Source organism: Streptomyces nodosus (assembly GCF_008704995.1).
Taxonomy (GTDB): domain Bacteria; phylum Actinomycetota; class Actinomycetes; order Streptomycetales; family Streptomycetaceae; genus Streptomyces; species Streptomyces nodosus.
The window spans coordinates 57,672-114,798 of sequence record NZ_CP023747.1 but is presented as its reverse complement, the minus strand read 5'-3'; the positions used below and the strand labels follow the sequence as shown (position 1 = coordinate 114,798).

54 protein-coding genes and 6 pseudogenes (2 of these 60 only partly in view) are annotated in these 57,127 nt (G+C 67.0%); 36 read left to right on the top strand and 24 right to left on the bottom strand.

Going from position 1 to position 57,127, the window contains the following annotated elements:
• Positions 1-621, bottom strand: a protein-coding gene (locus CP978_RS00555; RefSeq protein ID WP_227745596.1) for an IS5 family transposase whose coding sequence is annotated in 2 segments (ribosomal slippage) — positions 1-286 and positions 289-621 — 792 coding nt in all; it reaches 173 nt to the left of the window's first position. Because the reading frame shifts where the segments join, the coding sequence is not laid out codon by codon here.
• A 656-nt stretch (positions 622-1,277) separates the two neighbouring features.
• On the opposite strand from CP978_RS00555, the gene CP978_RS00550 reads away from it, so the two are divergent.
• From CP978_RS00550 to CP978_RS00540, 3 genes are read left to right on the top strand one after another with little or no spacing between them, the layout of a single operon-like run.
• Complete coding sequence (locus CP978_RS00550) at positions 1,278-1,559, top strand: hypothetical protein (RefSeq protein WP_043447789.1); 282 nt, start codon at positions 1,278-1,280, stop codon at positions 1,557-1,559.
• Entirely contained in the window at positions 1,556-2,083 is a 528-nt protein-coding gene (locus tag CP978_RS00545) for an RNA polymerase sigma factor (protein WP_043436657.1), read from the top strand. The genes CP978_RS00550 and CP978_RS00545 overlap by 4 nt, the downstream gene beginning before the upstream one ends.
• Positions 2,080-2,703 carry a hypothetical protein gene (locus CP978_RS00540; RefSeq protein WP_144401400.1) on the top strand — a complete coding sequence of 208 codons (624 nt, stop codon included), beginning with the start codon at positions 2,080-2,082 and terminating at the stop codon, positions 2,701-2,703. Before CP978_RS00545 ends, CP978_RS00540 begins: the two co-directional genes overlap by 4 nt.
• 430 nt (positions 2,704-3,133) lie before the next feature.
• Here the strand turns inward: CP978_RS00540 and CP978_RS00535 are convergent, their stop codons facing one another.
• Positions 3,134-3,649: a putative phosphothreonine lyase domain-containing protein gene (locus tag CP978_RS00535; protein WP_079161934.1), complete on the bottom strand. Its 516-nt coding sequence runs from the start codon at positions 3,647-3,649 to the stop codon at positions 3,134-3,136.
• A gap of 23 nt (positions 3,650-3,672) precedes the next feature.
• On the opposite strand from CP978_RS00535, the gene CP978_RS00530 reads away from it, so the two are divergent.
• The 6 genes from CP978_RS00530 (at position 3,673) to CP978_RS00500 (ending at position 15,764) form a co-directional block, all read left to right on the top strand.
• Positions 3,673-4,848 carry a restriction endonuclease-related protein gene (locus CP978_RS00530; protein WP_144401399.1) on the top strand — a complete coding sequence of 392 codons (1,176 nt, stop codon included), beginning with the start codon at positions 3,673-3,675 and terminating at the stop codon, positions 4,846-4,848.
• The gene (locus tag CP978_RS00525) at positions 4,845-8,105 is read left to right on the top strand and encodes an ATP-dependent DNA helicase (RefSeq protein WP_144401398.1); all 3,261 of its coding nucleotides are present in this window, start codon (positions 4,845-4,847) and stop codon (positions 8,103-8,105) included. Before CP978_RS00530 ends, CP978_RS00525 begins: the two co-directional genes overlap by 4 nt.
• A complete protein-coding gene (locus CP978_RS00520; RefSeq protein WP_052453884.1) occupies positions 8,105-10,891 on the top strand; it encodes an RNaseH domain-containing protein in 2,787 nt (928 codons plus the stop codon). Before CP978_RS00525 ends, CP978_RS00520 begins: the two co-directional genes overlap by 1 nt.
• A gap of 1,225 nt (positions 10,892-12,116) precedes the next feature.
• The gene (locus CP978_RS00510) at positions 12,117-13,292 is read left to right on the top strand and encodes a dsDNA nuclease domain-containing protein (protein WP_043436655.1); all 1,176 of its coding nucleotides are present in this window, start codon (positions 12,117-12,119) and stop codon (positions 13,290-13,292) included.
• Positions 13,293-13,314: 22 nt separating this feature from the next.
• Complete coding sequence (locus CP978_RS00505) at positions 13,315-13,836, top strand: hypothetical protein (protein WP_043436653.1); 522 nt, start codon at positions 13,315-13,317, stop codon at positions 13,834-13,836.
• On the top strand, positions 13,833-15,764 hold the full coding sequence (locus CP978_RS00500) for a hypothetical protein (protein WP_043436650.1): 1,932 nt from the start codon (positions 13,833-13,835) through the stop codon (positions 15,762-15,764). Before CP978_RS00505 ends, CP978_RS00500 begins: the two co-directional genes overlap by 4 nt.
• 63 nt (positions 15,765-15,827) lie before the next feature.
• On the opposite strand, the gene CP978_RS00495 is transcribed toward CP978_RS00500, so the two are convergent.
• Positions 15,828-16,280: a helicase associated domain-containing protein gene (locus CP978_RS00495; protein ID WP_376697900.1), complete on the bottom strand. Its 453-nt coding sequence runs from the start codon at positions 16,278-16,280 to the stop codon at positions 15,828-15,830.
• A 137-nt stretch (positions 16,281-16,417) separates the two neighbouring features.
• On the opposite strand from CP978_RS00495, the gene CP978_RS00490 reads away from it, so the two are divergent.
• Entirely contained in the window at positions 16,418-16,720 is a 303-nt protein-coding gene (locus CP978_RS00490; RefSeq protein WP_043436648.1) for a hypothetical protein, read from the top strand.
• A gap of 334 nt (positions 16,721-17,054) precedes the next feature.
• On the opposite strand, the gene CP978_RS00485 is transcribed toward CP978_RS00490, so the two are convergent.
• Both CP978_RS00485 and CP978_RS00480 read right to left on the bottom strand, forming a co-directional pair.
• Positions 17,055-17,309, bottom strand: a complete 255-nt coding sequence (locus CP978_RS00485; protein WP_311774998.1) for a DUF6207 family protein — start codon at positions 17,307-17,309, stop codon at positions 17,055-17,057.
• 78 nt (positions 17,310-17,387) lie between these two features.
• Positions 17,388-18,089 carry a hypothetical protein gene (locus CP978_RS00480; RefSeq protein ID WP_043436645.1) on the bottom strand — a complete coding sequence of 234 codons (702 nt, stop codon included), beginning with the start codon at positions 18,087-18,089 and terminating at the stop codon, positions 17,388-17,390.
• A 189-nt stretch (positions 18,090-18,278) separates the two neighbouring features.
• Here CP978_RS00480 and CP978_RS00475 point away from each other — a divergent pair, with 189 nt between their 5' ends.
• The 3 genes from CP978_RS00475 to CP978_RS00460 all read left to right on the top strand — a co-directional run bounded on the left by CP978_RS00475 (position 18,279) and on the right by CP978_RS00460 (position 21,458).
• Positions 18,279-19,538, top strand: a complete 1,260-nt coding sequence (locus CP978_RS00475) for an AlbA family DNA-binding domain-containing protein (RefSeq protein WP_043436643.1) — start codon at positions 18,279-18,281, stop codon at positions 19,536-19,538.
• A 437-nt stretch (positions 19,539-19,975) separates the two neighbouring features.
• A complete protein-coding gene (locus CP978_RS00465) occupies positions 19,976-20,578 on the top strand; it encodes a helix-turn-helix domain containing protein (protein ID WP_184750504.1) in 603 nt (200 codons plus the stop codon).
• Between the two features lie 109 nt (positions 20,579-20,687).
• Positions 20,688-21,458: a transposase family protein gene (locus CP978_RS00460; protein WP_150478115.1), complete on the top strand. Its 771-nt coding sequence runs from the start codon at positions 20,688-20,690 to the stop codon at positions 21,456-21,458.
• A 51-nt stretch (positions 21,459-21,509) separates the two neighbouring features.
• On the opposite strand, the gene CP978_RS00455 is transcribed toward CP978_RS00460, so the two are convergent.
• Positions 21,510-22,205, bottom strand: a complete 696-nt coding sequence (locus CP978_RS00455; protein ID WP_043447749.1) for an SDR family NAD(P)-dependent oxidoreductase — start codon at positions 22,203-22,205, stop codon at positions 21,510-21,512.
• 104 nt (positions 22,206-22,309) lie between these two features.
• Between CP978_RS00455 and CP978_RS00450 the strand changes: the two genes are divergently transcribed.
• Positions 22,310-22,696, top strand: a complete 387-nt coding sequence (locus CP978_RS00450) for a winged helix-turn-helix transcriptional regulator (protein ID WP_052453881.1) — start codon at positions 22,310-22,312, stop codon at positions 22,694-22,696.
• Between the two features lie 706 nt (positions 22,697-23,402).
• On the opposite strand, the gene CP978_RS00445 is transcribed toward CP978_RS00450, so the two are convergent.
• From CP978_RS00445 to CP978_RS36295, 3 genes and pseudogenes are all read right to left on the bottom strand, one after another.
• Positions 23,403-23,738: a hypothetical protein gene (locus CP978_RS00445; RefSeq protein WP_079161931.1), complete on the bottom strand. Its 336-nt coding sequence runs from the start codon at positions 23,736-23,738 to the stop codon at positions 23,403-23,405.
• 34 nt (positions 23,739-23,772) lie between these two features.
• Positions 23,773-24,448, bottom strand: a pseudogene (locus CP978_RS00440) (transposase family protein); the annotation flags it as partial.
• 1,101 nt (positions 24,449-25,549) lie between these two features.
• Positions 25,550-25,873, bottom strand: a pseudogene (locus CP978_RS36295) (hypothetical protein); the annotation flags it as partial.
• A 118-nt stretch (positions 25,874-25,991) separates the two neighbouring features.
• Here CP978_RS36295 and CP978_RS00425 point away from each other — a divergent pair.
• On the top strand, positions 25,992-26,228 hold the full coding sequence (locus CP978_RS00425) for a DUF397 domain-containing protein (RefSeq protein ID WP_043436635.1): 237 nt from the start codon (positions 25,992-25,994) through the stop codon (positions 26,226-26,228).
• An 84-nt stretch (positions 26,229-26,312) separates the two neighbouring features.
• On the top strand, positions 26,313-27,248 hold the full coding sequence (locus tag CP978_RS00420) for a helix-turn-helix domain-containing protein (protein WP_043447757.1): 936 nt from the start codon (positions 26,313-26,315) through the stop codon (positions 27,246-27,248).
• A gap of 111 nt (positions 27,249-27,359) precedes the next feature.
• On the opposite strand, the gene CP978_RS00415 is transcribed toward CP978_RS00420, so the two are convergent.
• The 3 genes from CP978_RS00415 to CP978_RS34700 all read right to left on the bottom strand — a co-directional run bounded on the left by CP978_RS00415 (position 27,360) and on the right by CP978_RS34700 (position 29,688).
• Positions 27,360-28,163, bottom strand: a complete 804-nt coding sequence (locus CP978_RS00415; protein WP_043436632.1) for an SAM-dependent methyltransferase — start codon at positions 28,161-28,163, stop codon at positions 27,360-27,362.
• Positions 28,164-28,407: 244 nt separating this feature from the next.
• A complete protein-coding gene (locus CP978_RS00410; RefSeq protein WP_043436630.1) occupies positions 28,408-29,256 on the bottom strand; it encodes a hypothetical protein in 849 nt (282 codons plus the stop codon).
• A 270-nt stretch (positions 29,257-29,526) separates the two neighbouring features.
• Positions 29,527-29,688, bottom strand: coding sequence for a hypothetical protein (locus tag CP978_RS34700; RefSeq protein ID WP_158508298.1), 162 nt, complete (start codon positions 29,686-29,688; stop codon positions 29,527-29,529).
• 1,241 nt (positions 29,689-30,929) lie between these two features.
• On the opposite strand from CP978_RS34700, the gene CP978_RS00400 reads away from it, so the two are divergent.
• The gene (locus CP978_RS00400; protein ID WP_161240369.1) at positions 30,930-31,616 is read left to right on the top strand and encodes a hypothetical protein; all 687 of its coding nucleotides are present in this window, start codon (positions 30,930-30,932) and stop codon (positions 31,614-31,616) included.
• Positions 31,617-32,610: 994 nt separating this feature from the next.
• On the opposite strand, the gene CP978_RS00395 is transcribed toward CP978_RS00400, so the two are convergent.
• Both CP978_RS00395 and CP978_RS35360 read right to left on the bottom strand, forming a co-directional pair.
• Positions 32,611-33,264: a hypothetical protein gene (locus CP978_RS00395; RefSeq protein ID WP_150478113.1), complete on the bottom strand. Its 654-nt coding sequence runs from the start codon at positions 33,262-33,264 to the stop codon at positions 32,611-32,613.
• A gap of 170 nt (positions 33,265-33,434) precedes the next feature.
• Entirely contained in the window at positions 33,435-34,034 is a 600-nt protein-coding gene (locus tag CP978_RS35360) for a hypothetical protein (protein ID WP_227745259.1), read from the bottom strand.
• 638 nt (positions 34,035-34,672) lie between these two features.
• Here CP978_RS35360 and CP978_RS00385 point away from each other — a divergent pair.
• The 5 genes from CP978_RS00385 to CP978_RS00365 all read left to right on the top strand — a co-directional run bounded on the left by CP978_RS00385 (position 34,673) and on the right by CP978_RS00365 (position 38,548).
• Positions 34,673-34,936, top strand: coding sequence for a helix-turn-helix transcriptional regulator (locus CP978_RS00385; protein WP_043436626.1), 264 nt, complete (start codon positions 34,673-34,675; stop codon positions 34,934-34,936).
• Between the two features lie 169 nt (positions 34,937-35,105).
• On the top strand, positions 35,106-35,966 hold the full coding sequence (locus CP978_RS00380) for a DUF6083 domain-containing protein (RefSeq protein WP_043436624.1): 861 nt from the start codon (positions 35,106-35,108) through the stop codon (positions 35,964-35,966).
• 2 nt (positions 35,967-35,968) lie between these two features.
• Complete coding sequence (locus tag CP978_RS00375; RefSeq protein WP_174498710.1) at positions 35,969-36,445, top strand: hypothetical protein; 477 nt, start codon at positions 35,969-35,971, stop codon at positions 36,443-36,445.
• On the top strand, positions 36,442-37,929 hold the full coding sequence (locus CP978_RS00370; RefSeq protein ID WP_043436622.1) for a UvrD-helicase domain-containing protein: 1,488 nt from the start codon (positions 36,442-36,444) through the stop codon (positions 37,927-37,929). The genes CP978_RS00375 and CP978_RS00370 overlap by 4 nt, the downstream gene beginning before the upstream one ends.
• A gap of 127 nt (positions 37,930-38,056) precedes the next feature.
• Positions 38,057-38,548, top strand: a complete 492-nt coding sequence (locus CP978_RS00365; protein ID WP_052453878.1) for an SUKH-3 domain-containing protein — start codon at positions 38,057-38,059, stop codon at positions 38,546-38,548.
• 22 nt (positions 38,549-38,570) lie between these two features.
• On the opposite strand, the gene CP978_RS00360 is transcribed toward CP978_RS00365, so the two are convergent.
• A complete protein-coding gene (locus tag CP978_RS00360; protein ID WP_043436619.1) occupies positions 38,571-40,166 on the bottom strand; it encodes an ISL3 family transposase in 1,596 nt (531 codons plus the stop codon).
• Between the two features lie 225 nt (positions 40,167-40,391).
• Here CP978_RS00360 and CP978_RS00355 point away from each other — a divergent pair, with 225 nt between their 5' ends.
• A complete protein-coding gene (locus CP978_RS00355) occupies positions 40,392-40,667 on the top strand; it encodes a hypothetical protein (RefSeq protein ID WP_079162465.1) in 276 nt (91 codons plus the stop codon).
• An 8-nt stretch (positions 40,668-40,675) separates the two neighbouring features.
• On the opposite strand, the gene CP978_RS00350 is transcribed toward CP978_RS00355, so the two are convergent.
• The 6 genes and pseudogenes from CP978_RS00350 to CP978_RS00325 all read right to left on the bottom strand — a co-directional run bounded on the left by CP978_RS00350 (position 40,676) and on the right by CP978_RS00325 (position 45,140).
• The gene (locus tag CP978_RS00350; protein WP_043436616.1) at positions 40,676-40,927 is read right to left on the bottom strand and encodes an ISL3 family transposase; all 252 of its coding nucleotides are present in this window, start codon (positions 40,925-40,927) and stop codon (positions 40,676-40,678) included.
• A gap of 579 nt (positions 40,928-41,506) precedes the next feature.
• Positions 41,507-42,489, bottom strand: a pseudogene (locus CP978_RS00345) (IS481 family transposase); the annotation flags it as partial.
• Positions 42,490-42,584: 95 nt separating this feature from the next.
• Complete coding sequence (locus CP978_RS00340) at positions 42,585-43,496, bottom strand: SDR family NAD(P)-dependent oxidoreductase (RefSeq protein WP_150478112.1); 912 nt, start codon at positions 43,494-43,496, stop codon at positions 42,585-42,587.
• 40 nt (positions 43,497-43,536) lie between these two features.
• On the bottom strand, positions 43,537-44,130 hold the full coding sequence (locus tag CP978_RS00335; protein ID WP_150478111.1) for a TetR/AcrR family transcriptional regulator: 594 nt from the start codon (positions 44,128-44,130) through the stop codon (positions 43,537-43,539).
• 127 nt (positions 44,131-44,257) lie between these two features.
• The gene (locus CP978_RS00330; RefSeq protein WP_150478110.1) at positions 44,258-44,404 is read right to left on the bottom strand and encodes a hypothetical protein; all 147 of its coding nucleotides are present in this window, start codon (positions 44,402-44,404) and stop codon (positions 44,258-44,260) included.
• A 163-nt stretch (positions 44,405-44,567) separates the two neighbouring features.
• On the bottom strand, positions 44,568-45,140 hold the full coding sequence (locus tag CP978_RS00325; protein ID WP_150478109.1) for a TetR/AcrR family transcriptional regulator: 573 nt from the start codon (positions 45,138-45,140) through the stop codon (positions 44,568-44,570).
• Between the two features lie 108 nt (positions 45,141-45,248).
• Here CP978_RS00325 and CP978_RS00320 point away from each other — a divergent pair, with 108 nt between their 5' ends.
• Both CP978_RS00320 and CP978_RS34695 read left to right on the top strand, forming a co-directional pair.
• The gene (locus CP978_RS00320) at positions 45,249-46,256 is read left to right on the top strand and encodes an NAD-dependent epimerase/dehydratase family protein (protein ID WP_150478108.1); all 1,008 of its coding nucleotides are present in this window, start codon (positions 45,249-45,251) and stop codon (positions 46,254-46,256) included.
• A 479-nt stretch (positions 46,257-46,735) separates the two neighbouring features.
• Positions 46,736-46,876: a hypothetical protein gene (locus tag CP978_RS34695; RefSeq protein ID WP_170307415.1), complete on the top strand. Its 141-nt coding sequence runs from the start codon at positions 46,736-46,738 to the stop codon at positions 46,874-46,876.
• A gap of 53 nt (positions 46,877-46,929) precedes the next feature.
• On the opposite strand, the gene CP978_RS00315 is transcribed toward CP978_RS34695, so the two are convergent.
• Positions 46,930-47,322 carry an MFS transporter gene (locus CP978_RS00315; RefSeq protein WP_170307420.1) on the bottom strand — a complete coding sequence of 131 codons (393 nt, stop codon included), beginning with the start codon at positions 47,320-47,322 and terminating at the stop codon, positions 46,930-46,932.
• A gap of 284 nt (positions 47,323-47,606) precedes the next feature.
• Positions 47,607-48,947 (bottom strand): PP2C family protein-serine/threonine phosphatase, encoded by a 1,341-nt coding sequence (locus tag CP978_RS00310; protein ID WP_170307419.1) that lies wholly within the window; start codon positions 48,945-48,947, stop codon positions 47,607-47,609.
• Here CP978_RS00310 and CP978_RS00305 point away from each other — a divergent pair.
• The 3 genes and pseudogenes from CP978_RS00305 to CP978_RS00295 all read left to right on the top strand — a co-directional run.
• Positions 48,946-49,182, top strand: coding sequence for a transposase (locus CP978_RS00305; RefSeq protein WP_150478105.1), 237 nt, complete (start codon positions 48,946-48,948; stop codon positions 49,180-49,182). The genes CP978_RS00310 and CP978_RS00305 overlap by 2 nt on opposite strands.
• A 31-nt stretch (positions 49,183-49,213) precedes the next feature.
• A protein-coding gene (locus tag CP978_RS00300; protein WP_150478104.1) for an IS3 family transposase occupies positions 49,214-50,457 on the top strand; the annotation gives its coding sequence in 2 pieces (ribosomal slippage) (positions 49,214-49,496 and positions 49,496-50,457; 1,245 coding nt in all).
• A 24-nt stretch (positions 50,458-50,481) separates the two neighbouring features.
• Positions 50,482-50,853 (top strand): annotated as a pseudogene (locus tag CP978_RS00295) (transposase); the annotation flags it as partial.
• Positions 50,854-50,889: 36 nt separating this feature from the next.
• Here CP978_RS00295 and CP978_RS00290 read toward each other — a convergent pair.
• Positions 50,890-51,159 (bottom strand): annotated as a pseudogene (locus CP978_RS00290) (DUF6233 domain-containing protein); the annotation flags it as partial.
• A gap of 164 nt (positions 51,160-51,323) precedes the next feature.
• On the opposite strand from CP978_RS00290, the gene CP978_RS00285 reads away from it, so the two are divergent.
• From CP978_RS00285 to CP978_RS00255, 8 genes and pseudogenes are all read left to right on the top strand, one after another.
• Complete coding sequence (locus CP978_RS00285) at positions 51,324-51,737, top strand: MerR family transcriptional regulator (protein WP_150478103.1); 414 nt, start codon at positions 51,324-51,326, stop codon at positions 51,735-51,737.
• Positions 51,738-51,970: 233 nt separating this feature from the next.
• Entirely contained in the window at positions 51,971-52,846 is an 876-nt protein-coding gene (locus CP978_RS00280) for an alpha/beta fold hydrolase (RefSeq protein WP_150478102.1), read from the top strand.
• A gap of 79 nt (positions 52,847-52,925) precedes the next feature.
• Positions 52,926-53,675, top strand: coding sequence for an SDR family oxidoreductase (locus CP978_RS00275; protein ID WP_150478101.1), 750 nt, complete (start codon positions 52,926-52,928; stop codon positions 53,673-53,675).
• Positions 53,676-54,155: 480 nt separating this feature from the next.
• A complete protein-coding gene (locus CP978_RS00270) occupies positions 54,156-54,629 on the top strand; it encodes a VOC family protein (RefSeq protein WP_150478100.1) in 474 nt (157 codons plus the stop codon).
• Positions 54,630-54,731: 102 nt separating this feature from the next.
• Complete coding sequence (locus CP978_RS00265; RefSeq protein WP_150478099.1) at positions 54,732-55,043, top strand: hotdog family protein; 312 nt, start codon at positions 54,732-54,734, stop codon at positions 55,041-55,043.
• A gap of 17 nt (positions 55,044-55,060) precedes the next feature.
• A pseudogene (locus tag CP978_RS36180) lies at positions 55,061-55,327 on the top strand (transposase family protein); the annotation flags it as partial.
• A gap of 224 nt (positions 55,328-55,551) precedes the next feature.
• Positions 55,552-55,983, top strand: a complete 432-nt coding sequence (locus CP978_RS35150) for a transposase family protein (protein WP_242647084.1) — start codon at positions 55,552-55,554, stop codon at positions 55,981-55,983.
• 181 nt (positions 55,984-56,164) lie between these two features.
• Positions 56,165-57,127 carry the 5' portion of an IS1380 family transposase gene (locus CP978_RS00255; protein WP_150478098.1) on the top strand. The gene runs 414 nt beyond the window's last position, so only the first 963 of its 1,377 coding nucleotides appear in the window; its start codon is at positions 56,165-56,167; its stop codon lies off the right edge, out of view.

Here is a 57,127-nt window from a genome sequence, read left to right as displayed (position 1 = left end):
CTCTGCGGGCGATGCGGTGTCGGATACCGTGCATGCGGAGCCATCGGCGCAGGTGGTCGTAGTCGTACCCCTTGTCCGCGTGGAGCTTGGCGGGCCGTCGCCTGCGCGGGCCGCGGCGGGAGCGGATCGGCGGGATCCCGCGTACGAGTGGCTCGAGCGCCTGGCTGTCGTGGAGGTTCGCACCGGAGATGCCGATGGACAGGGGCAATCCGGTCCGCTCGGCGTTCAAGTGGATCTTCGAGCCCTTCTTGCCTCGGTCTACAGGATTCGGACCTGTCAGCTCCCCCCTTTCAGGGCCCGCATGTTCACCGAGTCGATCGCGCAACGGGACCAGTCCAAGTCGCCGCGTGAGCCCAACTCGTCGAGGACCAGCCGGTGCAGCCTGGCCCACACCCGAGCTGCGGACCACTCGGTGAAACGCCGGTGCGCGGTCGGTCCCGACGGGCCGAAGACCGGCGGCAACTGCCGCCAGGTGCAACCCGTCGTGGCGACGAAGATGATCGCCGCGAGGACCTCACGGTCACCGTGCCGTCGCCGACCCCCGCCCTGTGGGCGTGTGGGGGCGGGAGGCACCACACGCTGGAAGAGGTCGTACAACTCGTCCGGCACCAAGCGTTCCACGATCAGCACAAGCCCAGACTACCGATCACCCCAAATGAGACGACGTCTTATGCCGTGCCCGGCCCGGAGCACCGCCGACGACGTGGGCCAGGTACCGCAGACCCCCTCCATCGCCCCTCCACGGCCACTTCGCTCACCGGGCGCGTCAATGCAGGTCAGACTCGGAAGTCAAGGTCGCGTTCGACAACCCTCCTGGTCCACCGGCTGGCCCTCGCCGGTGCCCGGAGAAACCACTGCCACCGGCAGCCGGCCTTGGGCTTCAGCCGGGTGCAGCCCCGGCCCAGACCTTTGTTGGGAGCAGGACGATCAGGGCGGGCTCGGCCGGACATTGTTGGTTGCATCACGTGGTGATGCAACAACGCCCGGGCGGCCGCCCGCAGCAGTGTCTGTCCGCCCCCTCCGGCCTTCGGATGCGTACGGCCCGCAGGCCGGTGTCGCCGAGAACGGGCCGCACGCCTGCCGGCACCGTCCCGGACAGGCCTGCTGTTCCTACCGGAGTTCCTGGTGTTTTGCCTGTTCAGTGAGTTCTACAGGCGCCAACGGGGGCGCGTGGGAAAAAAGTTGGCCGACGGCATCCGGATCTGACCCCCCTGGCGCGTGTAGGTAGTGAGGGTGCAAGCCCTCATTCAACGGTCGTGATGATGGGAGGCCGGTCTGTGACCTGGCTGGACTGGACGGGGGCGGGCGGGATTTTGATCCCGGTGCTGCTCCTGGCGTACTACGCGCTGCGCCGTACGAAGAGTGCCCTGGAGATGTGCCTGAAGGTATTTCTCCAGACCCGTACGGAGCGTGAGCAGCGCGCGACGATGATCGCGATGGCTGCGGCGATGCCGCAGGGCGGGGCGGCGGCCCGTTTCGAGGAAGGGCAGCCGGCCTGGCTGTTCTACAAGTCCTCGGAACCGGGCCACCGGGTGATCGCCTCGCGGGAGGCTGCGTGAGTGAGGCCGATCAGGGCACGGATTTCGAGGCGTTCGTCCTCGAGACCAGCGAGGCATTCTCCCGCGTAGCCCGGGCCGAAGCGCGAGGGGACCTGCACAGCGCCGAAGACGCTGTGCAGGTCGTCTACATGCGTATGTTCTCGTCGTGGGAAAAGATCGTAGCAGGTTCTGGTAACCGGGCCGCTTACGGCCGTACTGCGGTCAGGAACGCGGTCAAGGACCAATTCCGTCGCAGCCAGCGCACGATTTCTTTCCCGTTGCAGGAACTGCCCGACCAGGAATCTCAGACCGGCATCCCCGGTGCCGCCTACGAAGTCATTAAAGAGGGTATCGATGATCTAGTTTCCAAACTTCCCGACCGGCAGCGGCAGGTCATCACCCTCTGCGTTCTTCAGGAGATGAGTCCTGAGGAAGCAGGGAAGCGCCTGCGTCTTAAGGAGGAGTCGGTGAAGAGCTACATCCGCATGGCCATCAAGAATCTGAAGAAGTTCGTCAACGAGACCGGCGAGGAGGCAACCGCATGAGCGTCTACGAGGTAGACGAGAACGCCATCCGGCTCCTCGCCGGATGGGTCCTGCTTGTGCGCTCTGAACAGGCACTTTCGAAGGGTCCGCGGACGCCCGCAGACTCGGCACAGGCGGAGGGGGGCCAGCTTACCGGCTGGCCCCCGGCCCCCGCCCCCTCCCCGGATATCCGGGAGGAGTCCGCGGCAAGGTCTGAGCTGGTGCTCTTGCTGGCCCGCGAGTGCGCGCAGAAATCCACCGCACAGGAAACACGTCGGATCGCAGAACTCCTAGAATATCTGGACAGGTCAGAAGACGCCATTTTCTGGTGGCAGTGGGCTGCAGCAAGAGGCGATGAGGATGCACGGGATTATCTGGACATCCTTAATGCTGGCATGCAGGACCCGGGAAATGTTCCTGTTGGCTTTCAGGCATCTTCGCCGAATGACGGGGGAAGCGCGGCAATGCTTGTATGGAAAGCCGCTGGCGTGACTGCTGGGTCAGACACATTTGCGGCAGTGCAACTAGCTTTGAGCGCTGCAGCAAGTCCAGATGTAAGTGAAGAAGCAAAACGACTGGTGAAGGAAATCGAGGAGTATCTGCAGCATCCTGATCGCATGACAGACGGAAGGCGCCGCTGATGCGTAAAACACTTTCGTCATGTCTGCAGGCAGGAGACTTCCTATAGACGCACCCATCATGAGCGCCTCACACTGAGGCGCAACGACTCGTTGAGGCAGCGGCCGCCCGGAACATCCGGGCGGCCGCTGCTGCATGCCCAGGTCCGCCAAACGACTCACGGCGCAGGCGGACAGAGGCCCAGTTGGGGTCATCTGCGCTGGCTGGCACTTGTGCGCTCGCGTGCATCCGTCAGGCATGGCGCTGCCTGGCGCGGCACCCATGTGGTGCGAGCGCTACCGGGGAGCGACATGCGCAGTCTTTTCGACGCTCACGATGTCCGACGCCGCACCGGTCTCATCCACCGCCTCCTCGTAGCCCTCGGTCACCTAGAAGATCTTCAGGCAAGCCTCGTTGCGCTGGTGCTCGGCAGTGGAGGTTGCCAAGGCAACCTCATTTCCGGTCGTGCCGGATGATTTTGGTGGTTCCGGCGGGGCTGGTGTAGATGCCGGTCCTGTCTCCGTAGTCTCCGCGCGCGGTGGCATCGTCGGTTTTGTAGGCCAGAGCGTCATGGACGCCGAGTGAGCGGAGGGCGTTCAGGACACGCTGGACGTCCTGCTCGTCGTGGTAGTTGGTGGTGTAGATGATCACTGGCCGGCGTGTGGGATCGCCGTCGAAGTCGCTGCCCAGCGTCGCGACCTTGGCTCCCGGTCCGAGCTGCCCCGCTTCCACGGCTGTCTTGACGAGGCACCATCCGGCGTCGAGGGCACGGAGGGGCAGAAACCACAGCCACTTGCCGGCTTTCGCGAATTCGCCGACCGCGGCCGGGGCCGAGAAGTCGATCCCGGGAGCCATGACCCACTGCCATCGGTTGTGGGCGTCGGCGGATGGTGGCATCGCAGGTGCGAGTTGTTGATCTTTCTGGGTGGGCTCATTGTGCACGAACTTACGATATGCGGTATCAGTCATGCTTCGCGGCTATGTGTTCTGGTGTGGCTGTCAGAGAAGTTGCCGTGGACCAGGAGCGGCGTGACCAGGCATTGACGGCGTGCTGCATGGCGGTCGTCGCGGAGAGCGATCCGGTACTGGCGCCCGGCCGCCGGAGCAGGCTGCTGATGGACTGCTTGGCAGTGCTTCGAGCGGCCCACCGTCCTGAGCGGGCGGCGCAGATCGGGATGAAGGAGTTCCGCCAGGGCCTGCGCAGCCCGCTGGGACCTCTGCTCCCACCAGCTTCGGGCAGGCCCGACCGGTTCGACAGCATGGAGCTGTTCGACGCGCAGGGGCTGGCCCGCGACGCTGTTCAGGACCTGTGCAGCGAGCACCTGGTACCGCAGGCGGCGCTCGAGCAGCACTGGCCGTGGGCTCGGGTGCGCGCCGAGCAGGAGGAACAGCGTCTATACGGCCTCATGCGGCGCCTTTCGCCGGAGGAGTACCGGCGCGCCCGCGCCCTTCTGGGTACGCATGCCGCCGGCTCGGTGCGGGAGTTGAGCCGTCAGTGGGACCGGCTGTGGATGAGGTTCGACTTCTTCGAGTCGGTGGCCGACTGGCCGTGGTGTCAGGTGGACGGCTGGTGGTATCCATGTCCGGTCTGCCGTTGGCCGATGCGGGCCGTCCGGTCCGGGCCGCTGTTCGATGTGCGCTGTGAGGCCCATGCGCCCCGAGGTGTGCACTACCGGTACACGCCCGGCAAAGGGCCGGGCCCGGGCGAGCTGACCGGGACCGGTAAGGCGGCGGTTCCGGTTACACCGCTCCCGGCCAGCTCCGATCACCTGGGCGTGAAACGGCATGTGTGGCGCTACGGCACCCTTCCCGTGTTACTCGAACTCCAGATGCGCGACGAGCTCAAGGGACTGCCGTTCCTCGAGCTGGAGATGTGGCCGGGGGAACAGCGGCCGGACGAGTACGACCTGCACATCACCGTCGCGGTGCCGGGCAAACGCGCACGGCACTGGCGCGTGGACGCCAAGGCGTGGGAGTCGGTCGTCGCGCTAGGCAAGGCGCTTTCGGACCGCCCGGTGCTCCGGAAGGGGCTGACAATCGTCCTGCCTGACCACCAGCACAGCGAGCGACACTTCCTCGCCGCCCAGGTACGCGACCGGGGCGTCAAGGTGACCACGGTCAGCCGTCTCGTCAAGCAGGTCAAGGCCGCGTGTGGAGCGCCGCGGTGAGGCCGGAGGAGTGGGAACTGCGCAAGCTGTCCGTCTCCGCGGCGCTGGCGCTGGCCGAGGAGTGCTTCGGCTTCCGCAACGCCGACGGCCAGATGGTCGTGCCGCTGGACCAGGCGCATGTGTTTGCGGCCGCCCGCGTGGACCTATGGGAGCGCTGGCCCCAGACCCGGCGGAGCGTACGAGAGCTGGCCGGTCGGTACTGGCACGTGCGCCCCGACGACCTTGCCGGACGCAGCATGTTCGAGGCGCTCGCGCGAGCCTTCGCGACCTCGCGCAGCAGCCTGTACCGGCTTCCTGATGATGTGCCGCCCCGGGAGGCGACCTACCTGCTGGCCGCGCACGCTCAAAAGCCGCTGGAACTGGCACGGGAACTGGTGCGCGAAGCCGAGGAGTACTACTACAGCACCCGCGGGCCGCTGCCTGTGGCCGGTCCCGGCCGGTGGCAGTTCGGGGGATCTGCACCCTCGGTGGTGACCATCCCCGACACCGAAGAAGGCGCCTTCGTACGGCCGCTGCGCCTGACGACCGCCCCGTACACGGCCACGACGACCGTCACCCGCAAGAAGATCCTGCGCCTGGCCCGACGCCAGGCCGCTGCCCAACCCGCCCGCCACGGCTGGAAGCCGGGCGTGCTCGCCTCCTTCACGGACCGGCTCCAGGACGCCTCCGGCGACCCCGTCACCCGTCTGAACCTGCCGGCCGGGAAGCTCACGATCGTCAACGCGCCGACCGGCGTGGGCAAGAGCGTGCTGATGAACAACCTCGCCCCGCTTCTAGCCGACCGCGGCCAGGGCCCCGTCGCCATCGTCGTCAGCACGATCCACGACAGCCTGACCAATGCCGAGAAGATCGAGGCGGACGACGAACTCGTCTTCCAGGTCACCGCCCAGCTTGCCCAGGCCACCGCCCGCCACAAGCTGCGTTGTATGCCGCTGGTCACCGAGACCCGCCTCGCGGAACAGGCCCAGCGTGCCGCCGAACAGGGCCGTGAGGACCGCCACGATCGGCTCGCCTACGGATGCGAGTTGTCCGCATGGGTGACGGACGGGCCCACGGTGACCCGCGGCCGTGAGCCGTGCCGCGCCCTGATCAAGGTCACCGATCCCGTGGCCGGATCCGGGGACGAGGAGTCGGCCGGTCCGCATGCCTGCCCGCGGATGGGAGTGTGCGGGAAGTACGCGCTGTTCCGCGAGGCGGTTCAGGCGGACATCATCGTCACTAACCATCACAACCTGCTGCGCGGCCTCATCCAGGTCCCGGTCGACACCGGTCGGCATCTCCTTCGGCAGATTCCCGTGATGGAGTTCCTCCACCGGCACTGCCGCACGCTGATCGTCGATGAGGTCGACAACCTCCAGAACAGCTGGTGCTCCACGGGCGCCCACGACTTCTCCCTGGCCACGCGCGGCATCAGCAAGACCTCGCTGCTGCTTCAGGTGGACCAGCAGCGGCAGAGCCTGGCAGCGGCGGCCGACCGCCGGGTGGTCAACGCCTTGTTCAAGGCCAGGGGACTGGGAGAGCAGTTCCTCAACTACGTGCTGGAAGGCGAGCTCTGGCTCGAGCAGGACGCTCAGGAGGAAGAGCGTCCTGGCTCCGGGTGGCACGTGCCCGGCATCTGGGACCGCATCCTGATCAGGGATCTTCTTGGACTCGACGAACACGTCCGCCTCGATCCGGACACCCACAAGGCATTCCGTGCCATCTTTCCCGACTCCGACGACGACACCAGACCTGACCCGCGCTTCCAGGAACTGGCCGGCATCCTCGCCCGGGCCGTCAGCCGCGACACCAGTGAGGACGAACTGCCCGTCCTCAAAACGGAAATCTCCCGGGCGCTCAAGCGTCTCAAGATTCCCAGAAGGCGGCACCCGGACGTCATCAACGCGCTGCTGGTGCGTGCTTGGCTGGGTAGTCTCCACCAGAGCCTGACCTACCTGAAGTCCGTGATCGCCGGGCTCGGGGCCCAGCTGACCGTCGGCCGTGAACTGGCACGAGCGCTCGGCTCCTTCACCCAGAACGGCGCCCTGCCCTACGGCCCCCTGGGCTACCAGCTGTTCGGATTCAAGGTAAATAAGGACAGCCGGGGCGGCGGCGAACTCTTCGTCCAGTCCCTCAGCGGCGACCCCCACACCGGAACCGTCCAGCTTGGCGGCACCATGGCCCTCGCCACCGCTGGCGTCGAGCGCAGCGTCCTCGCGCTGTCCGCGACCGCCTTTTTCCCCCGCGCGGCCTGCGAGCACGTGCACACCGAGCCCGCCTACGTCATGACCGATGCCGCCCCCGGCGCGGTCACCGCTCTGGCTGGCAGTGTCTCCGCCTCGGACACCGTATGGGACCCCATCACCATCGGAGGGATCGCCGAAGCCCACAAACCGCGAGAGATCCAGAGACTGGGGGAGCGGCTGTGGCAGACCCGGCTCTCCGAGCACCTCCGCCAACTGGAGATCGACGACCCCGACCGGGCCAGAGCCATGGTGGTCTCCAACTCCTATAAACAGGCCATCCTCTTCGCCGTCGGCATTGCTTCGGTCGTGGTGCAAGCTTCCTGGATCGCCGTTGTCGTCCCCAGGAAAGGCATTCCGCCTGGCATCCACCTGCCCACCGGCGTAGTGACCATCACCATCGACCAACTCGAGGACCTGCCCCGCACCCACCCCCACGTCAAAGTCATCTGCGCGCCCCTGTCACTGGTCGCCCGCGGACTGAACATCCTCGTCCCCGGCACCGAGAACTCCGCGCTGGCCTCGGTCTGGGTCGGCCTGCGCCCCGTCACCGACCTGCACTCACCCGAGGCGATGTACGCCAGCATCAACGCAACCGCCATCCATGCGGCCTGCCCGGGCCCAGACCCCGCCCGCATGCTCGCCATCCAGAGCCGGGCCGCCCGAAGACACCTGCACACCCTGCTGCGCAGCGACTCCCGCTTCAGCCGGCTCCCCCGCTACCTGAAGACCGAGATCCTCGCCGGAATCCTGGTCGACCTCATCCAGCTCGCCGGCCGCGCCCGCCGCGGAGGCACCCCCGTCCAGCTCTACCTGGTCGACAACTCCCTCCTCGACACCCGGCTGGGATCCGACTTCCCCTCGCTGCTCCGCTCCTACTACGACGGCCTTACCGAGACCGAACAGGCCAGCCTCCGCCGCGTCTACGGCTCCACTCTGACCGCGTGGCTCGACTTCGCCCACGCGCCCGACATCCCCCAGCTCACCCACGTCCCCCTGCCCCGCAGCGAAGACCTTGATCACGAAGGCGTCTGATGACCACGGAACAGACCCAGCTGTCCCTGCTGGCCTGCCACACCGATGAAGAACTCCTGGGCTCGGTACTGCTGTACCGCCTACCCGAGGTAAAGATCGACACGGCCTGGAAGAAGCTGCGCGAGGAATACCGCGGCATCACAGGCTCCACAGCCAACCTCCCCTACAGCGGCCTGCTGACCGTCCTGCGCGCCATCGGCTACACCAGCGCCACCCTCTTCCCTACCTCCAAGACCGAACCGCCGAAGTTCCTCGCCACCACCCGGCCCATCGATCGTGACGACCTGCATGCCGCCATCACCCTCTGGGAGCAGGCGCTGCTGCAGACCCCGGCCGACCGCTTCACCTTCCAGCACCCGAGCCAGATCGCCGACCTCATTGCCGGGACCGCCCCCGAAAAAGTCCAGATGTGGGACCAGATCACCCGCACCACGGCCTGCATCGACGCCCCCGGCTGGGTATGGACCGCGGCTGGCTGGATCATCGCCGAGAAACTCTCCGGTGAGACGTGGACGATCGACGGCAAGACCGTCACCTTCCGCCGCGATCTTGCCAACTGCCTCCAGGTCTGGGACCGCGAACTGCTCTGGAACAACACCTGGCTCGCCGCCCGCGGAGAAACCCTCGACGACATCGCCGCCGACGACGAGGAAGACACCGACAACGCCTGGAAGACGACCACCAGATACGCCACCCTCCGGCTCGACGTCATGATGAAATCCCACCCCGGCCTGCCCCACCCCGTGGCCGTCGTGCAACCCTCCGTCTCCCGGCTGAGCAACACTCTGCGCAACGCCCGCACGGCCTGGTTCGCGCCCCGCGACGCCAAAGGCCCCCTCCTCAACCTCGAACTCGGCGGATACGGTGATCACACCCACCTCAACCACACCACCCGCCTGGCTCTGGACGCCTGGACACGCCTGCACGGCGAACACGTCTTCCCCCGCGACAAAGACGACGAGTTCCTCGCACCCAGCGCCCTCGACCTGAGCGGCCCGCCCGGCAAGCTCCGCGCCCTCGTACCCTTCGCCGGGAGCTACCCGGTCGGCAGGGGCGTGGGTATGTACAGCCAACGGGAACTCGCCCGGCACATCAGCACCGCCCTCGACCAGCCCCTGCTCAAGTGCGCACAGGTCGCCGGCCGCCGCCCCTTCGGCCACGGCCGTACCACCGTCGAAGGCCGCGACACGGTCCTATGGGACGACGAGAACCTGCCGCAGATCCTCGCCGCATCCGGATGCCGGAAACTACGCATCCTCGCCCTCTACAGGACCCAGGCCATGCGCACGCGCATGCAGCTGCTGCTGGCCTACCACTTCAACCGCCCCGACCTCGCCGCCACCGGCATCGGCGAGAACAAGCCCGTCTCCCTCAACGAACACGTAGAGGTCCTGTTCCAGCCGGCACCGGATCTGCTGGCCCACGGCAAGCACCACGACCAGCGCCCTTCCCTCGTCAGTCAACTCCACGGCCTCGACGCCCCCGAGGACACCCGCCTGCTCGCCCTGTGCGAAACCGAGTACGACCCCAAAGCCTGGGCACGCCAGCGACGCGCCTCGAAGAAGACCGGCTCCACCGTCGTCAACCCCGACACCCTGGACGCCAAGCACCGCGTCAACGGCGAACTCGCCCGCCACCGTGTCCTCGCGCAATTCCTCACCCTGTACAAGCCCGGACGCCGCAACCCCCGCAAGAAGGAACGCGAGCTCACCACCGATCTCGAACTCCTGGGTCTCGAACTCCAAGGACACCACCGCGGCCACATGGCCATCGCCGACCTGTCCCGCGTGGCCGGCCTCGTGCACCCACGACTGACCAAAGCCCTCCGCTCCGGCCCCAACGGCCTCAAGGAACCCCTCGTCCACGTCGGGCTCCACCTGCGCCAGCAGCGCGGTGATCGGCGCATCGCCACCGACGAGCCGAAACTCATGTGGACCCTGGTCGCCCTCGTCCCCCACGGCCCGTACTGGCGAACACTCGCCTACCTCCCCGCCGAACACTCCGGACCTGGCACCTGGCTCGACTACGCCACAGCCAACTACCACTTCCGGGCCCGGCCACTGCCCGAGGGCCGACGCCGCGACGAACTCCTTCCCCGCCACATCGACCGCGCCCTCTACGAACTGGGCGGGCACGCCGGCCCGGCACAGGGATACGTCATGTACGTCTCCGGAGGCGAGGCCCGCAGCATCTGGCCCCTGCTCGCCAACAAGAACCTGGGCGAGACACCCGACGCGGCCGGTCAGATCAACAAGCGGCCGGCACTGCCCGGTTTCACGCTCGCACCCGACCAACGCCCCCGAGCTGTCGTCCGGGTCACCTCCGGCAGCGAGGACGTGGCCCGCCCGGCCCTTGTCGAACGGCTCCGCCACATTCCGGAGTACGACGAGCCCGTCACCGAGGAGGGCAAACTCGCCACCGGCCTGTTCCAGATGGAACAGGCCGAGCAGACGTTCATCCTGTGCAACCTCCCCCACCAGTTCACCGGAGGCGCGCGCTACGCCCGCTCTGGCGAGTCCTACACCCGGTGGGGCAGCAGCGACCCCAAGGAGCAAGCCGAAACCTGGTACAGCCACACGGCAACGGAGATCATCGTGCTCCACCACCCGGCCGACCAGGCCCTGCTCACCTATGGGCTCGCTGCCGCCCGCCTCTGTGATCACGCCCTTCACTGGGAACACCGCACCCAGTACCCCGCACCGGTCCACCTCGGCATCCAGATGGACAAAGACCACCCCGAATACCGCCGAACCGTCGACAACACCGGCGACGACGCACAGCCCTAAGCCACGACGGAACGCAAAGGCCCAGCGGATCGCCCGAGCCGCTGGGGAGCGTCTCCCGCGTCGACGCATCACCAGGAAGAAGGGCAGCGGCCGACGACGCACTGCAACGCCGTGTGGGAGGGCGACCACAAGCACGTGCCCGTCGAGGTCGATGTGGAGAGTGAGCTGGCCACACCGTGGGTGACCTGGTTCATCGACTGCGCCACCAAGGCGATCACCGGGGTAGCGGTCACCGCGCTCGCTCGGTGCAATTGGAGAGCGACGGGCACCGGGGGGCGCGTCCGGATCGTCGGCCGCCCGCTGCACCAGCTCGGCGTGGAATCGAGAGGCGTTCCCGCTCCACAGCGCCGTGAAATGAGACGACTCCATCCGGACGAGGCGGTGATCCGCGGCCAGCCACCGCCACACCGTCTGCTCCGACTTCCCCAACGCCTGAGCCACCAGACGTACATGCGCGGTCGTCAGCTCTCCACGCTTGTCGAGGTCCAGCAATCCGGGGCATCGCCGCCGCACGCCCCGACGCCAGCGGGAACACGGTCATCGGAGCGTCTCCGGGATCCTCGCCGTGGCATCTCGACATGTGCAGCCCCTCCGCCGAGTACTGGACCGCACGGCCTGCCGTCCTGCTCCCAGGTATTCCAGCACTTCGGCACCCAACTGACGGAATCGGCACATGACTGACACGAACCATCGTCATCCGGTACAGCCGTGTCCGCGTACGGACTGGCGATCTGCTGGACGGCCTTCCGCAGGCGTCGTAGAGCTCCTGGGTGCACTCCGGGATGAACCGCGGCCTTGGTCACCGTGCCGGCCAGGCCCACTCGGTATTCCTCCGCCTTGACCGCGACCACATGGAGCCCCTGCGGGAGACGATCGGCAACTCCCGTCGCGAGGCGGCCGACGCCCGTGCCCGGGAAGCGGCCGAGCTTGCCTAGGAGGAGCACAAGGCACAGGTACGGCGCGAGGCGCAGGAGCAAGCGGCGAAGAAGACGGCCGAGCAAGAGGAGCGCCGCCCCGTCTGCACCGGCTACGGGGCGAAGTTCACCGACGCACGGTGAGAGACGTCACCGAAGTCGGACTGGGGCACCCAGGACTCTCACCCGCAGCTTTGTGGCGGCTGCAAGCACCAGGCGGTCAGCCAAAGGGACTGGACCTCCCCGGCTGTCGACTGGAGATCACAGACCCCCTACGCTGCGTGCTCGGGGAGTAACGAGATGGGGGGCCGATGGCTGATCCAATTGAGACTGAAGCACCGGATGACTCAGGGTCGGTCACGGTACGGCGGTTCGAATACCAGATACACATCTCCGTGCAAGCAGTCCTGGAGATGCTCGCAGGCGGAACGGTCATCCATGTGACCTGTGAGCACATCGAGGACGTAACCGTCGCCCACAGAGGCGACCCCCGGTGCGCCGACGGAGTGCTCTGGGATTTCCAGCAGATCAAAACGAGGGATGCCGTCGAGCCCTGGACGCTCACAGACGTGTTCAAGAGCGGGCCCCTCAAGAGCTTGTGGCGTACGCACGCAACCGTGGCGGGCACCGGTCTGACCTATCAGCTGACCGCCGGCATCGAGGGCCATCTCGACCCAGCAGACGAGGCGGTCGTGGCCTTGGCCAAAGGGAAAGGCGGAGACAACGCGGCGTGCCTCAAGCGGGTTGCGACGCACCTGAAAGTTAAAGAGGACGCCCTCACCGATTTCCTTCCCTTGGTCCGCATCAGGCCGCTGCCACGGCGCGGTGACATCGAACTGCGCAACACGCGGGTGCTGGCCGATCTAGGCCCGGGGCTCACCATGGCGACGATCGACGCCCTCTACATCGAGTTGCTCCGGCGCACTCGCGATGCGACTCAAGGCATGCCGGTAGCCCGGTGGACAGAGCTCTTGGTTCTCGACAGTCCGCCCCCGGCTGTGCTGAACAAACGCATCACCGCAGCGGCCGTCGCTGACGTACGGCAGCGTCTGATCCGTCCCGACCATGTGCTGCTGGAAGACCTTTCCCAACAACTGCATGGTCCCGAGACTGCGCTTGTCCGCAAGCTCCGGGCGGGTGCTGCGTCCAGGGAAGTCATCGAGGAGGCGCAGATGCTCCGAGCCCACGCTGAGCGCCACCGTTTCAAAGAGCTGGCCCTGGGAGCCTGGCCGGTCGACCAGGCTATCGAGACAGACCTCGACCAGCGTCTCCTGCTGCTGGCTCGCCGCACCGGCAGATCCCACAAGGGGCAGCCCCAGCCCGCTGATGCCATCTTCGACGAGCTACAGCGGCTCCTCGACGCCAACCCCAGCACGTACGACCGCCATCCCCTCTACGCCCAGGACGGGGTGCTCCTGATGGGCAGGGCATGCGCGATCTCGGACGAGTGCAAGTTCGACTGGGGGAGCGGCCGGGATGCCTCCTAACACCACCGCGCCCATTACCGCCATGCCGACAGCACGGCCACCCTCGGCCGATGCCCAAGCCCGCCTGCTGCTACTCATCGACGTCTTCTCCCAAGCCAAGACGAGCAACGGCATCGAGGGCCGCATGAAGCTGGCCAAGCTCGACTTCCTGCTGCGCTACCCCGACCGCTTCGACCGGCTCATGGCTGTCCGGCGGCCGAACGTCGATGCTGGCGAGAACCCGTGGCTGACGGGGACGATCGAGCAGAGCATGATCCGATACAAGTACGGGCCATGGGACCCCGCCTACTACGCGCTGCTCGGCGCCCTCACAGGCAAAGGACTCATCGAGCCCAAACACGAGGACGCCATTGCGACCTACTGCACCACTGCGGCTGGGCATGACGTGGCGTGTGCCCTTGCTGAAAGCGAGAGCTGGCGCCCGGTGCGCGACCGGGCAGTGCTGTTGCGTCGGCACTTCAACCTGACCGGCATCACCTTGAAGAACCTGATCTACGAGACGTTCCCCGACATCGTCGAGGCGGACTGGGGGACCCACCTATGAGACTGCGCATCGAAGAGATCTCCCTGGTCGGCACCAGCCGCACGATCCGCTTCGAACCCGGCATGAACGCGATCATCGGTTCTATGAGCGGCGGAAAGACCGCGACCGTCAGCTGTCTTCGGGCCCTGCTCGGTGCCGACGTGAGTGTCGTCCCCGAGCTTCGAGGACGGACGATCGCCGGTACCGTGCTGGTCGGAGATCGCCGATTCCGCATCGTTCGTCCCCTGGTCACTACACCGAACGCCATGGTGGAGATCGCCGAGGTCGCAGGCCGCCGGGAAGTCTGGCGGCTGCCCGCCAGCCAGCTCCAAGCCGGGTACGACGCGACCTTCCGTGATTGGTGGCGCGACGTACTGAAGCTGCCCCGCCTGAGCGTTCCGCGTGCTCCCAACGACGACAGGAGCCCCCTGGTTCCTGTCACCATCAGTGACTACCTGATGTACTGCGTCCTTAGGCAGAAGGAGATCGACTCCTCCGTCTTCGGAACCCCGGACAACTACTCCAAGAACATCAAGCGCAAGTACGTCTTCGAGATCCTTTACGGCCTGTACGACCCCGAGGCAGCCGGCCTGCGCGACCGTCTACGCCAAGTCACCACAGAGCTGACAGCGCTCACCGCAGATGCGAACACCCTCGAACGGATCCTCCAGACCACCGCCTTCGCCTCCCGGGCCGAGCTGGAAGTCGAGAGGCAGGAGACTGAGCGGGAGCTCACTCACGCTCGCCAAGCTGACATCCATCTCACCGGCAACATCAACCTCACCGGGCCGAACACCGTCACGCTCCGCGAGCGGATCGCCGAGACGGAAGCGGAGATCGCCCGGATCGCGGGTGCCACCGAGGCTGAAGCCGTCTCCACCACCAACCTCCGGGAACTGCACGGACAACTCATCGCCCAGAGCCGTCGACTGACGCGCGCCCTGGTCGCCGAGCGACTCCTCAACGACTTCGAGTTCCACACCTGCCCCCGCTGCGGAGCCGGCGTACCGGACAGGGGAGACGAGCACACTTGCCGCCTCTGTCTCCAGACCCCACCCGACCTGCCGGCGCCCTCGTCCCTCGCTGCCGAGCAGGACAGGGTCATCGAGCAAGTAACCGAGACAGAAGAACTCATCGTCCGGAGCACCCGCCGGCTCGCTCAGCTCCAGACAGCACTTGCTGCCCAGACCGAACACCGGACAGACCTTGGCGCCCAACTGGACCGTGCGACCTCCACCTACATCACCGACCAGGCAGACCGCATCCGAAGTGCCGCGGCCCAACAGGCCCGACTCGAGGAGCACCTCGCCCGCCTGGACGACGGCCTGGCCCTGCACGACCGGCTGGCAGGACAGGCCGAACGGGTGGCGGAACTGGAACGCGAACAAGAAGACCTTAACAGTAAAATCGACGCCACCCGCCACAGCAACCAAGCTGTCAGCGAACGCCTGAGGAAACTAGACGACGCCTTCGAAGCCGCGCTCCGCAGCTTCGACGCACCCCGCTTCGACGACCAGCCAGGCTCCTACATCAATAAGAAGACGTACTTGCCTGTCGTAGATGGCCGTCCCTTCGCCGACCTGCAATCGCAAGGCGTCGAGGTACTGGTCAACGTCGCCCACGTCCTTGCACACCAACACGTAGCACTGAACGATGGCGACATCCCACTGCCTAACATCCTGATCATCGACGGCATCAGCAGCAACGTCGGCCACGAAGGTGTCGACCTTGAACGCCTGCGCAAGATGTACGCCAGCCTCCTACGCACTGCCACCGAACACATCGACCGCCTGCAGATCATCGTCACCGACAACGACTCCCCTCCGATCGAGGGCATTCACCGGCCACTCGAGCTGTCCGATACAAACAGACTCGTCCCCATACCCCCTGCAGAACCCGGTGAGGCGCGGCCTGCAGACGTACCCCCTGAAGAAGAGGTCGGCGACTGACGACCGCAGCGGGGTCAGCCAGGTTCATCCTGCCTGGCCCCGCTGCTGTGCTTGCCTACACGGCTACATCCACCGCATCCCGATCGCGGACAGCTGCTCCACCCGCTCCGGGGACAGCGTCGCGGCCCGGCTGCGCTGGTTCCCGATCCACGCCCCGAGCCGGAGCTCCCGCTCCTCCTGGTCCTCGCCGACGACGATCCGTTCGACGTGCTTCCTCGGCACTCGCAGGTGCCCCTCGCGCTCGTAGAACTGTTTGGCGGCCTCGTAGTTCAGCGCCCACTTGTCGGCCTGCGTGCGGCGCGGGGGCGGCTTCTCGTCCTCGCCGGCGGGCTCGATCCCGAGGATGTGCTTGCACATCCACTGCTGGACGGTGGTGAGGTTGTCCCAGCCGAGCCGGACCGAGCGTACCCACCGTCCGAGGTCCTCGCCCTGGTGCACGTCGCTGGGCTCGGTCGGCAGCGGGCGGCCGGCCTCTAGGTGGAGCCGGACGAGGTGGAAGGCGCGCTGCCACTCCACCGGCCAGCTGGGGCACCAGGAGGGGTCGATGTCCTCCAGCTGCTCGCGCCGCTCGTCCGACAGCGCCCCGGCCGACGACCGCCCGGCAGGGCTCGGAGCGCCTGCTCACGTGGTGGGTGCGCCGAAACTACGGGTCCATGAGTGATCTCATCACCCAGGACGCGCACGCCAAGCACGGCAAGGCCGTACGCAGCGAGATCCGCCGGGCCTACGAGGACTACCGTCTGACCGCCTTCGACATCCTCGCCGTAGCCCACGACATGCCCGCCGCCTGCACCGTTACGGCCCGCCTGCACCGCGCCAGCGGACCGTCGGCGACCGTCTCTCTCCGATGGATCCGCGAAGACGCCAAGGCCTATCCCAAGCCAGACCCGTGGCCGGGAGAATGGCGACTGTGTACGTGGGAGCCCTGGCACCTCTTTGCACACGCGAGCAACTGACGTCAGCACTCGCTGCACCTCAGTCGAATGCAAAGCATTCCGCCGCGGAGGCTGCTGCCTTCGTCTTTCGGTCTCGGCCCGTCTATGGACTGGGTACGGACCCTTTCGGCTGGCTGCGTGCCGCGAGACGCGTCATCGCGTCGGTCGACTGCACGATACGGAAGCCGGGCGAGCTTGGCGTGGCTTCGTTTCGTCCTGGACCGCTGGGCGGAGATCCTGGAGCGCCACTTCCCACCCCACCTCCCGGACCCCCGACCACACGACCTCGTAGTTCCGAACACGCTGACGAGTGGCTTCTCCGCCGGATCAGCCGGGTACGCGGCGGGTGGCAGTGTCATTCGACGACGACGTCCTGGCGCAGGTCCAGGTAGCAGCGCAGCCGGACACCAGGCTGACCTGGGTCACGCGTGGTGCGGTCGGCGATGGCGGTGGCCCACAGAGAGGCCAGCTCCTGCTGAAAGGCGAGGGCGGTGCGGTCGTCGACGGCCGCGACGTCGACGACGACCAGCCCGGGTTCCCTCAGGTGCAGTTCGTTGATCGGCTCCATGTTCGGCACGACGCGCTGAAGACTGTCAGGGTTCGTCGTCACGCGGAGCTTCACCCGGACCGGGTGCCTCCCCGTGCAGGGGCAGTGGTGGCATGCGCCGACCGCGCCACCGCCGGCACCTCAGCGCTCGGCCTGCTCGCGCAGGAAGCGGCGCTCCTTGATCCGTCGACGCACCTGCCACCAGCGGGCGGTATAGGTGAGGTCTTCCCGGCAGACGTCCAGGAACGCATCGCGGGCGGCCACCACAGCATCGGCCTGCTGCTGGAAGCGGCCGGCGTTCTTCTCGTTCAGATCCAGGTCGCCGGTCGCGGCAACGAGGGTCTCCGCTGCGGCGATGACGTGCACGCTGCCGCACAGCCGCACGCCCTGCAGCGCGCCGATGAGTTCGCTGCTGAGTTCCCACGCTTGGGGCAACTGGCCCAGCAACACCTTGTTCGCCGACCGCCCGGCCTCACGCCGGAGGTGGGCGAACTGGTAGGCGTAACCGAACGAGCGGGCGGAGGCGTCCAGCAGCCGCCGGTAGGCCTCTGCGCGGTCCTCGTTGCTGCCCAGCCGGGGCACGCCCGTGGGCCGGTACCGTCCGATCAGAGCGCTGGCCACGCTGCCCGTGGCCTTGATGCCAGCAGCGGCCATGCCCGGCGTTATGAAGGTCATGCCCGGTTCTACCACCCGGCGGCCCCGGCGCCGGCCGGGACGCCGCAGCAGCCGAACCAGGCGAGCCGTCCCGTAGGCGGTGCCGGTCAGGTCGCGCAGCAGCGCCAGGGCGTCGCCGTCAGGAACAGCCGCCAGGTCGGCCAGGTAGTGGAGCAGATGGAACAGCACAACGGCCTCCGGGACGTCGGCGGAAACGGTTCTCGCCCCTTGCCGAGTCCGGGAGGCCGCCAGACAGCAGCGGCGCCCGATGTGTTCCGAGTGAGTACCGGGGCTCTCCTATTCAGGGTGAGCCATCAGTCGCCTGAAGTGTTAATCAATGCCTGCCCAACGCGGGGAAAGCGTCCTACGCTGCCGCGCATGGCACGCACATGGACAAGACTCCACGAACACCTCGGATGCCCGCCCGGCCCCCTCACCTTCGATATGGTCCGCCAGGCCGCAGCGGACCACCTGGAGGAGTCCGACGACCTGGACTGGAAGGAGGCACTCCCTCAGCCGCTCAGGGACGGCCGGTGGAACGAGTTCGCCAAGGACGTAGCCGCCATGGCCAACACCCGTGGCGGGCTGATCATCTTCGGGGTCCAGGACAAGACGACTGCCCTGGTGGGCATCGACCCCGACGAGGTCAACCGGCAGCAGTACGCCCAGTGGATCCGCAACCATGTCCAGCCCTACCTGCCGGACCTGGACATATTCGAGCTGAGCGACGGGACGAAGACCGTCCTGGTCGTCGATGTGCCGGCCAGCGAGCTGGCACCGCACTTCGTGTACGGCACCGCCGCCAAGGACAAGGACCAGCAGGCCGCGGTCGTCCCGTACCGGGACAACGACCACACCGCCTGGATGGCAGAGCACCAGATCGAGCGCGCCTACCGCGACCGCTTCGCCCGCATCGGCCGGGCAGAGGAAGAAATCCAGCGCCACATCGACTTCACCACCAAGACCATCGCCGCACACGCCACAGCTCCGTCGGCATGGTTCGTCGCAGTTTCCCGCCCGCAGCGCCCCCTCCCCCGTGGGGCCTACACGATGGACAGGGATGAGGCACGCGCCGTCCTGAAGGCCGCCACGAAGCGAGCCCAGGCCTTACTTACCCGGAAGACGGTGCCTGGCCCCCTTGTCGGGATGGGGGACACCCGGCTCAACCCGCGCCCAGGACTGCGCCGCTGGGTATGCAACAACTTCGAGTTGCCCATGAACCGGGAGGTCATCACCGAGCTGCACTATGACGGCACCGTGGTGATGGCGGCCAATCTGTCCTTCATCCGTGAGAGGGAGGAGCCCCCGGGCCAAGACGATGCCCTCCCCGTGTCCGAGCGCCTGGTGACGGCATGCTGCTTCGACTTCATCGCCACCGCCCAGGAGCAGCAAAGGAAGCTCCGCCTGGACAGCACGCTGCAACTCACGGCGGCGATCATCTCTCCGGACGGGCCCAGAGCCCTGGCGCCGCTCACCTCCACGTGGGGTGACGGCCCCGAGAACACACCGCCGTACGCCCGCCGGCCCCATTACCTCCAACCCGCGCACACAGCGCTCTCCCCGGCGGCGGCCGACGACGAGGGGCGCAGCAGTGCCAACGAACTGTGCGCGGATCTGATGAACCAGTTCGGTCTGTAACCGGGACGTTCAGCCGCACAACCGAGCAGAGGAAATCATCGGCTTCGATGACGAGCTGATCACCTGGCAGAAGCCCACCGGCTTGGCCCGGGATCCCAACGCCCACCCCGAATGGGCTGCCGCGATCTGGTCTGGCGCCCGCGCCGCCCTGCTTACCCAACGCCACCGCGACGACGACACCTACGCCGGCGCCCTGCACACCCCGCCCGGCAGCGTCGTCGCCTTCCGCACCGACGCCCTCTACCTCACCCAGCCCCAGAACTGGCCCTATCACCACCAACCCGGCGACTACCTCCTGAAGGGCCACCTCACCCACCACGTGGCCGCCCCCCACCACCGAGGAAGAACCCCTCGCTCTGCGCGACGCCGGACGTATCGCCCTTGCCCGGAACGGGGGACAGAACTGATGCCGCCACGTCCCCGCCGCACCGCGCCAGTTGAACGAGGCCGCCCAGCTCGCCGACCAGCTCCAGGCAGCGGGCTACACCAAACGCGACATCGCCCGCATCATCAACCGAGACCCCTCCCTCGTCTCGCAGTTCTACACCCAAAACAAAGGCGCAGCCTTCATCACCGCCCTGCGCCACGTCCTGACCGCCATCGAGGCCGGCGGCATCACCGACCTGCCCGAACTTGCTACCATCGCCGCCCGCCACACCACCCGCCGTACCACCACCTCCGGCACACCCGCCCGCGTCCGCCGCAAAGCCGTCCTGATCACCCCCACCGGAACCGGCGCCGGCCGCGTCGCCGCCCAGGCCATCGCTTCCGGCTCCACCCGCCTACGCCCCCTGATCGCCGAAGCAGCCCGCCAAGGACTGCGCCTGGCCTTCACCGTCCGCCTCGCAAAAACCGCCTACCTGCACCCCTCCGGCAGCCGCACCGACTCACCTGGCATCCGCCGCAACGTCATCCAACGCGCCGACCACACCGAAGAACGCTCCTACGGCTCCGCCACCACCGGCGGCTATGACGCCGCAGACTTCGCCCGCCGCGTCGACGCCGCAGGAGGCGACGTCACCGCCGCCGTGCACCAATGAGCCTTTGCCAACTTGCCTCGTGAGCTGGTCAGTTGGGTCGACAGATGAGTGAAGCCCCTGGTAGACGGGTTCACGACCAAGATCACCCGGTACCCACCAGAGGCTTCGCATGCTTGTCTACCCGTGTGGGCTGGACGTGTCCAGTCGATCCCTGTCCTTCCTCGCTGCTCGCCTGCGAGAACACCATCGTCGGATCAAGAGCCGCTGGCGTCGGCTCCCGGTCGGCCGTCAAGCCCTGCTGGTGTTGGCGCATCTGCGGAACGGAACCACGTACGCCCAGCTCGCGGCGGGTTTCGGGGTCGGGACGAGCACGGTCTACCGCTACATCAGCGAGGCCGTCGACCTGCTGGCCGCACTGGCACCGACCCTCGACGAGGCCGTCCGGGCTGCTTCGACGAAAGCGTACGTCCTGCTCGACGGGACGCTCCTCCCCATCGACCGGATCGCCGCCGACCGGCCCTTCTACTCGGGGAAGCATAAGAAGCACGGCATGAACGTGCAGGTCATCGCCGATCCGTTCGGCCGGCTGCTATGGGCCTCGCCCGCACTGCCAGGAGCCGTTCACGACGTTCGGGCGGCCCGCGAACACGGCATCATCAACGCCCTCGACCAGGCCCGAATCCCTTGCTGGGCGGACAAGGGCTACCAGGGCGCCCGCGGTACGGTCCGGGTTCCGTTCCGCGGCCGATGGGAGACACTTTCCACAGGTCAGCAGGCCGTGAACCGATCCCAGGCCAAAATCCGTGCCCTCGTCGGACAAGCCATGGCTACCCTCAAGAACTGGCGACTCCTTCGCAAACTCCGCTGCTCGACCACCCGCATCACGGGCCTGGTCCAAGCTGTCCTCACCCTGCATCACGCCAGCTCACCAGCAGGTTGAAAAGACCTCGCTGTATGGAAATCGCCAGGTCCGCGCAGTTCTTTTGGGAGGTCAGAATCCCACAGTTGCCTCGAAGGTGTCGCGCGTCTGGGCGAGTTGGAACCAACGCTCGGCAATCGCGTCCGGGTCGCCGTCCCCCGAGCCCGGCACGATCGGCAGTCCGATCGAGAGGTGCCCGACGTACACGCCCTCCCTCGCCAGATCGCCGTGGATGGCGCTGGCCCAGTTACGCAGCCCCGCCATCGCGATTCCGGTGTTGCCCATCATCGGCATAGGCCTGACAGCGGACATGCCAGTGGTGAATAGCAGGGCACCGTCACCGGACTCGCGCATGGCCGGCAGGACTGCCCGCGACGCGGTCAGGGCACCCGCGACGATCAGCTCGAACTGTGCACGGGCTGAAGCAGCCGTGGTCTGAAGTGCACTGGTGAAGCCCCACGCGGCGACGTCGGGCCCCTGGCTCGAGGTGTGGTCCAAGTTGGTGCCGGGACTATAGGACAGCAGGCCGATCCGTCCCAGTTCCGCGGCTGCGGAGCTGAGGGCGGAGGTAAGTCCTTCCGTATCAGTGACGTCGGCAGGGAAGACTCCTACCGTGATTCCCTCGCCCCTCAGTGACTCAGCGATCGGCTCCAACTTGCCCCGGGTACGGGAGATCAAGGCGACGGGGTGCCCTGCCGAACCAAATCGGCGGGCGATGGCACGCCCCAGGCCGGGACCCGCACCAACCACGGCTATGGTGCAAGACATTCCATGCTCCTCGCGATAGTTACGATGTGTTCGTAACCCCACGCTAGTGATGCGTAGCCACGCTTACAAAAGGCACATTCATGTCAGGAACCCCCACCGCCCCAATGGTCTCAGCACCTGTGGCGCTGCCTCATCCCTGTGCATCCTGGCCGGACAACGGCCGCCCCATCCGCGAGACCCTGGACCGCGTCGGCGACAAATGGTCCGTCCTCATCATCGGTATCCTCGCCCTCTCCGGGCCCCTGCGGTTCAGCGCACTCCACCAGAGCGTCCCGGGCATCTCCCAGCGGATGCTCACCCTCACCCTGCGCCATCTGCAACGCGACGGACTCGTCAAGCGCACTGCCTACGCAGAAGTCCCTCCACGGGTCGAATACGAACTCACCCCGCTCGGCAGCAGCCTCCGTACCATCGTCACCCTCCTTGCCCAGTGGGCGACCGACCACAACGACGAGATTGAAACCGCACGTCGGCACTTCGACGCCCGCTGAACATTGCAGCCCAAGTCCCGTCCGGCAGACCAGCCGGAACATGTCTGTGACTGTGTAAGTCGGCGTGTTCGAACTGCGCCGCCGCCGAGCCGCCTGACACACCCCTTCTCTTCCCTCGTCCTGCCGTCCACCGATACGGAGAACCCCCAACGGCCTGCTGCGACAGTACGTCCCCAAGGGCACCGACCTATCCGCCCACACCCGCGAACACCTGGACGCCGTCACCGCCGAACTCAACGGCCGCCCACGCAAAACGCTCGGCTGGGAAACCCCCGGCCGAGCGCCTGCATAAACTGCTCGCAGCCTGATCAACACGACCACGTGTTGCGACGACCCCTAGAAAGCGCCGTCTGACCAGGACCTTTCTGGTGGAGCCGCTCTCACTGAGCCCTTCCAACCTGGTTGTGAGATCGAGCGGTGGCGGGACAACGAAGCTCCACGTAGATGGGTTGTCGCCCAACAGCACCCTTCTCCGCCTGGAGCCCCGAGTTCTTGCCACCCATCCGGGCTGGATCTATCCACTTCCGCACTGCGACTGCTTCGGCGGGAGCTGGCCGCTAGGCGGTGACAGATCGGCACCCGACGACGCTGACCTGCAGTCGCCACGCGCTGACGAACCACATGCGCTGCAACCACACCTTCGCCGAGCTCGCAGCCGGATTCCGCGTCGGCCTGGCCCCAGCCGTACACCGCGCGAAGTCAGAAATCAAGCAGGAGGAACGTCTGATCGCACGAGGCGGACTCGCGCGGCTGGTATGCGGCCGGGCAGATAGACGAATCCATTGCCGTTGTCGAGGAGCAACCCTTCATCGACGCCGTCCACGGACCAGAGATCAACCGGTCCACCGGTGTTGTTGATGATCTCAAGGAAGAACTCTGCTTCCTCCTCGCCCCGACAGACGAAGCTCCCCTCCACCTCAGGGCGGCGGCTGCCGGCGATTCCCGGTGCGGCCCCCATGCGGGTCCAATCCAGGCCATGCTGTGCGATCGACTGCCGATTGAGCACGGACGAAACATGGAAGAGGTTCGACGTATCAGACACGCCAGGAGTATAGGAGGCAGCGAGGCCTTCATCCTCAGGTCGAGGCGGTCAGCTCCAGGGTCAGGACGGCCTTGACCAGGCCGGTGATGCGGTTGGTGCTGCAGCGGAGCTTCCGCAGCAGGCGCCAGGACTTGAGGATGGCCATGGCCTGTTCGCCGAGTGCGCGGATCTTCGCGTGAGCGCGGTTGACGGCCTTCTTCCCGGTGGAGAGCTTGTCCCAGCGGCCGCGGAAGGGGACGCGGGCGGCGGGCCGGAGCCCTGGTACGCCTTGTCGGCCCAGCAAGGGACGCTGCTGGCGTTGAGGGCGTCGAGCAGGCGTGGGTGCGGGCCGCCTTGATGTCGTGGACGGCGCCGGGCAGGGCCGACGAAGCCCAGACGAGCTTCCCGAACGGGTCAGTGAGGACCTGGACATTCATGCCGTGCCTGCGATGCTTGCCGGAGTAGAAGGGGCGGGCGGCCGCGATGCAGTCGATGGGCAGCAGGGTCCCGTCCAGGATCACGAACGCCTTCCGTGCGGCGACGGCCATGGCCTGCTGGAGCGTGGGGGCGAGGACGGCCAGGACATCCACGGCCTCGCTGACGTAGCGGTGCGCCGTGGCCAGGCCGACGCCGAACCCGGCCGCGAGCTGGGCGAACGTGTGACCGTAACGCAGGTGCGCCAGGGCCATCAACGCCTTTCGGCCGCAGGTGAGTCGACGCCAGCGGGTGCCGGCCCGTCCCACGCCGTCCGCGCGGCCCGCGAACACGGCATCGTCGACGCCCTTGCCGAGGCGGACATCAAGTGCTGGGCCGACAAGGGCTATCGGGGTGCCGACGGCACGGTCCGTACCCGTGCTGGGGGCGATGGGAGACCCTTTCCACCGGTCAGCAGCCGGTGAACCGGGTCCCACGCGAAGATCCGCGCACTCGTCGAGCAGGCCATGGCCACCCTCAAGTCCTGGTGGCTCCTTCGAAGCTCCGGTGCTCGACCACCCGGATCACCTGCCTCGTCCAGGCCGTTCTCACCCTGCATCTGGCCAGCTCAGACCAATGATGGAAAAGCCTCAGTCAATGTCGGCTCGCGGGCATCGGTGCCATCACCTCGGTCGGCTCCGTTGCGGACTCGTACGACGACGCGAAGGCCGAGGCGAGTGACGGCACAGGGCGTGGCGGGACTTCGGCCAGGCCATCTTTCAGTGGGGGCGCGGTACAACGAGGAACGGCTCCTTCCTGCTTCCGACCGGGTACCGTCCGTCGAATATGACCCCGACTCGCGGCGGCAACAGGAAGCCTGCCAGCGGTCCGCCTGAAACAAGATCGTCGGACTCCACGACACTCGGGGTAGCTCCCCCTTCGGTACAGGTGGATGAGTGCAAAGCGCGATGCCAGGACAGGCAGGGTGGTCATGGCCCGGCGGTATTGAGCTGCACGGCCTCACCGAAGACAGCGCACCAGTTCGGCCCGGGTGGGCCGAACTCATCCGCTGGGATGCACCCGACGTTGACCTCCGGTCAGCTGGGCAGGAGGACACCCGATAAATCGTGGAGCTCGACGGCAGGTCTCAGTTGCCTGGCGGTGAACTCTTCGTAGAGGCTCCCCAATCAGCCGTCCAGCGCATTGGCGAGGTTGCCCGCGATGAGGAACGGCACGTCGATGCCCGACCAGCGGTCCCCAGCGTCGACTGCGCCGGGACCGGTGAAAAAGGCCCCGGCGTTCACACTGGGGAGGACGCGTCCCAAGCCTGCTCTGACGTGCACCTTGGAGCGGACGTCTTGCTGCTCGATGTACTGGTGGACGAGCGACAGCAGTGTTCCGCCGCATGATGCGGAGAAGTGCGAGGGTGACCGCAGGTGCCCGTGCGGACGGCGCGGTTGATCTGGCCGGTGAAACTTCTGGCGTATCCGGCGGGCGGAGGCGCTCTTGAGGCCGTTGACCAGCTTGAGGCGGCGACCTTGGGGCGGTAGTGCACCAGGAGGTGGACGTGATCGCGTTCGTCGTTGACTCCTCCGGCTCCGCCTCGAAGCCTTTGAACGCCTTGAGGTATCCGGTCCGGTTGGCTTTGCACGAAAGTCATGGAGCCGCGTGCCCGGTGCCCACTTGTGGGGGACACCGCCACACCGGTGGAAGCGGCTACGATCCTCGCAACCCACCCCCATGCAATTGCATATGGGATCGCATTCCCGGTGTGAGCTGCGCAGAGGTCCGTGTGCGGGGTGCCCAGAAAGGGGACTCGCTCGGTGGGACTTCGTCGAGTGAACAGAGAAGGTGACACCATTGCAGTACCCGAACGGAGTTCCGGCCGACGAGATCACCAGTGCACTGTGGGTGAAGAGCACCCGCAGCAACGCCACAGGCGGCAACTGCGTCGAAGTGACGGCCCTGCCCGGCGGAGAGGTCGCGGTACGTAATTCCCGTGACCCGCACGGCCCGGCGCTGGTGTATTCCCGCGCTGAGATGGCGGCGTTCGTGTCAGGCGCCAGGGATGGTGAGTTCGATCATCTGATCGGCTGACCAAGGTGACGGCAACCGTCGGACATGCAGTGCGGATGTCTGCAAAACTGGCGCGGTTCAAGGCCGTTCTGCAGGGGAGCTTGCATGTCCGACGGTTCCGCGGTGCGTGAGGACGCCGTTGCGCCTGTCGTTGCCGACTACGGGCAGACCGCGAGGCCGGAAGCGGCGGCGCGCCTGCTGGGCGAGGCCTTGCGGCAGGCCCGTAGAGAGCGCCGTCTGCCGCTGCGGGACGTGGCGCCGGTCATCCGCGGCTCCGTTTCCAAGCTCAGCCGCCTTGAACGGGGCGAGAGCCCGCCCAAGGAACGCGACGTACGTGACCTGGTGACCTTCTACCGGATGACCGGTGAACAGGCCCACGAGATCGAGAGCCTGCTGCGGCAGGCCAGAGACAGCGCCTGGTGGCAGCAGTACAGCGATGTCACCCCGAACTGGCTCAAGCGCCTGATTGGTCTGGAAGCGGCTGCCACTCAGATCTACTGCTACGAAAACCACGTGGTGCCGGGACTGCTGCAGACCGCTGACTACGCCCGCTCCCTGGTCACCAACGGGCTTCCGGGCGCCAGCCCCGAGGAAGTGGAACGCCGGGTGCGCCTGCGCCTGGACCGCCAGTGCATCCTCCGTACCGCCCACCGTCCCGGCATCGTTGCGATGCTGGACGAGGGGATCCTGCAACGGCCTGTCGGCGGACCGGCAGTGATGCGGCAGCAACTGGACCACCTCCTGCAGCTCTCACGCCACGACGGCATCAACATCCGCATCGTGCCCTTCGAACGCAGCGCCAGCGTCGCCCCCAGCTATCCGATCACCCACCTGGTCTTCGGTGACGGCGGCCCCTCCGAACTCATCTACGTCGAGCTCATCGACAGTGCCCTCTACCTCAGCCGCGCTGCGGAGATTGAGCAGTACCGGAACGTGCTGCTCAATCTTCTGGCCGCGTCGGCGCGGATGAAAGACAGCGAGAGCATGCTGAAGGAAGCCCGTGCCCGCTACGCAGCCCGGGCGGGGTACGCCGACTGGTAAACCAGACCGTTCCCGCCGACGTTCTCCTGGCCGCAAAGGACGGGATTCCTGCCGGGGCCGGCAGATGCGGCAAACCCCCAGAAGGACGTGACCTGTGCACAAGAGCACTGGTCACAGGCGGGCCACGCCGCCCCACTCCACCCACTCGCCTGGCTTGGACCGGAATGCGACCGCGCTGTCAGGCCGCCATCCGGCGACATCCACCAGCCCTGGCTCCAGGAGCTGCATGCCGTCGAAGAAGCTCCGCACCTCGTGCTCCTCGCGGACCCTGCCCCAGTTGTCGTCGGTCGCCACACGCATCAACTCGGTCACCCGCTCCCGCACGTCGGCGCGGCTGCTGACGAGTTGGCAGACCACCAGGAAACTGCCGGACGGCAGCCGCTGCGCCACCTCTCGTACGAGTTCGCCGGGGCGGTCACGGTCAGGCAGGCAGTGCAGCACAGACACGAACAGGGCCGCGACAGGCTGTGTGAAGTCGATCAAATGCCGCACCTCGGGGTGCGAAAAGATCTCGTCCGTCTGGCGCATGTCGGCATTGAGGACCAGGGTGTTCTCGTTCTCCTCCAGAACGGCCCGCCCATGGGCCAGCACGCTGGGGTCCTTGTCGATGTAGACAACCCGGGACCGCTTGTCGACCCGCTGGGCGATCTGGTGCACGTTGTCCTGCGTCGGGAGACCTGAACCATGGTCGATGAACTGACGCACACCGTATTCCTGTGCCAGAACCCGCACAACCCTGCGGAGGAAGCTGCGGTTGTTTCGGGCAAGGCGCCTGGAGTTGGGTGCGATCTGAAGGAGTTTCTCGCATTCTCTGCGGTCCGCAGCGTAGTTGTCGACGCCGCCCAGCAGCCAGTCGTACATCCGCGCCACACTCGGCATGCTCACGTCGATACCGGCTGTTGCAGCATTTCTCACCCCGTATGTCACTGATCCCCCAACCGTCCGCCTCGTGAAAAACCCATGCTAGAGCGGGGCGTGGCAGCTTCCAAGCCACGAACGGGGGAAACGGAATGAGAGTGAAAAATGCCCGCCGGGAGAGAGGAAAGCGCGCCCCGCGCAGTGCGGGGCGCGCGACGTGCGCCGGTGCGCGGCACCTGCCGCCCACCGCACACAGTGGTGAAACAGAGCCCAAGCGGCCCTCACCTGCGGCAGAGGCGGATCACGGTGCGTGCGGTGCCGTGATGCGGCAGTCCGCGCAACCCAGCTGCTGCGGAAGCTGGGGGCCGTCCAGAGCGGTTGCAGCCTGGAGCACCGCCTGCCACAGCGGTTCGATGTCCTCGCTCCGTCCGCCCAGGGCCCGTACCAACCGGGCGGTGGCGGGCCAAGGAGGAGCATGATGCCCGGCCAGCACCTGCCCGATGCAGGCAGACGGGAGAAGCGCCCGCCCGCTGAGCTGGCTGAGCGCGGGCGAACCCGCGGCCAGATATTGGCCGCGCAGCGCCGCCGCGAGATATCCCGCCGCACCCTGCGGCGGCAAAACAGGGGGGTGCACAGCTCCCCGGGCGCTCTCCCACAGCACCCGCAACTCCTCAGCCGCGCCGCCGAACACCGTCACCAGCGTGTACACCTCAGGCCATGCTGGGACGGAGCCGCCGTCCAGGACCTGCAGCAGGTAGGGCACCTCCAGGCCGGCCTGCTCCGCCGCCTGGTCCACCGACACCCCCGAACTGCACTGCAGATACGCCAGCGCGTCCGCCAGACGCTGGGCGGCAGCTTGGCGGTCAGTCTGCGGCTGCCGCGGAGGGAACAGCACGCGCAGGGCAGGCGTGTCCCACAAAGCGCTGGCCTGCGTCGCAGTCGTGCCGGCTGCCGCCGCTATCTCCTCCCAACTTGCTCCCGCCTGCCGCGTCTCGTACACCGCTGCCGCCGCGCACCGCTCGGCCTGCCGCGCGACGGTCTCGAGCAGAGCCAGCCTGGTACGCAGCGGCAACTGCAGCCGCTGCGCCGCAAACAGCCGTCCCGACAAGGCCGCCAGATCGCGTGCCGTCCGCAGGCCGCTGGGCACCACAACCGGCCGGCCCCGCAGAGCATCCCGCTCCCGCTGAGCCTTCCGGCGGCACACGGCGTCGCAGTAGTCCCGCCTCCGCCCGCGCCCTTCTCCCGAACGCAGGACCTGTCCACAAAAACCGCACTGTCTGCGCTGCAACGGCACACGCACGGCGCTTCCGTCCCTTCGCACATTCGACGTTGGTGGCGTCCCGGGCGGACCGCAACAACGAGCAGCCCGCCCGGGGCAGCAGGAACCAGAGCCCCGTCTCCGGTGGCATGCCAGGCGGCGTTACGGGGTCTGGACGTGCACGTAATGCACTGTGAACTGGCCTGCCAGGCGTGCAGCCGGCAGTAGCAGCCACGGAGTTGCGCCCGGTGCTCCCAGAACCCACACCGTGATGATCACCACGATGATCAGGCTCAACTGCAGACGGATGTCCAGTGCGCGCACGCTGCCGGTTTGTGGAATACGAAGGCGCGAAATGGTATTTTCGCGAGACGTCGAGGGCATGCACAGCAGCCCTCGGAGGAGTCGGACAGTCATGGGTTGTGAGCCTTTCTGATTGATTGTCCGCGACAGGGCTCCGGTGGTGTCGTCACACACTGCCGGGGCCCGCTCTTGTTGAGAGCGCACGGCCATTTCCCGGTGAAGGTACCCCCTCATCCCTCCCTGCGTCACGTTAACTCGGCAATCCAGCGCCGTGTTGTCGCGCAAAACTGATGGGCCAACTTATACCCCCATCAGGGCAGTTCTCGTTTCTGACGAAAATCCCTCCAGGTGGAGTGTCGAACAGTCGGAAAACGATCAGGTTCGGTCTTCCGCATTCATTTCTCGACAGAAAGCGCACCCAGTCAAGCGGAGGCCGGCTCCACGATCCACGGTGCCTGCATACGGTGTCCAATTTCTTCACTCTTTCGGGTAGCCGCGCACGAGGCGGAAGGGGCCGTTCCGTTCGTCTGCACGTGCACATGCAAAAAATGGAGGCTCTGTGACACGGAACAGCCGCCCACCCCCCAGGTGGTTGCCCGAGGTAACCCACTGCTCCCCGCAGTGGACGCCGACACTCCGTATGCCGGTTCCACCGCTACGCAAAAACGCGGTCAACCGCTCACCGCCCGACGCCGTTTCGTCAGATCCTGTTCGCGCAATGGCGACGACCGCCACAATGAGACCCTGCTGCCAGGGACGAGGGAACCGGCACGGCCGCAGGCGGCGAAAGACCGGTGTGCCCTCCAGACGCACCGCAGCACGAGCCGGGGGAGTGCATGGCACCGCGCAGAATCACAGAGGCCGAAGCAGTCCGGGTATTCATAGAGCGGGGCGCGCGCCCCCTCGAGCCCTTCCCCGGCACCCAACGCCCGTGGCGGTCACAGTGCCTGCGATGCGGACAGGTCAACTCGCCCCGCTACAACGATGTCGTCAACAAGAACGGCGGGACCTGTCGCGGAGCCTGCCGCTCACAGAAGATCGCCAGCAAGCTGATGCACGACAGCACGAAAGCCGCAGCTGTCATGGAAAGCTGCGACTGGCTGCCTCTTGAGGCCTACCCCGGGGCTGGCAAGCCGTGGCGCTGCCGGTGCGCGCACTGCGCGACCATCAAAACCAAGCGGCTCACCCACGTTCGCAGGGGCCGCGCCCGCTGCAGTAACTGCACAGGGAACACCATCAACACCGCCACCGCCACTGCCGTCATGGCCGCAGCCGACCTCGAACCTCTCACCGACTATCCCGGCCAGCAGCTACACCCCTGGATCGCCAAGTGCCTGCGCTGCGGACACCTCGGCACACCCACCCTCGCCTCCGTCCGCGCCCACGGCCACCAATGCTGGGCCTGCCGCGCCACGCCCTTCCCGATCCGCCAAACCCTGAATGAGAAGCAAGCTGTCGCCTGCATGCTGGCCCACGGGCTCCAGCCACTCGACCCCTACCCGGGCCGCACCGACACACCCTGGAAATCCCGCTGCACCACCTGCGACAAGCATTCGGCACCAGTCCCCGGCACCCTCCCAGGGCACCACGGCGCCTGCCCCGTCTGCGCCCGGCAGGGCATCAACCCCAGAGAACCCGGATACCTGTACCTCGTCGTCCACGACGGCCTTCGCGCCCTCGGATGGGGAATCGCCAATTCCAGCCGACGACAGCCCCACCCCGTCCGCCAGCCCTGGCGTCTTCTGACCCGCTGGCACTTCCCCGCAGCCCAGGACGCCTGGGCCTTCGGACGCCACCTCAAGCAACGCATCCGCAGCAACGGCTACCCCCCGGTCCTCCGCGCCGAACCGGAATTCGGCCCGGCACGCGCGCAGACCGCCTCTCTCGACGACATTTCCTGCGAACGAGCCGTCCGCATCGTGGAAGAGGTAGCGGGCCCCGCCTCCTGACAGGAGACGGCCGCACCGGCTCAGTTGAGCTTGCCTCGCCATGGGACCGGCACTACGGCAAACGAACGTCGACACCCCTCGGCAGGCGGCTGGAACCCAGCCCTGTGAAGACCAGGATCTGCGGCAGCCACGCACCATCGGGTGATGCCGTCTCAGCAGACACCCGGCACTGACATCCGGCTACCTGACGTCACACACTGTCTGCAACTGCGAGGCCGGCCGCTGTGCCTTGTGGGAGCCCTTGGAAGAGGCCTGCCCCTCGGCGGGGACCGCCAGAACGACGGGCACGGAGCGGGCAGCCCCAATCCCGGGCGCGGCGTACGAGGCTGCCCGAACCGAGCCCAGGCGTCCTGTCGCCGCGCAGGGCACTTCAACAGTAGAGCCCCTGCACGAGGCGAGGCCGCAGATCTCGCTCGACTGATGGCGGAGGACACCAGCGCCATCGGTGCTGCGGGCAGCCGCCGCTTCTCCGTCCGTGGGCAATGACGATCTGGCGGGTCTGAACGGCGAGTCGCAGCATCAGCCGCTCCTTGGCGAGGTCGTTTCCGGGGGCCGCCTGGACGAGGCTGGCGTGCAGAGCGGCGAGACGCTGCAGGTAGCGGCAGGCAACCTCGACAATTCTGGCCTTCTCGCTGGCGCGGGTATCAAGCCGTGTGTGTTCCCTGGTCGAAGTACATGTTCAGACGAGGGCCGCTTTCCTGCATGGCGGATACCGGACCGAGTGATCAAGTCGGATACACCATTCGACGCCGGACGTTAAAAATCAAGCGAGAACCGAGGACCTGGAGCTGAGCAAAATCAGCCACTCGTCTCCTCCGCGCCTCCGTCCGGCTGCGGTCTGTAGACGCGCGCCGACGGGACATCTGCCTGGGCAGTGGGCGCATCCTCCGCAGGGGGACGAGCCTGCCGCAGGCAGAGTAGTCGGCGGGCGCCGCCTTCTGGACAGCCCAGTACCCGGAAGTCGGGTGCAGCGGCAGTGTGGCGCCCCGCGGTTCTATTCGGCTTGGTCGGACCGCAACTCGCCCTGGACGGGGTTGGCTGTCTGCCCGTCCTTGCTGGGGGCGGTGTAGAAGACGGCGGCGCCCTGTTTGGTGCGCTGGGCCTGGTTCTTGGCCACGAGTCCTTCAAGGGTGGTGCGTACGACAGTGGTCTTGATGCCGCGCTCGGGGTGGGCAGTGCCGAGAGTTGTGGCGATTTCCGCTGCGGAGCGCGGTTCGTTCTGTCCGGTGAGGTGGCTGCGGACAAGTTCGACCAGTGTGGGCTGGGCCGTCTTTGTGGCTGCGTTCTTGCTCGTGAGCTTCCTGGTAGCCGACTTTTTGGGTGCTGCATGATCCTGGGCGCCAGCGGCCCTCTTTGCCGGTGTCCGCGAGTTGGCGCCGGGCTTGAGGGGGGCATTCTCACGGGGAGCTGGCACAGATGCGCTGTCTGGCGCGGCCGCAGGCTGAACAGGTACGGGCGCAATGCCCAGGGCCTGCTGCACCTTGATCAGAAGGGAGTGGTCGCGCTGCAGGGACGTCAGATGCTCCTGGAGTGCGGCGATGTCCGCGCTGATACGTTCCTGCTCCTTGAGGTTGTGTTCGAGGTCGCTGGTCACCTGGGCGGCGTACTGCGTCGTCAGCCCGGTGGCGGCAGTTGTGCTCTCCGGCATAGTGATGACCCTTCATTCGGTTTCCTGGCCGGTTGTGCCACATCTCTTAGCGCGTGCAGAGCTGTGCGCCAGTGTTCTTGGACTGGCACTCAACGGCAGACAGTAGCTGCTGCGACCGGCCCGACGCAGAGATAGTACGGATGAGTGATGCCTCTTGCTCGAGCTGAGCTTCATGGTTGGGATACGTGACGTTGTCCGGGGTGCACAGTGGGATGGGCTGGTTTCCTCTCGTGGGGGAGTTGCCACAGGACTTCGTCGGTGTCTCGACGGTGGTGCCAGACGGTCAGGACACGGATAGCTGTCAGCCGGTCGAGTAGTTCTGCAGTCTGGTGGGGGCAGTGTCCGCACAGGCGAGCGAGGACGTCCATGTCGGCGCTGTGGTGGACCTGGGCGCACGTGTGTGCGGCCAGGACCAGAGCGGTCAACTGCAGGGCATGCGGTGCGGCGGGCGGCGGGAGCAGCGGCGCTGGACGCAGCGCCCAGTGGGCGGCGCGGCGGCGTGGTCCGCGGCCGGGGGCCTGGTCCAGGACCGTGGCGTCAAGCAGCCGTACCTCCAGGCGGGCCGTCCTGAGATCGGGCATCTCCAGCCAGCCGCCGTGAGTCAGTTCCTCCCACACTTCTTTTCGCCCGCGCAGTCGCATGCCGCGCAGCAACCCTGTCGGCAGATGTACTTGACCGCGGGTGTCGGCCCGCAGGGCGCATTGCAGGGCCAGCAGCCGGCCGGCGGGTGAGGTGAACCGGGGGAGAGCGGCGGCCAGATAAGTGAGCATCTCCCGCACACGCACCCGTTGCTGGGATACGGACTCAAGCCTCCTGCCCGGCGGAGCCGAAAGGGGACTGGAAGCAGGCGGCCGCTGCGGCCCGATCTGGGTGTCCGGCACGACAGCGGTGTTACTCGTTGCCGCCGCGCAGGCCGTGCAGGTGTCGGCCAGGCGCCACGCGCGGCCGGCGCGGTCGCGGGTGAGGGCGAGCAGCACAGGTCCCGCGCATCCGCGGTGACGCGGGTGCCACGAGCAGCCCTGCGTGCGGCACTGGCAGGTGCGCAGATGCCCCGGCAGCACGTTGGCGCGGGCGTGGCAGGCCAGATGAGCCAGAGCGGCGGACCGTGCAGAGCCGGCCTGAAGGGGAGGGGTATGGGCGGTGCAGAGGGGGCAGACGAGATTCGGTCCGCCTGCCTGCTGGCGCAACTCCACCGTCCAGATACGCCGCACCGCGGGGTGCGTGCCGGCCAGCCTCATCGACCCTTCGTCCTCCCGTCGTCCGAGCCGTCGTGGCGGGTGCCCCATTCGAGCGTCTGGGACGGCCGCCGTAGTGCAGACCTTCGCACCGCGAACAACACCACCACTCCCGGCAAATAGTGCAGAAGTCTGCACTGACAGGGCAGTGTTCTGCACCGTCGGATGGTGGAGTGACGATCTTGCCGCCCGACCCCGACCTCACCGCGCTGCGCGTGACGCTCGCGCGCCTGCGGGGCGAACGCGGCTGGACCTTCGACGAACTCGCCGAACGCAGCGGCCTGGCCCGGCGCACCCTCATCGACCTGGAACACGGCCGCACCACCGGGAGCGTCACCACCTGGCACGCACTCGCCCACGCCTTCGACGTGCCCATCGAGAAACTTCTCGGCGCCCTCTGTAACGACCACACCCCGCCCGGACCGAAGCGCCCCTGAACCCCTCCGCCAGCCGGCAGACCGCCACACGTGAATCATCCAAACCGGCGAGCAGCACACGAATACATGTACGTCCGATCGTGCATACGTTCACGCTCACTGTGCCATTCGCAGGACAGAGCTCCCGCCGTCTCCGCTGCCACCGGGTGCCGCCTGGCACGGTCCCCGCATGTGCCCCAACCCCGCCACAGGCGACTGCCACTGGGACGGCAGCCCCCGCCACAGGCGACACCCCCGCCCGCTACGAGTGGCCGCCACCAGCCCCAGCCGCCTGCTGCGCGCCGGCCAAAGCGGCCGCTGCCGCCGATGCGGCAACCGCATCGACATCTACCAGCGCACCGACCAGCGCCCCATCGCCCTGCATCCCGCTGAAGTGGCCACCGAGCAGGTGCCCGATTCCTGCCGCTGGCACCTCGCCGGCGGTATCGCCCACCCCCACGGCGACGGCAGCGCCTGGTGCCGCATCCCCCACATCGTGCTCTGCCCCGGCAGCACCCCCACGCCCCGGCTCGGCCGGCGCCTTGAAGAGGTACGCCGCCAACTCGCCCTCCACACCCGCCGCCTGATCGACACCGGCACCTTCACCCCCACCACGCTCGCCGACAGCCCGCCCGCCACCGGCGCCCCCGCACCCGCCCGCCCGGTCGTGCAGATGCTCCTGTCCCGCTACCTCGCCGACAGCCCCCTCGAGAACATCCGCTGCGTGGCCCAGACCCGCCACCGCCTCCGCTGCACCTGCCCCGTCCTCGACTCCACCAGCCCGGCCGGAACCTGGAAACTATTGCCTGCCGGACCCCAACGCGGCCAACTCGCGCTGCCCGACACACTGATGGCCGTCTACGACCTCAGCCACCTGCCCTACCCCGAACAGGCGCGCTGGCGTACCCAGCACTGTCCCGCACACGCCGCCCCCCGAGGTGCGGCCGATCTTGCCCTGGCTGGCTGGCAGGTTTTCGACCCTCTCCTGCATACAGCGCACATTTACACTCGCCTGCCACACCACCCGGCCGGCCACTCCAGGGGCAGGTGATGATGCCGCACCACGCCCTGGAAATCATGCTGACCCGGCCCCTGACACCATCCGAACTGTGCCGCGCAGCCTGCGCCTGGCCGCTGGTAGCCAACCACGATGCCACCCGCCTGATGGCTCTGGTAAGCGCCAAAACCCCCGACCGTGCCGCACGCCGCCTACGCCGCCGTCTTCACACCCAGGTGCCCATCGACGTGATCACCACCCACTACCCCGACGTAAGCGGACAGATCTTGCTCAACGTTGCCCTCCTACTAGCCACCCGTACTCTCCTCACGGCCGCAGCCCACCGCGCACAGCAGAAACCCGAGCGCTTCCTGGAACTTGACGTCCTCCGGGCCCTTGCCAAACACGCGGACCAAGAAGCCGACCGCCTCGACCAGGCGGTACGCCACCTACTGGCCCACGCCACTCCCGCTCACCTGCTGTCGACTGTCGGACATGCGCTCACCTGGCTCCCTGAAGGAGCCACGCTATGAACCCGACCGAAGAACAAGCCGCAGCAGCCGACGCCTTCCACGCCGGCGACCACCTGTCCCTGCAAGCCGGCGCGGGCACCGGCAAGACCACCACCCTCGCCCTGCTCGCCCGCACCACCAAACGCCGCGGCCGCTACCTCGCCTACAACCGCACCATCGCCCAAGACGCTGCTGAACGTTTCCCTCGCACCGTCCAGTGCAAGACCGCCCACGCACTTGCCTACGCCGCCGTCGGCCACCGCTACACCCGCCGCCTGAACGCACCCCGCCGTCCCGCCTGGCAGACTGGACACGCCCTCGGTATCACCAAAACCATCCGCATCGGCGACCGCGAAGTCTCACAAAAAGCCCTCTCCAACACCGTCCTGCGCACCGTCGCCCACTTCTGCCACACCGCCGACGACACGATTACCCGCCACCATGTACCCCACCTGCGCGGCCTCGAACACCAGACACTCCACGCTGAACTCACAGCCCACATTCTTCCCTTCGCCCGCAAAGCCTGGACGGACATCCAAGACCCCGACGACGGCTGCGTACGCTTCGACCACGACCACTACCTGAAAATCTGGGCCCTCACCCGCCCCAGAATCCACGCCGACTTCCTGCTCCTGGACGAAGCGCAAGACACCAACCCCGTCGTCGAACAGATCTTCCTCAACCAGCGCAGCCACGCCCAACTCGTCATGGTCGGCGACTCCGCCCAGGCCATCTACCACTGGCGCGGCGCCAAAGACGTCATGACCGGCTTCAACGGCACTCAACTGGCTCTGTCGCAGTCTTTCCGTTTCGGCCCCCGGCTGGCCCAAGAGGCCAATCGCTGGCTGCACATCGCGGGCGCCCCCATCCGCCTCACCGGCACACCGGCCGTGCCCACCGAACTCGGCCCCGTGGCCTGCCCCGATGCGGTTCTGTGCCGTACCAACGCCGGCGCTATGGCTCAAGTCATCACTCTGATGGCCGACGGGCGACGGGTCGCCCTTGCCGGGGGAGGGGACGGCCTGCGCGCCCTCGCTCTGGCCGCCCGTGACCTGAAGGAAGGCCGCCGCACGAGCCACCCGGAACTCCTCCTCTTCCCGGGCTGGGGAGAGCTGCAGGACTACGCTGCCCACGATCCAGCAGGGCGTGACCTGCAGCCCTTGGTCGACCTCGTCGACAAGCACGGCACCGAGACCATCCTCAACGCCGTAGCCGGGCTCGCTCCCGAGCAGCACGCCGAAGTAACCGTCTCCACTGCGCACAAGGCCAAAGGCCGCGAATGGGCCTGTGTGAGAATCGCCGACGACTTCGCCCCGCCGAAGAACAGCAGCCATAAAGACGACAACGGATGCACCATCCCCGAGCCGATCGACGACAGCGATGCCCGCCTCGCCTACGTAGCCGTCACACGTACCCGCTGGCGCCTGGACATGGATGGACTGTCCTGGATCGACCACCACCCGGATGGAAATCCGGCAGCCAGCAAACGGGCCTCACCCACCTGACCGCGACAGGGGCGAGAGGTAGCTTCAGGCCGCACAGGAGCATGGATGGCTCTGTTCACCAGAACGGGCTCTGGTCCACTTCCTGTGGTGCGGTCACACGCTGTACTCACTCAGCTCGGCTGCTGAGATGATCGCCTCCTATTTCAAGTTGGCGGGAGTTGGGTCTGTCATGAGCGAATGGTCGCCGGAGGTGCTTGAGGTCCTGGAGGCTTCGGGGTGGACGGCGGGCAGGCGCGTCGACACGGCTGGCTGGCGGTCCATGTTCGAAGGAGTCGGCGTCCGCATGCACGATGCTGCGGAAACGTTTCTCCAGGAGTTCGGGGGGCTGACCGTCAGCATCGGTGGCCCGGGAATCAACCGCGCCCGCGAGCCATTCGAACTGGACCCTGAGCTGGCGTGGGGAGAGGATGACCGGTTCTCCGAGTGGAGCGACGCCTTGGGGAGAGAGCTCTTCCCGCTCGGTGAGCTCGATCACGGCCGATTCTTTCTCGGTATCGATGAGCGCAGCGAGATCTACCTGGTCGAGGGCTGGGTCGCTAGCTTCGGGGCAATGCCGCACGCCCTTGAGAATCTGATCCTCGGCGTGAGGCCCCGCAGGATCGGCGAGGGACACAGGTAGGCGGATCAGGCCTGGTGACAGCTCACTTGGCGAGCAAAACGCGTTTGCGGAGGAGCTCGAATCCCGCGCGGCCGAACATCTGCCGCTTCAGCATCTTGATCCGGTTCACGTGGCCTTCAACAACGCCTGAGTTCCAGGGATGGGAGAGGCCGACAGTGACAGCGTCCAGGTCTCGTTCGAGGTGCCGGGCGAATCGCTGAAGGCTGGGCAGATCGGTGACAGTTGCGGACGCGATCCATTCCGACAGCCGTTCGCCTCGCAGTTGCGTGAGCATGTCCGCGAAGGCACGGACATGGCTGGCAAGGCTTTCGAGGCCGGAGCAGCCGGCCAGTACTGTCTTGAGCTGAAGCCGGTCGCTCTCGGCCAGGGCGTCGGGGTGGGTGAGTATCCAGCGGGTGACCGCACGGGCTGATGGCGGCCGGGGTCCGACTGGCTGGGGCTTGCCGCGCAGGGTCCGGCTGACGTAGGCGCGGACGTTGCCGTAGCCGTCTGGGTAGCCCTGTGCCTTGATCTCCTCCCACAGTTTCCAGGCGTTGGTGCAGCCTTCCTGCCATCGCTGGTCGAGATAGGGCTTGTAGGCATCGAGCTTGGTGGGGCGGCTTTGCCACTGGCCGGTGAACAACTGCTCCGGCTCGGTGGCGCGGGAGAAGCGGAGAACGGTGTTGAGGCCCATGCCGAGCTGCCGGGCGACGGACCGCTTGCTGTGTCCAGCGGCCAGCAGCGCGTGAACAGTTGAGTGCTTGGCGCGGGTGCGTTCGGCGAACCGGTGGCCTGTCGGCCACGGTGATGTCGCGGTCGCCGGCGACGCCTGCCCTGGCTCCTCCAGCGGCGCCGGTGCGGGTCGCAGGCAGCCGCGGTGTCGGTAGAAGCACTTCTCGGCGGCTTCGCCGAGGTTGTGCCAGAGGTGCCACCTGTCAGCGACCTGGAGAGATTGTGGGGCGCCTCGGGCGGCGCCTTCGGCGTAGAAGAGGGCGCGGTCCCGGCAGATGATCTCGATTCCGGGCCGCTGGGAAAGCCAGGCTGCGAGCGTGTCCGCCTCCCGGTCCGGCAGGAGGTCCACCGGGCGACGTGTCTCGACGTCGACGAGCACGGTTCCGTAGATCCGGCCCTTGCGCTGAGCGTATTCGTCCACGCCGACCACGCGGGGCGTGGCGGTAGGCGGATCCGGCAGTGAGGTGATCAGCCTCAGTAGAGTGTTCCGGCTGACCGGCACCCCGAGGGCGTCCGCCATCCGGGCGCCGGCCCGTCCCGCAAGCGCGAGTCCGACCGAGACCAGCGTCGATCGCAGCCGCTCTGTCCGCCGACCGAAGCGATGGGTGAGCCCAGGCACCTGCTCAGCAAACGTCTTGCGCGGGCAGGAGTCCTCCGCGCAGACGAACCGGCGCACCCGTAACGACACCACGACGAACTTGCCCGCTGTTGGTAGATCACGGGGAAACCGCAGGTAGGAGCCGTGTATTCGCCCCGACCAGCACCCGCAGCCCGGACACGTCGCCCGCTTGGCCGTGGTCCGGGCCTCCACTCGGACACGCGTGTCAGCCACCTCGACCGACTCCACCGATACATTCTCCACCGGCCCGAAGAGCAACTCATCCAGCTGCGGACGTACTTCGTTCACGGCGCAAAACTGTCGACCCCACCACACGCGGGCGGGACGATTTTCGGGCGACCTCGACCGCCATCGGACGACGGTCAACAGTCACGCTGCGTACGCGACCACAGGAAGTGGGCCAGAGCCCCAGAAGGTTCTGGCTCACTTTCCGTGCAGGGCTGACTGAGCGTGACGTCAGCGGTGTGGTGGGATGGCCGAACTCTGTCGTTGACCTGCTGGGAGACCGCCGTGATGCCCGTGTACTCGTCTCTGACTCGTGCTTTGGCCGAGGCTTTGGTCGATGTCTTGTGGTTCATCGACGGCAGTGAAGACGAGCAGATGGATCCGGACGACGCAGTCAAGGTCCTGGAGGGTGTCGCCCACCTGGTCAGCAAGCTGTCCAGCGATCAGCGGAACGAGTTGATCGCATTGCTGGGGACAATGGCTGAAGCCGAGGCCGACCCTGCGCGACGCGAGTTCCTGGAAGGGTTCCCGGAAGGCTTCGGGCTCCTTGATGATGCGGTCTGACCTGTGGCTCACGAGTAGAGCAAGACGCGCTTGCGGAGGAGATCGAAGCCGGCCCGGCCGAACATCTGGCGCTTGAGCATCTTGATCCGATTAACGTGTCCTTCGACGACACCGGAATTCCAGGGCAGGGTGAGGCCGGCGATGACCGCATCGCGGTCACGGTCGATGCCTGCGGCGAGGGTGTGAAGGCTGGGCAGGTCGTCTCGCGGGACAGCGTCGAGCCACTGCGGCAGCCCTTCGCCCTGGCGCTCAGTGAGCATCTGGCCGAAGGATCGGACGTGACCGGCGAGCGCGTTGAGTTCGGGGCAGTGGACCAGGACGGCCTTGAGTCAAAGGCGATCGGTCTCTGTGAGAGTTTCGGGTCGGCGGAGGATCCAACTGGCGACGGTGCGAGGCGAGGGCGGTGGTGCAGTGACCGGGTCGGACGAGAGACGCTTGGTGCGGAAGTACGCGCGAACTCGCTGATAGCTGCCGGTGTAGCCGAGTGGCACGATCTCCTCCCATACCTTCCATGCGTTGGTGCAGCCCTGGCTTCAGCGGTCATCCAGGTAGGGCTTGAACGCGTCGAGCTTGGACGGCCGACCCTTCCACTGCCCGCGGAAGAGGTCCTCCGGGGTGGCTGCGTCGGCGAAGAGCTTGACGGTGTGGGAGGTCATGCGGAGTTGGCGGCCGATCGCCCTCCGACTGAGCCCGGCGGCCAAGAGCTCGTGGACGGTCGTGTGCTTGGCGCGGGTGCGGTCGGCGAAACGATGTCCGGTAGGCCAGGGCGAGCCGGACGGATCTTCGAACTTCTCCGGCTCGGGGGCGGGCTGGGCTGGACCTGGCGCCAGCACCCGCAGGCTGTATTGACCCGCATCGTTGTTGACGCGGCTGATGGGTGGTTTCCCGCCGAGCGCGGTGTGGCAGCGGTGATGGTTGTAGGTGTGAAGGAAGTCCGCGAGGGCAGCGGTGCGTTCGGCGTTGCTGTAGTACGGACGCACGTAGGCCCATTCGTCGAGGAGCGTGCGGTTCAGGCGCTCGACTTTGCCGTTTGTCTGCGGGCGGTAGGGGCGGGTGCGCTTGTGGGCAATGCCGGCGGCGCTGAGGGTCCGGCCGAACAGCTTGGAGCGGTAGCAGGAGCCGTTGTCGGTCAGGACGCGCTCGACGGTGATGCCGTGTTCGGTGAAGAAAGCGTTCGCGCGCTGCCAGAATGCGGCGGCGGTCTTTTTGCGCTCGTTGGCCAGGACTTCGCTGTAGGCGAGCCGGGAGTGGTCGTCGATTGCGGTGTGGACGAAGCTGTAGCCGATGACGGGGCTGCCGCCTTTGCGCGCGTCGGTCGTGGCCTGTCTGTTGGCACCGGCTTGCTGGCGGGGCATGATGCGGTGCCCGCCGCCGTCGGGGATGTTGCCGAGCTTCTTGATGTCGACGTGGATCAGCTCGCCGGGGCGTGCGCGTTCGTAGCGGCGGATGATCTGGCCGGTGGGCCGGTCCATCCAGCTCAGCCGGTTCAGGCCGTGGCGGGTGAGCACGCGGTGGACGGTGGAGGCGGGTAGGCCCAGGATCGGGCCGATCCGTGCGGGGCCGAGCTTTCGCTCGCGCTGCAGCGTGCAGACCTGCTCCTCGATGTCTGAGGAAGTGCGGTGCGGGGTCGTCTGGGGCCGACTCGTGCGGTCGTACAGGCCGGCGTCGCCCTCGGTGCGCCAGCGGCGCCTACCCACTTGTAGGCCGTGGCGCGGGAGATGCCCATTTCGTCGGCCACGTGCGCAACGGGGCGACCGGATCGGACCCGCTCGACCAGCAGACGCCTGCCATGGACGGTGAGCCGGGCATTGGGGTGGGACACAAGCTCCTCTGTCGTTGTCGTTCGTCGGGCCCGGTTGCTGTCGGCGGGCGGCGAGGCTGGGGAATTCGTCGGAGGCGTCCGGGACAACGGCGGTGCTAGGAAAGGTCCTTGAGCAGGGCGCGGGTCTCGGCGACGATGCGGTCCTGGAATGCGGGGTCCTGGACCTGGGCGGAGCCGCGCATGGGGTGGCCCTTCTCGTCGTGGTAGACGCCCGTGGCCTTGGAGGTGTCGGTGAGAACGCCAGTGATCATTCGGGCAGCGCGCTTGGGGGTGCTGCCGCCGGGCATGAGCGGGGCGAGCGGGCCGATGACGTAGGTGGCGAGCAGTTTCAGGACGGGGTTGGCGTCGCGGGCCAGGCCGGTGCTCGGGTTGAAGCCGGGTTCGACGGCGTTGAACCGCAGGCGGGGGGTCTCTCGGGCGAAGGCGAGGACGGTGGCGAGGTTGGCCTGCTTGGAGGTGGCGTAGGCGTCGTAGCCGGGTTTGGCCGAGCCGCCGGGCTCCCAGTGGCCGTGCAGGCTGTCCTTGGCGGTGAGGTAGCGGGCGCCGCGGAATCCGGCCTTGACGGCGGGGCCGCGCTCGGGGTCTTCGACGGCCGAGCAGGTGAAGACGACGTTCGCACCGTCGGGCAGGTGCGGGATCAGGGCCTCGGTGAAGGCGAACGGGCCGAGGTGATTGGTGGTGAAGGCCAGGTCCCAGCCCTGGGCGGTGGTAGTGGTGACGGTGGGCATGATGCCCGCGTTGTTGAGCAGGCCCGCGATCGGCAGACCGAGCCCGGCGATCTCCTCGGTGGCGCGGCGCACACTGGCCAGGTCGGCGAAGTCGCAGACGACCGAGACGGCGTGGCCACCGGGCCGGGCGTTGATCTCGGCCTCGACCTCCTTGAGCTTGGCCGGGCTGCGCCCGACGAGCACGAGGGTGCCGTGGGCGGCGAGGTCCAGCGCGGTGCGGTATCCGATGCCCGAGGTGGGGCCGGTGATGATCCATGCCTTGCGGGGCTGAGCGTTCATGGCTGAAGGTCCTTTGTCGAGGGGATGCTGTGAGAGCGGGTCAGGTCCGGCCCGGTATGCCTGTTCCGGCCAGGACGCGCCACAGGGCTTCGAACGCGGTCTCGGCGTTGGCCGAGGCCCGGTCGGGGTCCCGGATCATCTCGTCGATCGCGGCCTCGGCCAGGGCGTTGGCGAGGGTGAGGACGAAGCCGAGCGGCACGTCCCGCACCGGCCCGCCGGCCCGGGCGCGCTCCAGCAGATCGGCGATCCCTACCGAGACCAGGCCCACTTGCTGGTGACTCTCGTCGGTGATCTCGTCGGCGACCTGGAGCTGCGCCAGGACCCGGCGCTTGTCGGGATTGCCGGTCGCCCAGCGCGCCCAGTGCTCCCACATGTGACGCACCTGCTCGCGTGGCTCACCCCCGGGCGGAAGGCCGGCCAGTGACGCCTGGGCCATCTCGGTCTTGAGCGCGATGAACAACTCGTTGAGCAGCTGCGTCTTGGTGTCGAAGTAGGTGAACAGTGAGCCGTTGGAGACACCAGCCTCCTTCGCGATCACCGCCGTGGACGCCGCGCCAATCCCCTGGGAGGCGATGACGCGCGCGGCAGCTGACAGGATCGCCTGGCGCCGTTCCTCACTGCGTGGTCTGGCCATACCCCCACCATATAAGAGAGTGACCAGTCACTCAACCTGGGGCTTACTCGACACCGTGCGCCCGAAAGGGCTGCATGCGCGTCCAGGCCGGTGGAGGCTGCAGCTCCGGCCTGGGGCGCTCCTTGGTCTACAGGGCGGTCAGAGCGTCGAGTTCGGCGAGAGCGCCGGTGGGCAGGATGAGGCGGGCTGCGGCGACGTTCTGCTGCAGGTGGGCGGCGGACGAGGTACCGGGGGTGAGCAGGATGTTGGACGATCGCTGCAGCAGCCAGGCCAAGGCCGCACCTCATCCTTGCCCTTCGCGCACGTCAAGGAGTTTGCCCTCCAAGGCCAGGGCGCCAGGAGCTTGGCAGGCGAAATGAAGGGGTGCCACACCATATCCCCGCCCACCACGAAAGCGGTTCCCGCCGACCTGTCAACAACGATGCGGGTCCATACACCTAGGTGTGGCTGGGGCGGGTGCGTAGGCCGTCGATGATGAGGTCGAGGAGGCGGGCGGTGCGGGCTGCTGCACCGTCGCCGGGCGGGATGCGCCACAGGGCGCCGAGCTGGAGAAGGACGTCCTGTGGGTCTAGGTCGGCCTTCAGCTCTTGTGTGGCGGCTCCGGCATCGAGAAGGGCGTCGATGGCGCTGAGGAACGGTCCGTAGTTCGGGTCGTCGTGGCCCCCGTCGGTTGCGGCGTGGATGACGTCGGACAGGCCGTACTTGAGCTTTCCGTAGCGGGCGACCTCTTCGAGCCAGCGGCGCAGGGCCTCAAGGGGCGGCAGGTCGGCGGCGAACTCGTAGGCCAGGTCGATGACCTTCTGAATCTCCTGGTGGTAGAGCTCCATGATCAGCGCTTCGCGGGTGGGGAAGTGCCGGTACAGGGTGCCCACGCCGACGCCCGCGCGCTTGGCGATCGCCGTCATGGAGGCGCCCGAGGATGCCGCGAAAGCCTCGCCGGCGACGGCCAGGATGCGGGCGCGGTTGGCCACCGCATCGGTGCGGGAGGCGCGAGGAGAGGGCGAGGACATGCCTGGTCCGATCGGTCCGATTGCGAAACGGAAGGGCTTCCGTTACGGTCGAGGAGAAGCACCGGAAGGGCTTCCGCTTAATCTTGTCACACCGCATGGAGGACAGTCATGCCGGAAACGGTCCTGGTCACCGGAGGCACCGGATATGTCGGCGGCTGGTGCGTCGCTGAGCTGCTGCGGCGCGGCTACCGCGTACGCACCACCGTGCGCAGCCACGGCAGGGAGCAGGCGGTGCGCGACGCCGTCGCCACGCAGGTGGATGCGCAGGACCGGCTGGAGTTTGCGATGGCCGACCTGACCGCGGACCAGGGCTGGGACGCGGCCGTCAGGGGCGTGAACTTCGTCCTGCACGTCGCCTCGCCGATGGGCGGCGCGGGCGCCGAGGACCCCGCAGCCCTGATCGCCGCCGCCCGTGACGGCGCGCTGCGCGTGGTGAGCGCCGCCGCCGAGACAGGTGTGCGGCGTGTGGTGATGACCTCCGCGGCCAACACCGCCAGCCCCTCCTCCTACACCGAGGACACCATCACCGACGAGACCTTGTGGACCGACCCCGAGGATCCCACGCTGATCCCCTACCGCCGCTCCAAGACCCTTGCCGAGCTCGCCGCCTGGCACTACATGGCCACCTACGAAGGCCCCACGGAGCTGACCACGATCCTGCCGGGCGCCGTGTTCGGACCGATCCTGTCCACCAGCACCATCGGCTCGGCCGGCATCATCCAGCAGATGCTCACCGGCACCATGGCCGGCGTCCCCCGCATCGGCCTGGAGATCGTCGACGTCCGCGACCTCGCCGACATCCACATCCGCGCCATGACCTCCCCCAAGGCCGCAGGCGAACGCTTCCTCGCCACAGGCGAATTCACCTGGATGCTGGACATGGCCCGCGCCCTGAAGGAGGACCTGGGCCAGGACGGCGAGCGCGTCTCCACCCAGGAGACCCCCGACGACGTGGTACGCGCCAACCCCGCCATGGGTGAGATCGCCCCCTCGCTGGGGCGCCGCAACCGGCACAGCACCGCCAAGGCCCACACCGTCCTGGACTGGCAGCCGCGCCCGGCCCGCGAGAGCGTCATCGACTGCGCCCGCAGCCTGCTCTCCCACGTCGTCGCGTAGCGGCAACACGCAGCGCGGCCCGCTCAGCCAGGCCGTCGACGGACGCTGCCGCCCACTCGCGTTCGGCCTTCGACAACCGGCCTTTGACCGTACCGTCTACAAGCAGCGGATCTCCATCGAAGGCTGCATCAACAAGCTCAAGCCGTGGCGCGGCCCAGCAACCCGTGACCAAAGAGCCGTCACCAGTTACCTCGCCGCCCGGGATGCTGTCGCTTCTCGTGAACATCGAACATGGCACGGCTTGAACGCCTCCCGAAGTGCTGAACAGGCGCTGTTGAATCTGGTGAACAGAGCCACATGGAAGATGCCCAGGCAGGGGAAGGTCCCTCGTGCGACAGCTGCCAGGCCAGCTGCGCGTGGTCGGGCCGACCCCCGTCGCTCTGGGGCCGCTCGATCAGGAGATCTTGAGCTGGTTCGCGCGTACACGGTCGCCGCGGTCGCTCCGCTGCGGGAGCCGCGTGGAGAGGAGCCTGCGGGTCGTGATCAACTCGGTTATCTTCCGTTCCTCCGGCCAAGACCTCACCACCACCGGCACCTACACCGAGATGACCTCCCGGCTGGCCGAACCCGTCCTGCTCGGTTTGGCCGTCCTCGCCATCCGCAACCGCGTCAAACGCTGACCCCACCCGGCAGAAGGGGAAGAGACACCACGGTCACTGAAGTGATCAGTTGCTCACACCGCCCCGAGGCGCCGCACGGACGATTTCAGTGCGCAGGTCACAGCACCACCCGCTGCAATCTTCCGTGCGGCCCGACAGTGACCGGCGAGCGGTATGAGTACCGTGGCGCCCGCTGTGACCACACTCGCGACGATGAGCGCCCGGGCGCTGCCGAGGAGCCTGCTGACCTTCGGAGTCAGGGCCGCGCCGATCAGACTGCCCAGGCCGCCGGAAGCCATCAGGATCCCGACGACGGCAGCCGGCGTGTCCAGTGTGCGCACCAGAAACACGGGGGTGAGGGCCATCTGGGCGCCCGCCACGAAGTTGATGAGGGTCGCCACCACCACGCACGGGGCGATGAACCGGTGCCGGACGACATAGCGAACGCCGTCCCTGATCAGTGCCACGAACGAGGTGTCAGCTTGCGAGGGTGGGGTGGGTGCCGGCCGGGGCAGACTCCACAGCTACGCCGTCGAGACGATGTAGCTCACGGCGTCCACGACGAGGCTTGCGGCAGCTCCGAAGAGCTGGGCAAGGAAGCCGCCGAGCGACGGGCCGCCCAACTCGATAGCTCTGGCATCGTGGCCGCCTGCTGGGGCCCTGCACGGCGTCGTCCCGCTGCGCCGAGGTGAGAGCGGCATCCCGGCCTGGGCGGTCGACTGGGCGCAGGCGTTCTGTCGGCGGCACGGGCTCAGATGGTGTCCGGTAGACAGTTGCGGCGGACCGCGACCATGATCACGTCGTTGTCAAGGTTCCGGCCCACATATCGCCGTAGGTCACTGCGGACGGCCTCAACCAGTGCTCCAGGGGCCAGGCGCGCCCAGGCCGGAAGTCGTTCGGCGAGGGGGTAGAAGTCGCCGGCGCGGTTTCGGGCCTGGATGACACTGTCGGTGTAGAGGAGCACCGTGGCGCCAGCGGGGAAAGATGCTTCATCCATGTGCAGGCGGCCGTTTCCGAGATCGCTCAGCCCGAGGGGCGGCATGGGGGATGTGGGTTCAAGGGGGACAACACGCCCGTGGTCGATAAGAAGGGGCGGCAGGTGACCGAGATTGGCCATGAGCATCGGACCGTCGCCCCGCTCTGGTATTTCCACCACCACGGCGGTGACGAACTCTTCCAAGGCCAGGGATGTACTCAGACTGTCCGGCTGCGCCGCGGTGGAATCGTGTAGCTCATCCATGACGTCTTCATCGAAATTAGCGACCATGGAGCGCAGTGAATCGAACTGGCGTGCCGATCTACGGAAAGCATTCAGTACGTAACTCATGGTCTCGATCCCCGCCAGTCCTTTGCTGTGAGCGTCGGCGATCAGGATCCGCACCCGCTCCCCGAGGTCCGCGACACCGTAGATGTCCCCGCCGACCCCGGCCGCCTTGTCCGCCGGCACGTAGATCGAGGCCAGCGACAGGTCACCGAGATGGGACGGTACAGGCTGCAGCAGACTGCGTTGCATCACCTCGGCACCCGTTTTGGTGGAAACCAGTTCCTGCTCCCTTCGCCCGCGTATCTGGCTGGTTCCCATGGCGGTGACGCTGACCAGCAGCACAGCGAGCTCAACCGAAAAGTCCGTCCAGCCCACCAGCAGGTGCTCCCTCGTTTCCAGCACCACGCAGAGAACAGCCACCGCAGTGACAGCCATCACGCCGACCGGCGAAAGGAACGCAGCAGCCAGAGCAGGCACCGCCACCATCAGGGGAGCCAATCTGACCGCTTGCCCTGTGGCGTCGTCCAGCATCAGCAGAACGACCGGCAACGCCATCAGCGTCACCAGGGCGAGTTCCGAAGAGCGCGTCCTGGACAAGCGCTCCCGGTTGTGCACCAGGCCCTTCAACGTCGCCACCTCCCAGCAGCTGCCGGACCTCCTGTCGCTGCGGGCTGGCAGATATCGGCTGGCCGCTTCACGGAATTCTGGGCTGCGCTTCTCATCGTCACACTGCGCTCGGTAACCAGCACACCAAAGGCGGGTTGACCCCGCGGAAAGCCAGTCCAGGCTCCGGCAGGCACGCTCGACCGCTTCACCGAGCTGGGCCATGCTCGCTCCGCTCATACCGTGGGCCGCGACGAGACGCCCTTGCCTGGGGGGCCGGCAGGTCATCAGCGCGATGGTCTACAAGGTCCGGGCCGGGATCTCGTGGCATGACCTGCCCGAACGCTACGGGCCGTGGCGGACGGTCTACACCCCCTTCCGCCGCTACGCCCTGGACAGCGTGTTCACCCAGGCCCTCCAACAGATCCAGGTCCAGACTGATGAACCGCTCCAGGTCTGATGGAGGCTCGATTCCCTGAGAGGATCGAGTCATGGCCCGTCCGTCCCCTTACCCTGCCGAGCTTCGCGAGCGTGCGGTGCGCATGGTCGCGGAGATCCGCCCCAACTACCCGACCGAGTGGGCCGCGATGAAGGCGGTCGCCGCGAAGCTGGGCATCGGTTCCGCCGAGACGGTGCGGACGTGGGTCCGCAAGGCCGAGGTCGACGCCGGCCGGCGTCCCGGGGTGACTTCGGAGGAGGTCGCGGAGATTAAGCGGCTGAAGGCCGAGAACGCCGAGTTGCGCCGGGCCAACGAGATCCTCAAGGCGGCCTCGGCTTTCTTCGCGGCCGAACTCGACCGGCCGTCGAAGCGCTCGTAGCGTTCACCGACGCCCATCGGCAGGTGTTCGGAGTCGAGCCGATCTGCAAAGTCCTGACCAGCCACGGACTGAAGATCGCGACGAGCACCTACTACGCCGCCAAGAACCGCACCCCCAGTGCCCGGTCGATCCGCGACGCAGAGCTGAAGACACAGATCAGCCGCGTCCACGCCGACAACTTCGGTGTCTACGGAGTGCGGAAGGTCTGGCGGCAGCTGCACCGCGAGGACATACCCGTGGCCCGCTGCACGGTCGCCCGGCTGATGCGTGACCTCGGGCTCGAGGGCGCCCGACGCGGGAAGAAGATCCGCACCACCATCCGCGACGACGGCCATGATCGGCCCTCTGACCTGCTCAGACGCGATTTCACCGCATCCCGTCCGAACGAGCGGTGGGTCGCCGACTTCACCTATGTCGCCACCTGGTCCGGCATCGTCTACGTCGCCTTCGTCGTGGACGTGTTCTCCCGGGCGACCGTCGGCTGGTCAGCCGCCACCAGCAAGCGGGCCAAGCTCGCCCCCGACGCCCTCGACATGGCCCTATGGCGCCGCGACCGGGACGGCATCCCCGCAGGCCCCGGGCTCATTCACCACTCGGACGCGGGCAGTCAATACACGTCTTTCGCGTTCACCGCCCACCTGCTCGAGGCCGGCATCGACGCCTCGATCGGCACCGTCGGCGACGCCCTGGACAACGCCCTCATGGAGTCCCAGATCGGCCTCTACAAAACAGAGCTGATCAAGCCCCGCAGGCCCTGGCACGGCCTGGCCGACGTCGAACTCGGCACCGCGGAATGGGCCGACTGGTTCAACAACCAGCGCCTCCATACCGCCATCGGCGACATCCCGCCCCACGAACACGAGACCAACCACTACGCTCAACACCAGCCCCAACCGGCGGCTGGAGTCAACGCATAGAGCCTCCACCGATCCCGGAGCGGTTCACTCGGTATCTCGGGTGTCAACGTCCACGACAGTCAGGCCCTGATCCCCCTCGTGCAGGGCATACCGCCGATCCGTTCCCGGCGCGGCCGGCGGCGACGCCGGCCGGACAAGCTTCATGGCGACAAGGGGTACGACTACAACCACCTGCGCCGATGGTTACGCGGACGGGGCATCACACCTCGGATCGCGCGCAAGGGAACGGACTCCAGCCAGCGGCTCGGCCGGCACCGCTGAACTATCGAACGCACCATGGCCTGGCTTGCCGGATGCCGACGTCTCCACCGACGCTACGAACGCAAAGCCAGCCATTTCCTGGCCTTCACCAGCATCGCCTGCACCCTCATCTGTTACAGGAGACTGGCCAACTGAGATGAGCGGTAAGTCGAGGATGTTCAGCTGGATGTCGGGTTCGCAGTGAGTGCAGGCTTCGAGGCCCTCGGCGAGGAGTCGGCGGGCTTCGTTGCGGCTGACCGCGCGGCGCCGCTTGCCCGCTATGTAGCTGTCGCCGGCGTGGACCTGGACGGGGGCGCGATCTGCGCCGATACCGGGTTCAACGATCCAGTCCGGGTGCTCCGGCCTGTTGCGTCGGCCGCGCTCCTCTTCGGCCTGCCGCCGTCGCACGGCTTGGATCTTGCGGTCGATGCGCTCCACCCAGAGGGGATGCCAGACACGCATCCTGTGGAATTTGACTTGTCACGCTTGCGGTGTGGCGCGTGAGAAGCGGTCTCGCTGGCATCTTCGGCGGTAGGCATGTGCGTCTGGGCCGACTCTAGACTTTCAAGCATGGTGGAGACTCCACAGTGTCTGTCGGCGGATCGACGAGTTAGGGAGGTACACGGGTGAAGATCGGCGAGTTGGCGACTGCGGCAGGGGTGTCGCCGTCGAGGATCCGGTTCTATGAGACGGCTGGCTTGCTGGCCCCGGATGAGCGCACCGGATCGGGCTACCGGGTGTACGGCGAGGTGGCTGTAAAGGCGCTGGAGATCATCAAGCAGGCTCAGCTGGCGGGTTTCACGCTCGCTGAGATCAAGGCTCTGCTGCCGGCTGAGGGGCTCGGCGAGTGGAATCGAGATGCAATGCTTGCGGCGCTGCGGCGCAAGCATGTGGCGATAGAGGAAATGCAGCGGAAACTTTCGCAGTCCAAGCGCAAGGTGCGGGCGGTGATCGACGACATCGAGGCGAAGCCTGCCGATGTCACCTGTGCGGAGAATGCCGACCTCATCATGGCCCATCTGAACTCGCTCCTGGCCTGATCGGTCTTCCTGCCGGCTTCCCGGTCGAGGGAGGTGCCTCGCGCCGCGCTGCCCGCGATGACTGTGCAGTACGAGGCGCCTTCTGCAGGTCAGTTCGGAGTTACCCGCGGAAGGTGCGCAACATCGTCCCCCCTTGCCTCCAGAACACTTGACCTTCAACCATGGTTTAAGGTTTACGCTCGCTGATACAGGGCACCTGCCAGCTCGGTGTCACAGTCTCACAAGGACCCCGTATGAGCGATTTACTCGATGTCACCCACCACACTGCGGCACTGAACGGCATCATCCAGCACTGGGTCAGTGCGGGCGACGGACCGCCGGTATACCTGCTGCACGGCTTCCCGGAGACCTGGTACGCCTGGCGCAAACAGATTCCGGTCCTGGCCGAGCAGTTCACTGTCATCGCCCCCGACCTGCGCGGCTATGGTGCGACCGAAAAGCCGGCGAGCGGTTACGACAAGCGGACGATGGCCAACGACCTGGCTGCGCTCATGGATCACCACGGCCACCAGCGCGCCATCGTCGTCGGGCATGACCGGGGTGCGCGGGTTGGCACTCGGTTCGCCAAGGACCACCCCGACCGCATCGACCGTTTCGTCACGATCGACAACGTCCCAACCCGAGTGCTGATGGAAAAGGTCAGCCCTCCGTTGGCCCAGCTGGGCTGGTTCTTGACCTTCCTCAACGTACCGGATCTACCAGAGGTCCTGATCGCCGGCCGTGAGGAGGAGTGGCTCACCCACTTCTACCGTTCGTGGTCGTACGACCCCGAAATGCTCACCCCCGAGGAGATCGACGTCTACGTCCGGGCATACAGGCAACCTGGCGCCGTTCGGGGAGCCGCCATGGACTACCGAGCCTCAGCCGAGGATGTGGCGCAGGATCTCGCCGATGCCGACCAGTTGATCACCTGTCCGGTCCTCGCTCTGTGGGGTCAGGAATTCGAACAGAACGGTCGGTTCTTCGACGTACTGGAGGTCTGGAAGGGCATGGCTCACGACGTGCGCGGCTTCGGTATCCCGCAGTGCGGCCACCTCTGCATGGAGGAACAGCCCGACGTCGTCAACCACGCGTTGCTGGCCTTCCTCGCCGACAGCTCCGAATCGTGAAAGAGGGTAGCGAGGTGCCGTCCTATGAGGAAGCCGTTGGCTTGCTCGCGCCCTCGGGCCTGAGAACAGGGATGCAGTGATGAAGCGTTCGAAAGTCCTGATTACTGGGGCAAGTGCCGGGCTGGGCAAAGGTCTCGCCCGGGAGTTCGCTGCTCGCGGTGCCACGTTGGCACTGTGTGCACGGAGGTTGGACCGGCTTGAGGAGGTGCGGTCGGAGCTGCTGGCCGAGCATCCTGGTCTCCGAGTGCATCTGAAGGCGTTGGACGTTACCGACCACGAGCGTGTGTTCGATGTCTTCGAAGAGTTCGCCGATGAGCTGGGCGGACTGGACCGGGTGGTGGTGAACGCCGGTATCGGGAACGGTCGCCCCCTCGGTATCGGGGAGTTCGCCACCAACCGCGCGATCGTGGAGACGAACCTGGTCGCCGGACTGGCCCAGATCGAGGCGGCGATGACCATCTTCCGGCGCCAGAGGGCCGGCCACCTGGTGGTGATGTCGTCGGTCAGCGCGTTCCGGGCCATTAGTGGCTCGATGACGGCCTACGCCGCCAGCAAGGCAGGAGTAGCGACGCTGGCCGAAGGTCTGCGCGCCGAGCTGCACGGCTCCAACATCACGGTGAGCACCATTTTTCCCGGCTACATTCGCACCGAACTGAACGCACACAACACCAGTGCTCCGTTCATGGTCGACGCCGCTTCCGGCTGCCGTGCACTGGCCCACGCCATCGAGGAGGAGCCGGACAAAGCTGTCGTGCCGGCATGGCCATGGGCCTCAATTGGCGCTGCCATGCGAAACCTGCCGCTGAGCTGGGTCCGTCGACTCGGTTGAGCAGGCCGACCATGGTGGCGCTGTCCTCACCTCCGCGCAACGGGCTCCGTCCCAGCTTCCAGGGAGATCGCGAACTAGCCTTGGGGTCCGCCCCTCTCCGCCGCGGCCATCGCGCACCGCGGGCAGGATCTCTCTGCTTCCCCGGTCTGTGGACGTATCGCCAGCCGGCGCCGCGTCGGCCGCGTTCTGGGAAAGCCTCGGCCCACTACTCCCGCACTGCCGGTCCGCGGAGTCGGCCCGGCAGGCGGCTTCATCAGCGACCCGGACAAGCCACTAGTTCAGTACGCCCTCACCGACGGCTGCGGCACCCGCGACCGGCTCGTCTCGCAGATCTCGTAGAGCAGCCTCGCCAGGGCCGGCCCCTGGCCCGCGCCATCACTCCGGAGCCTGCTTCCGGCCGAGCCGCTACGGGGGCACGTATCACGCCCACTGTCCGACCGTGACGTCCACGCATAGCAAGCCCGTGACGGACCTTGCCCCGTGAAGTCAGGGCTTCGACGACAGGTCTTTGACAAGAGACTGCACGCAAAAAGCAATCCGTGGCAACAGGAAAACACCATGCCAATATTACACACATTCGCGAGATTCGCCGTCGATGACTTTAACCGTTCGGTGTCCGCATTTGAATCCCTCACTGCCTCTTCGGCCCTGCGATTCCCCTACGGGGACTGGCAGACGGCATTGGTCGGCGACATCCTCTTGGTCTGGATTCCGTCGGCGCAGAAGCCGAGCTATACGGTGCAGGCCGTGTGTGCAGTTGACGACCTTGAAGAGATCCTGCGGACGACGAAAAACCACGGGGCGACGTGCATCACTGGCCCCAAGGATGCCCCCTTGGGGCGCAACTTCATCGCACAGCACGCCGACGGAATGATCATCGAATACGTCCAATTGCGTCATGAGTTTGCCGCCCTGCTGGCAGACCACACTACTGCAGTTCCAGCTCGTGACTGAGCAGTTGAGCTGGCCCACCGCCTCGGCCCGCGGACGGCCGAGGCACCCCCACAAAAAGTGTTCTGTACGGCTCTACTCCAATCAACTATTCGGAGCACGCAAGTGATTGACGCCGGCCTTCCCCAGCCGGTACCCGCACCTGATTTCGGGATCCTGATGCCGGTCAGGGTCTACTTCGACGACCTGGATCCCTTTGGGATGCTGCACAATACGCGCTACAGTTTGCTCGTCGAACGAGCCTGCAGCATGCTGTGGGAGACGATGGCCGAGGAGAGACTGGGCGATGACGAATTCATCATTTTCAAGAAAGTCGAAATCGCCCATGAAGCACCCGTCCACGGTGCGGGGTTCTACGCTGTCCAACTCTGGGTAACGAGCTCGTGCACGGTAGGCGGTGAGGCGTCGAGCTTCTGATCGTCGATCATGGTTGCGTGGTGGGGAACGCGACTCGTGCAGTGATCATCAGCGACCGAAGGATCACGGGCCTGTCGACCCAGGTGATCGCTGAACTGGTGGCTGAGGTAGGTCCGTTGTGGCATGAGCGGCACCAGGCCAGGCTTGCGTCCAGGCCGCGGAAGCGGGCCGTGGGCGCCGGTGCGAAGCACCGGCTGGTTTTCGTCGACCGGCTCCTGGCCACCCTCGTGCACCTCCGACACGCGATCACGCATGACGTGCTGGCCTGCTGGTTCGGCGTGGACCGCTCCACCATCACCCGCGCCATCGGCGAGGTGCGCCCCCTGCTCGCCGAGCGAGGCTGCACCGTCAGCCCCGGCGTGCTGCTGCAGACACTCGCCGAGGTCGTCGACCACCTCGGCGGCAAGACCGGCATCATCGACGGCACCGAGATCCGGGTCCGGCGCCCGGCCGCAAGGACCGGGACACGTTCATCTCCGGCAAGAGCAGGCAGAACGCCGTCAAGACCGTGGTCGTCACTGACGCGGACGGCCGCGTGCTGTTCTGCAGCCCGACCCGCCCCGGAAGCTGCGCGGACATCGCCCACGCCCGCCAGTTGGGGCTGGTCAAACTCCTGGCCGATGGTCCCACAGTGGAGGTCCTCGCGGATGCCGGCTACCAAGGGCTGGGTGCCCAGACTGGCGGGCGGGTGGTGACACCACCGCACCGCAAGTTCAAGAAGAACGCCCCCGACTGGTACGAGGAGATGTACGAACGGCAGCGCAAGGCACATTCCTCGCGCCGTATCCGGGTCGAGCATGGCATCGCCCACCTGAAGAACTGGCGGGCCCTGGCCAGCCACCTCGGCCGCCGCGAGCACATCAGCGACACTGTCCAGGCCGTCGCCGTCCTGCTCTCCCACCAACAGACCGCGGACTTGATCCCGTCACGGCGGGTGTGAACACCGAGCCTCACCGAAGCCCTCGACGCCTCACTGCCTACTGTGCACGAACTCGTTAGCCCCGCGCTTTCATGAAGCGGGCTGTCCGACAGGTGGTCAGCGAAGCAGAAAGTGCCTCTGACCAGCGAGAATGAGGATTGTCGAGGTCCTTGTTCCCGCTGAAACCAGAGGCACTTTCCAGGTGAAGCAGCCTATCGGGTCCTACCCACGCGTCCGCGTCCGGGGCGACGGCTGTCAGGTCATCTCGCAGGCCGGGGCGGTCCTGCTCGTCGAAACGGTCCGCAAGAGTGGCCTTGACCAGGCCATATCCGCCGCTCTCGGCCCGTGGCGCAAACCGCGGGCCGTTCACGATCCCGGCAAAATCCTCCTGGATCTCGCGCTGGCGGTCGCGCTCGGCGGGGACTGCCTCGCCGACATCGCCGTGCTGCGGGCCGAGCCGGCCCTCTTCGGCCCCGTGGCTTCCGATCCGACCGTCTCCCGCCTGATCGACGCCCTCGCCACCTCGGACGACGCAGCCCTGCGGGCCATCCGCACTGCGCGGGCCGAAGTCCGCTCCCGCGTCTGGTCGTTGGCGGGCAAGAACGCTCCACATGCCGACGGAGAGGTGACGGTCGACCTGGACGGAGTGCTGGTAATCGCGCACTCGGACAAGCAGGACGCCGCCCCGACCTGGAAGAAGACCTACGGCCACCACCCGCTGATGGGCTTCGTCGACCACGGACCGGGCGGGACCGGTGAAGCGGTCGCGGCCCTGCTACGTCCGGGCAACGCGGGCAGCAACACGGCCGCCGACCACATCACCGCCGCCCGCCTCGCCCTGGCCCAACTGCCCCAGAAATACCGGCGCGGACGGCAGCCCCTCATCCGCACCGACTCCGCCGGCGGCACCTACGAGTTCGTCGCCTGGCTCGCCCAGCGCGGGCGCTGGCTGTCCTACTCGGTCGGCATGGTGATCACCGAGGCCATCCACAGCCACGTCCTCAAGATCCCGGCATCGGCCTGGACGCCGGCCATCGAGACGGACGGCGAGATCCGGGACGGCGCCTGGGTCGCCGAACTCACCGGCGACCTGCTCGAGGGCTGGCCGAAGGGCATGCGGCTGATCGCCCGCAAGGAACGGCCGCACCCCGGAGCTCAGTTGAGA

Excerpts from the sequence above, each read along its gene's own strand:
- CP978_RS00540 (WP_144401400.1), top strand. The coding sequence starts at position 2,080 with ATGAGCGTCTACGAGGTAGACGAGAACGCCATCCGGCTCCTCGCCGGA.
- CP978_RS00535 (WP_079161934.1), bottom strand. The coding sequence starts at position 3,649 with ATGACTGATACCGCATATCGTAAGTTCGTGCACAATGAGCCCACCCAG.
- CP978_RS00520 (WP_052453884.1), top strand. The coding sequence starts at position 8,105 with ATGACCACGGAACAGACCCAGCTGTCCCTGCTGGCCTGCCACACCGAT.
- CP978_RS00510 (WP_043436655.1), top strand. The coding sequence starts at position 12,117 with ATGGCTGATCCAATTGAGACTGAAGCACCGGATGACTCAGGGTCGGTC.
- CP978_RS00505 (WP_043436653.1), top strand. The coding sequence starts at position 13,315 with ATGCCGACAGCACGGCCACCCTCGGCCGATGCCCAAGCCCGCCTGCTG.
- CP978_RS00500 (WP_043436650.1), top strand. The coding sequence starts at position 13,833 with ATGAGACTGCGCATCGAAGAGATCTCCCTGGTCGGCACCAGCCGCACG.
- CP978_RS00490 (WP_043436648.1), top strand. The coding sequence starts at position 16,418 with ATGAGTGATCTCATCACCCAGGACGCGCACGCCAAGCACGGCAAGGCC.
- CP978_RS00475 (WP_043436643.1), top strand. The coding sequence starts at position 18,279 with ATGGCACGCACATGGACAAGACTCCACGAACACCTCGGATGCCCGCCC.
- CP978_RS00460 (WP_150478115.1), top strand. The coding sequence starts at position 20,688 with ATGCTTGTCTACCCGTGTGGGCTGGACGTGTCCAGTCGATCCCTGTCC.
- CP978_RS00455 (WP_043447749.1), bottom strand. The coding sequence starts at position 22,205 with ATGTCTTGCACCATAGCCGTGGTTGGTGCGGGTCCCGGCCTGGGGCGT.
- CP978_RS00450 (WP_052453881.1), top strand. The coding sequence starts at position 22,310 with ATGGTCTCAGCACCTGTGGCGCTGCCTCATCCCTGTGCATCCTGGCCG.
- CP978_RS00420 (WP_043447757.1), top strand. The coding sequence starts at position 26,313 with ATGTCCGACGGTTCCGCGGTGCGTGAGGACGCCGTTGCGCCTGTCGTT.
- CP978_RS00400 (WP_161240369.1), top strand. The coding sequence starts at position 30,930 with ATGGCCGCAGCCGACCTCGAACCTCTCACCGACTATCCCGGCCAGCAG.
- CP978_RS00395 (WP_150478113.1), bottom strand. The coding sequence starts at position 33,264 with ATGCCGGAGAGCACAACTGCCGCCACCGGGCTGACGACGCAGTACGCC.
- CP978_RS35360 (WP_227745259.1), bottom strand. The coding sequence starts at position 34,034 with ATGCTCACTTATCTGGCCGCCGCTCTCCCCCGGTTCACCTCACCCGCC.
- CP978_RS00380 (WP_043436624.1), top strand. The coding sequence starts at position 35,106 with ATGTGCCCCAACCCCGCCACAGGCGACTGCCACTGGGACGGCAGCCCC.
- CP978_RS00375 (WP_174498710.1), top strand. The coding sequence starts at position 35,969 with ATGCCGCACCACGCCCTGGAAATCATGCTGACCCGGCCCCTGACACCA.
- CP978_RS00370 (WP_043436622.1), top strand. The coding sequence starts at position 36,442 with ATGAACCCGACCGAAGAACAAGCCGCAGCAGCCGACGCCTTCCACGCC.
- CP978_RS00365 (WP_052453878.1), top strand. The coding sequence starts at position 38,057 with ATGATCGCCTCCTATTTCAAGTTGGCGGGAGTTGGGTCTGTCATGAGC.
- CP978_RS00355 (WP_079162465.1), top strand. The coding sequence starts at position 40,392 with ATGCCCGTGTACTCGTCTCTGACTCGTGCTTTGGCCGAGGCTTTGGTC.
- CP978_RS00350 (WP_043436616.1), bottom strand. The coding sequence starts at position 40,927 with ATGCTCACTGAGCGCCAGGGCGAAGGGCTGCCGCAGTGGCTCGACGCT.
- CP978_RS00340 (WP_150478112.1), bottom strand. The coding sequence starts at position 43,496 with ATGAACGCTCAGCCCCGCAAGGCATGGATCATCACCGGCCCCACCTCG.
- CP978_RS00335 (WP_150478111.1), bottom strand. The coding sequence starts at position 44,130 with ATGGCCAGACCACGCAGTGAGGAACGGCGCCAGGCGATCCTGTCAGCT.
- CP978_RS00325 (WP_150478109.1), bottom strand. The coding sequence starts at position 45,140 with ATGTCCTCGCCCTCTCCTCGCGCCTCCCGCACCGATGCGGTGGCCAAC.
- CP978_RS00320 (WP_150478108.1), top strand. The coding sequence starts at position 45,249 with ATGCCGGAAACGGTCCTGGTCACCGGAGGCACCGGATATGTCGGCGGC.
- CP978_RS00305 (WP_150478105.1), top strand. The coding sequence starts at position 48,946 with ATGCTCGCTCCGCTCATACCGTGGGCCGCGACGAGACGCCCTTGCCTG.
- CP978_RS00310 (WP_170307419.1), bottom strand. The coding sequence starts at position 48,947 with ATGGCCCAGCTCGGTGAAGCGGTCGAGCGTGCCTGCCGGAGCCTGGAC.
- CP978_RS00280 (WP_150478102.1), top strand. The coding sequence starts at position 51,971 with ATGAGCGATTTACTCGATGTCACCCACCACACTGCGGCACTGAACGGC.
- CP978_RS00275 (WP_150478101.1), top strand. The coding sequence starts at position 52,926 with ATGAAGCGTTCGAAAGTCCTGATTACTGGGGCAAGTGCCGGGCTGGGC.